A 57,671-nucleotide genomic window follows, 5' to 3' on the forward strand; every position below is an offset into this window, starting at 1 on the left:
AAGGCGGCGCCTGGGGGATCGCCCTTTTAGCAGCATACCTTCGCCGCCACAAGCCAGAACAATCCTTGGCCGCATTTTTAGCAGATCAAGTGTTTAAAAATGACCACGGCGTGACGTTAGCCCCAACGGACGCCGACATTCAGGGGTTCACCGTCTTTACCCAACGTTACCAAGCAGGGTTGCCGATCGAGCAAGCGGCAATCGATGCGTTGATTTAAAAAGAAAGAAGGGAATTTTGTGTTAGAAGGATTAAAAGAAGAAGTCTTTCAGGCCAATTTGGCATTGCCGAAGCAAGGATTGATCAAATACACCTGGGGCAATGTGTCAGCAGTGGATCGCCAACAGCAGTTGTTTGTCATCAAACCTAGCGGTGTTGACTATGAAACCATGCAAGCCAGTGATATGGTGGTTTGTGATTTTGAGGGCAACGTAGTGGAAGGAGCAAAAAATCCTTCCTCCGACACGCCGACGCATGCCGTTTTATACAAAGCATTTCCAGAAATTGGTGGAATCGTCCATACCCATTCTACTTGGGCGACGAGCTGGGCTCAGGCAGGACTCGATTTGCCAGCGATGGGCACAACCCATGCCGATACGTTTTATGGAGCAGTCCCCTGTGTGCGCTTTTTGACGCAAGCCGAGATCGATGAAGGCTATGAAGCACAAACAGGACAGGTGATCGTCGAAACCTTTAAGGAACGCGGCATCACGCCAGAAGAAATTCCTGGTGTCTTGCTTCACGGTCATGGACCGTTTACCTGGGGCAAAACGGCGGATGCGGCGGTGATGAACGCAGTGGTCTTAGAAGAAGTTGCTAAGATGAATTTTATCACGCGCCAGCTGAACAGTTACGCACCCGAATTGCCGCAGCGGGTCTTAGACAAGCATTATTTACGCAAACATGGAGAAAATGCCTATTACGGGCAAAAATAACGAAAAAGGAGCAAGTAGAATGTTAGAAATCGGGAAAAAAGAATTTTGGTTCGTCGTAGGATCACAGCACTTATACGGAGAAGAAGCATTACAAGAAGTACGGGACCATGCAGAAGAAATGGTCAAAAGCTTAAATGACAGCTCAAAGCTGCCTTATCCAGTCGTTTTACAAGAGCTCGCTGTTACTGCCGATACGATTACGAAAATCATGAAAGAAGTCAACTATCGGGATGAAGTCGCTGGGGTGATCACCTGGATGCATACCTTCTCACCAGCAAAAATGTGGATTCGCGGCACGAAATTATTACAAAAACCATTGCTGCACCTTGCCACTCAATACAATGAACAAATTCCATGGGAAACCATCGATATGGACTTCATGAACTTGAACCAAGCGGCTCATGGTGACCGAGAATATGGATTTATCAATGCCCGTTTGAAAAAGCAAAACAAAATCGTTGTCGGCTATTGGAAAAATGAAGCCATCCAAAAAGAAATCGCTGCTTGGATGGACGTGGCAGTCGGCTACAATGAAAGCTTCCAAATCAAAGTCGCTCGTTTTGGCGACAACATGCGTAACGTTGGGGTGACCGAAGGCGATAAAGTCGAAGCACAGATCCAATTTGGCTGGACCGTTGATTATTTTGGGATCGGCGATTTGGTTCAAGTCGTCGATGCGGTGACTGACGAAGAAGTCGATGCACTCTTTAAAGAATACAGCCAGCTGTATGATTTCGATTATGGCGATTACGACAAAGAAGAATGGGCACGTCATGTCAAAGCCCAAGCCAAACAAGAAATCGGTCTGCGCCGCTTCCTTGAAGCAGGCGGCTATACGGCATTTACCACGAACTTTGAAGACCTATATGGTATGCAGCAGTTGCCTGGTTTAGCTGTACAACGTTTGATGGCAGAAGGCTATGGATTTGCTGGTGAAGGGGACTGGAAAACCGCCGCTATTGACCGCTTGATGAAAATCATGGCCCACAATAAAGCGACTGGCTTTATGGAAGACTATACCTATGAGCTGACACCAGGAAAAGAAGCCATCTTGCAATCCCACATGATGGAAGTCGATCCAGTATTAGCAGCCAACAAACCAAAAATCGTGGTTTCGCCATTGTCGATGGGGGATCGTGAAGACCCAGCCCGACTCGTCTTTGACGGCCAAGGCGGCGAAGGTGTCGTGGTTTCGATGGCAGACTTTGGCACCCACTACAAATTATTGATCAATGAAGTCGATGCCTTTGAGCCAACTGAAGAAGCACCAAAACTACCGGTTGCACGAGTAATGTGGACACCAAAACCAAACTTCCACGATGGGGTCAAACAGTGGATCGAAACAGGCGGTGGCCATCACACCGTTGTCTCACTTGTCCTAAATTCTGATCAGATCGAAACATGGGCGAAGCTTGTGGGATTAGAATACGTAACGATCAAATAAATACCCAATCACAAAAGAAACCGTTGGCGATGGTCGGCGGTTTCTTTGCGTTTTTCTTAAGCTTTCTTGCCTTCTAGCTGCAAAGTGCGGATAAGCAGACCCCTGAAAGCACCAGCAATCAGCAAAATTGACTTTTAAATATAGGGGGCATAGACTTTTATGTAAGAGTGGAACAATGGACTAAAAGGAGGAGCACAATGAAGACAACCTACGATACACCAGAGTATTACCAGAAAATGAACGCTTGGTGGCGAGCAGCCAACTACCTTTCCGTTGGTCAGATTTATTTGAAAGATAATCCCTTATTGCGCCGCCCCATCGAAGAAAAAGATTTGAAAGTGAATCCGATTGGTCACTGGGGAACGATCGCAGGGCAAAATTTTATTTACACCCATCTCAATCGCGTCATCAATAAGTACGACTTAAACATGTTTTATATCGAAGGACCAGGCCATGGCGGACAAGTCATGGTTGCGAATGCTTATTTAGACGGCAGCTACAGCGAGATCTATCCAAAAGCCACCCAAGACGAAGCAGGGATGAAACATCTATTCAAAACCTTCTCTTTCCCAGGTGGGATCGCTTCTCATGCAGCACCTGAAACGCCAGGTTCGATCCATGAAGGCGGCGAGCTAGGCTATTCCATCGCCCACGCTACTGGAGCTATTTTAGACAATCCCGATGTCATTGCAGCAGTAGTGGTCGGTGATGGCGAAGCCGAAACTGGACCATTAGCGGGCAGCTGGTTTTCAAATACCTTTATCAATCCAGTCAATGATGGCGCAATTTTGCCTATCTTGCATTTAAATGGCGCCAAAATTGCCAATCCAACGATCTTGGCTCGTAAAAGTGACCAAGATCTCACGAAATATTTTGAAGGCATGGGTTGGACCCCTTATTTCGTAGAAGGGGACGATCCAGAAGCCGTTCATCCGCAATTGGCACAGAAAATGGATCAAGCCATCGAACAGATCCACGCGATCCAAGCAGAAGCCCGCAAAGGTTCTGCGGAAGAAGCCGCTATGCCTCATTGGCCTGTTTTGATCGTTCGCACACCGAAAGGGTGGACTGGACCGAAAGTCTGGGATGGCGAGCCGATTGAAGGGGGCTTCCGTGCTCACCAAGTGCCGATCCCTGTCAATGCGAAACATATGGAACACGTGGATGCTTTGACGGATTGGCTGCAGTCATATCGTCCAGAAGAGCTTTTTGACGAAAACGGCCGCATCAAAGCTGAGATTCAAGAATTGGCACCAAAAGGAGAGCAGCGGATGGCGGTCAACCCAATCACCAATGGGGGGATCGATCCGCAACCGCTACGCTTGCCAGATTGGCAAGCACATGCCATTGCGATTGAGACACCAGGGGAAACGACTGCCCAAGACATGATGGTCTTTGGGAAATTTGCCCGTGACATCATCAAAGAAAATCCCGACAACTTCCGCATCTTTGGCCCAGATGAAGCCAAATCCAATCGTTTGAACCATGTGTTTGAAGTCACGGACCGCCAATGGTTGGAGCCAAAACATCCTGATTATGATGAATGGCTGTCTTCAGTGGGCCGTGTGATTGATTCACAATTATCAGAACATCAAGCAGAAGGCTTCTTGGAAGGCTATGTGCTGACGGGTCGTCATGGCTTCTTTGCCAGCTACGAGTCATTCTTAAGAGTCGTTGATTCTATGATCACGCAACACTTCAAATGGTTACGAAAAGCCCATGATCTTGACTGGCGCAACCCGTACCCCTCATTGAATTTGATTGCTTCATCAACGGTCTTCCAACAAGACCATAATGGGTACACCCACCAAGATCCAGGGATCATGACCCATATTGCAGAGAAAAAAGCCGACTTTGTGCGGGTCTACTTGCCAGCCGACGCCAATAGCTTGATGGCTGTCATGGCAGAAACACTCGCTTCTGAAGAAAAGATCAATCTAGTGGTCTCTTCAAAACACCCACGTCCGCAGTTTTATTCGGCGGATGAAGCGAAAGTGCTTGTCAAAGATGGCTTGAAAGTCATCGACTGGGCATCGACAGATGAAGGACAAGAACCCGATATTGTGATCGCAGCTGCTGGGACGGAACCGAATTTGGAAGCTTTAGCCGCTGTTTCCTTGCTGATTGAAGCCTTCCCAGAGTTGAAAGTCCGCTTCATCAATGTGGTCGATCTATTGAAATTGCGTCGTCCAGAAGTCGATCCTCGTGGGTTAAGCGATGAAGCATTCGAAGCCTACTTTACGAAAGACAAACCGATCGTGTTTGCTTTCCACGGGTATGAAGGACTGATTCGCGATATCTTCTTTGGCCGTCGCAACCAACAGCTTCATATTCATGGGTACCGAGAAAATGGCGACATCACGACACCGTTTGATATGCGGATCCTTTCTGAATTGGATCGCTTCCACTTAGCCAAAGACGCCGCCGAATGGGTCTATGGAGAAAAAGCAGCGGACTTTGCCAAAAAAATGGCAAACACCGTTGCGTATCACCATGACTTTATTCGAGCAAACGGCTATGATATCGCTGAAGTCGAAGAGTGGGAATGGAAACCATTGCGTTGATTTATTCTCCACAACGCCAACGTAAGACAGGTTAAGAACAAAAAAAGCACAAAAGAAACAAAACGATCCGCAACAGGGTCGGGACACCTTACTAAGGAAGCCCGACCGACTGTCTGCGGATCGTTTTTTTAAAAGACGTCGAAACCGTAATTTTTGATATGCTGTTTCAACAAGGCGAGATAGTCCAAAGCCATCTCACTCAGTTCCATTTTCTTGTGTTTTAGGTAACCTAGTGTCATCGCATCATCGACTTCCAAAGGGATCGCAACGATTTTTTCATCATTCAGCTCACTGCTGATGATCCCAGAGCTGATGGTATAGCCGTTGAGACCCACCATCAAATTGAAGATCGTGGCACGATCGCTGATGCGGATGTGTTTTTTGCGCTGTAAAGTGCTTAAGATCTCTTCAGAAAAGTAGAAGGAATTGGTTTCCCCTTGTTCGTACGACAAATAGGTATATGGTTCCAAATCAGCTAATGTGATGCTTTTTTTCTGAGTCAGGGGATTTTCTCGGCCGATGAAGACGTGGGGTTTGGCTTCAAATAAAGGAATGAATTGCAGGTCTTTTTCGTGGATCAAACGGGTCAAGACCGTTGTGTTGAAATCATTCAGATAAATGACCCCTAATTCGCTCTTAAACGTCTGGATATCATCCAGTACATTTTGTGTCTGGGTCTCCCGCAAGGTGAATTGAAATTCATCTTCCCCTAACTGTTTGACCAGCTCCACGAAGGCGTGGACGACGAAGGCATAGTGTTGTGCGGAAACACTGAAAACATGCTTGCGATGGCTGTCTTTGCGAAAGCGTTCGTCCAAGAGATTGACTTGGTCTAAAACATTTCGAGCATAGTTGAGAAAGGAACGGCCATCATCGGTCAAGGTCACCCCTAATTTACTGCGGTAAAACAGCTGCAGATCATACTCTTTTTCCAACTCTTTCATGGCTTGAGAGAGGGAGGGCTGACTGATGAAAAGCTGTTTGGCGGCTTCATTGAAAGAGCCAGTTTCTACGATTTTTTCCAAATATTCAAGCTGCTGGATACGCATGGGATACAACCTCCTTTTTATGTTATAGGTATTGCCTATGGAATATATAAGTTTATAAGTATTATCTATAGTATAAGATGTTTGCTAGAATAAATCTAACAATTTTGAAAACTTTGTATAGGAGGAATGGATATGGCAACAGACAAATTTCAGCTTGTGGGGTCATTGTTACGACCACAAGATTTATTGGACTACAAAAATCAAATCGAGCATCGGGAGGACATCCGCTACCCGTTTTATGATGCGTTTCCTGGCTACCAAGAAACGGAAGCAAAAGCGATCGCTGACATCATTGCAGCGCAAAAAGAACACGGCATCACAGTCATCACAGACGGCGAACACGGCCGCTCAATGTGGCACCTGGATTTTCTCTGGGGATTAAAAGGCGTTGAGCGCTATATCTCCGATCATGGGTATGCCTTTGAAGATTTGGACGGTGGACATTTTGAGACACGTAAAGACATCGGCATCCGAATCACAGAACCATTATCTGGCAAAAACCATCATTACTTGACGTTGTTTAAAGAAACCAAACGCCAAGCTGGCGACCTGCCAGTCAAAATCACCGTCTGGGGGGCTGCCCACGCCTTTACCGAGCTGACTGTCTTTAACGACCTCGTTGGTGAAGGTCAGGTGTATCCAACGAAAGAAGCCTTGCGGGAAGGGCTGCTTAACGCCTACAAGGAATTCTTGCAGGAATACCGAGAAGCAGGTGGTGAAATCGTTCAGTTCGATGATTGTTTATGGGAATTATTTGCCGAAGACAATGACAAGAGCTTCTTCACCCAAGGCAATGACGGCTTAGAAGCGTTAGCCGATGAATTCGTGGCGATCAACAACGAAGTCGCTGACTACGCCCACGAATTAGGATTAAAAGTCTGGACCCACAATTGTCGCGGCAATTACCAAAGCTGCGCGGCAGCCAGCGGTACCTACAAAGCGATCGCCGAAAAATTCTTGCGTGATCAGCATTATGACCGCTTTTTCCTAGAGTGGGACGATGACCGTGCTGGTGATATCTCGGCTTTAGAAGCGCTGAAAGATCGTCCAGAAGTGGAAGTTGTCTTAGGCTTATTATCCAGCAAAACCGCCACATTAGACGATGAAGAGCGAGTGATCGCTTTATTAGACAAAGCCAGCCAAATCATTCCTAAGGAGCGGCTTTATCTTTCTCATCAATGCGGCTTTGCCTCTTGTGACTGCGGCAATGAGCTTTCGACTGAACAGCAATGGGCAAAAATCAAGCAAGGACAAGCCTTAGCTGAAGCGTACTTCGGTTAAGCAGCTGCGTCTTCTTTTCCCTGAATCTTCCCCTCGAAACCGGTGCATGCGACAAAGTTTCGAAAATTTCAGAAAAAATGTTTGACATTTTCTTTAAGAGCGAGTAAAGTAAGACACAACTTAATGAAACAGACATCGAAAAGAAGAGTAGCAAGGCTTGCTGTTTGAAGAGAGTCTCTGGTTGGTGCAAAGAGATAACGCATGGTTGTGAAACACATCTTGGAGTCGTTTTTCCGAAAGAAAAGTAGGAGAGACCGGGTTTGCCCGTTACAGCAGCAGTCATTGATTGATGACTTTCTGAGTTCAGTTGCTGTGAAGCACTGATAAACAAAGGTGGAACCGCGTTGATAACGTCCTTTAGCTGTAATGGCTAGGGGACGTTTTTTTCTCTTTTTTTGCATCTCACCGAAAACCGAAAGTGGAAGGATCACAAGGACTGCACGAGGCCTTTTCCTGTGAAGGAAAGGCAAATTGAGGTGGAACCACGTATCAAGCGTCCTCTGGCAAATGCCAGTGTGCGCTTTTTTTGTTTTTCTTTTTTAGAAAAATGAAACTTGCCAGTTGCCCCTCACCAGCCAACGCCCAGCGTCACATAAGCGTCGGAGCCAACCGTCGCGAAGCTGTATCGCTGCTAATCGAAATTGAAACCTATCAAGGAGGAAGTCACCATGTTTGAGTATTTAGTCAATGTTATGCCCCAACTGATTTCAGGAACTGGAATCACCGTTAAATTGTTCGCACTGACCTTAATCGGGTCCATTCCCTTAGGCATCTTGTTGGCCTTTGTTTTAGCCAGTCGCCTGCGTATTTTGAAATTGATCGTGCAAGTCTACGTATGGTTGATGCGAGGAACGCCTTTATTGCTACAGCTGATCTTCGTATTCTACGGTCTGCCGATCTTAGGGATCGTCTTTGACCGCTTTGAAGCAGCCATGATCGCCTTTATTATCAATTACGCTGCTTATTTTGCCGAGATTTTCCGTGGAGGGATCCAATCGATTCCAGCAGGACAATACGAAGCCGCGAAAGTCTTGCGTTTGTCCCCGATCCAAACGATCCAAAAAATCATCATCCCACAAGTCGTCAAGATCACCCTGCCATCTGTCGGCAATGAAGTCATCAATCTTGTCAAAGACACATCCCTCGTCTACATCTTAGGATTGTCAGACGTGATGCGAATCGGAAAAATCGCCATGGAGCGAGACAGTACCTTGCTTCCGTTAGTTGGGGTCGGCTTGATCTACTTGGTGATGACAGGCGTCTTTACGTTATTGTTAAAACAAATCGAGACCAAACTGGACTATTACCGTTAGGAGGAACCACGTATGTTAGAACTAAAACAAGTATCAAAATCATTTGGCGCCAAAAAAGTCATCGATCAGCTAGACTTGACGATCGAAGACGGCAGTATCTTAGCGGTGGTCGGTCCTTCCGGTGGTGGGAAAACCACCTTGCTTCGGACACTGGCTGGGTTAGAAACGATCGATTCTGGAAGCTTTTTACTGGATGGCAAAGCCTTTGATCCCACCGACACAAAAGAACAAGAACAAGTCGTCGGTGTCGTCTTCCAAGACTTCCAATTGTTTCCCCACTTGTCGGTTTTTGAAAACATCACTTTGGCACCAAAAATGGTGCTAAAACAAGACAAAGCCGCGTATACAGCAAAAGCCGAACAGTTGGCAGAAAAACTAGGGTTAAGTGACCTATTAGCCCAATACCCCTTCCAATTGTCTGGGGGGCAGCGGCAACGGGTGGCTATCGCACGAGCGATGGCGATGAATCCCAAAGTGTTGGCCTATGACGAGCCTACCAGCGCCTTAGATCCAGGCTTGAGACAGCAAGTCGAACAGCTGATCTTGGATCTGAAAAAAGAAGGAGTGACCCAGATCGTGGTGACCCATGATTTGGTTTTTGCCGAAAATATCGGCGATCAATTATTAAAAGTAGCAGGAGAATAAGGGGGAGAACAAAATGAAAAAATTACTATTAACGGGAATCGCAGCAGCAAGTGTATTTTTATTAGGGGCGTGTGGCAGCAGCAATGACACCACAACCAGTGCCGCTGACAAAGAAGAAGTGATCGTCGGCCTAGACGATACCTTCGTACCGATGGGCTTTAAAGACGACCAAGGCAACATCGTTGGGTTTGATGTGGATTTAGCCACAGCGATTTTGAATCTAACAGGAACCAAAGTCAAATTTCAACCAATCGATTGGTCCATGAAAGAAACCGAATTAAGCAATGGGACCATCGATATGATCTGGAACGGGTATACCAAAACCGCAGCTCGTGAAGAAAAAGTATTGTTTACAGATACTTATATGGAAAACAAACAAGTCTTGGTCACAGCAAAAGCAAGCGGCATTACTAGCTTTGATGATATGGAGGGCAAAGTCTTAGGTGCCCAAGAAGGTTCTTCTGGTTATGAGACCTTCAACAACCAACCGAAAGTTCTGAAGGATCTCGTAGACGGCAATGACGCAACCTTGTATGCCAGCTTTAATGAAGCCTTTATCGATCTAGAAAACGGTCGGATCGACGGTCTTTTGATCGACCGCGTCTACGCAGAATATTATTTGACTCAAACAGGCAAAACCGATGACTTCAACGAAATCGAAAGCCCCTTTGAAGCAGAAGATTTTGCTGTAGGTGTGCGTAAAGACGATCAAGCCATGGCAGATAAAATCAATGATGGCTTGAAAGAATTGCAAGACAATGGCACCTTTGCTGAAATCTCTGAGAAGTGGTTTGGCGAAGACGTCACACCAAACTAAAACAAGTCAACAAGATACACTGGCTGCTTAGCAGCTGGTGTTTTTTTCATCATTTAAGAAATTTTCGCTTAAATTCCAACAGCTAACCAAAATTTCTCACAGGAAAACTTTTGTTCGCCTTCTTTTTTCGTTATAATAGGGAAAGATGAAAAGAGGGATAGAAATGGCGCAAAAAAAACGCGCAAAGAAACGCAAAACAAAAAAACAACAAAAACAGCAAGAGAAATTAATGCTGGTCGGCGTCGGCCTGCTCTTTGTCTTGTTTTCGATATTTGGCTTTTTCCATTTAGGTTTTTTAGGAACCTTGATTGCCAACGGGTTTCGGATCGTTGGCGGAAACACGTACCAATTTTTGAGTGTTGCCCTAGCCGCTTATGGTGTCTGGTTAGCGATCAAAACGACCGATGCTCGCTTTAAGAGTATTCGGCGAGTGATCGGCTGTGTATTGGTGTATTTTGGTTTACTGATCATCCTCCATGCGCAAATCTTTAGTAATGTGGTGGGAGAACAAGCCAATATCTTTCAAACGACGTGGATGACGCTGTTAGGCGATATCCGGCGCAGCCAAGTGACCCAAAATGTCGGGGGCGGAATGATTGGCGCCATGCTTTATGGGGCGACCTATTTTCTTGTTTCCCAGATCGGCAGCTACATCATCGCTGTTTTACTCATGCTGATCGGGGCGTTCTTGTTCAGCCAAATGAGCAGCCACGAGTTAGTGGAGCACCTGCAAGTAGCTGGTGACAAGCTGCAGCGGTTGTTAGAAGGCTCTCCAGAAAAGCAAGCCGAACGAGAAGCCCGCAAAGCGGAACGAGCAGCAGAGAAACAAGCGGCGAAAGAAGCCAAAAAAGAAGCCGAACGAGCAGCAGTCATGGCGGAGATCAAAGAAAAGAATCAAGTGCGACCAATGACAGAAGACGAAAAATCAGCAAAAGAACAGCAGATGCAAGCGCCAGATGATTTTGAACCAGAGCAGTTGAGCTTTGTACCCATCGACCACTTCCAGGAATTGCCGCAAGCGGCGGGACCAGAAGCCGCTCAAGCACCACATCCAGCAGGAAACAAACCAGGACCAAGCAAAAAGGTCAATGAAGACGGGGAGATCCTTGATGATGATGGTGAAGTATTGGAATTTGAGATTTCGGAAGAAGCTGAAAATCGTGATTATGAATTGCCTTCAGCGCAATTACTCGATTCGATCCCTTCAACGGATCAAAGCAGCGAGTACAAAAAGATCGAACAAAATATCGGTGTCTTAGAAACTACCTTCCAAAGCTTCGGTGTTGACGCAAAAGTCGTCAAAGCCAGCTTAGGACCAGCAGTAACCAAATTCGAAGTTCAACCAGCAGTAGGGGTCAAAGTCAGCAAAATCGTCGGGTTGACCGACGATATCGCCTTGGCTTTAGCTGCCAAAGATGTGCGGATGGAAGCGCCGATCCCAGGGAAATCATTGATTGGGATCGAAGTTCCAAACAGTGCAGTCAGCATGGTTTCATTCCGAGAAGTGATCGAAGCCCAACCGGATCATCCAGATAAACTATTAGAAGTACCTTTAGGACGCGATATTTCTGGCCGTGTCCAAACGGCAGACTTAACGAAAATGCCCCATCTCTTGATTGCCGGATCGACCGGGAGCGGGAAGTCCGTAGCCATCAACGGCATCATCACCAGTATTTTGATGCGGGCAAAACCCCATGAAGTCAAACTGATGATGATCGACCCGAAAATGGTTGAATTAAATGTTTATAATGGGATTCCCCATCTCTTGACACCTGTCGTGACAAATCCCCGCAAAGCGGCGCAAGCGTTGCAAAAAGTGGTCAAGGAAATGGAAGAGCGCTACGAAAAATTTGCGGCAACTGGGGTCCGAAACATTACTGGCTACAACGATTTAGTGATCAATAAGAATTTAGAAGACGGCGAAAATCGTCCGATCTTGCCATTCATTGTAGTGATCGTCGATGAGTTAGCCGACTTGATGATGGTTGCCAGCAACGAAGTCGAAGATGCCATCATTCGTTTGGCGCAAATGGCACGGGCAGCAGGTATCCATATGATACTAGCAACGCAACGACCAAGTGTGGATGTCATTACAGGGATCATCAAAGCCAATGTTCCATCACGGATGGCCTTTGCGGTTTCCAGCGGTGTCGATTCGCGGACCATCATTGATGGGAACGGAGCCGAAAAACTGCTGGGACGCGGCGACATGCTGTATCTGCCGATGGGTGAGAACAAACCGATTCGGGTCCAAGGGGCCTTTATCTCCGACCAAGAAGTCGAACGAGTGGTTGAATTCGTGACCGATCAGCAAGAAGCCAATTATGAAGAAAAAATGATGGTCACTGAGGAAGAAACGAGTACCGGCAGCAGCGGACAACCGCAAGATGAGCTATTCGAAGATGCCAAAGCCCTTGTGGTGGAAATGCAGACCGCCAGCGTTTCTCTCTTGCAGCGACGTTTTCGCATCGGCTATAACCGAGCGGCTCGGTTAGTGGATGAATTAGAAGATCAAGGTGTCGTTGGCCCTTCTGAAGGCAGCAAGCCGCGGAAAGTCTTGATCGAGCCGCAACCAGAAGACATTCCTACCTTTGATGAATAAGGAGAAAAAGACCAATCCAATGAGAGAAAGGCGAGATAGCAATGAAACGCAAACACATTCTTTACCGTGATGTTGCCGATAAGCTCAAAGAAGACATCATGTCGGGTCGCTACCCGATTGGTTCATTTTTACCGACGGAAACAGAATTGGAAGCCACCTTCAATGTCAGCAAGATCACTGTCCGCAAAGCCATCGAATTGTTAGCGGCAGATGAGTATGTGGAAAAACGCAGCGGACGTGGGACGACGGTTTTAAGCAATCGCCCTTATAACAAGCTGTCAAAAGGCACGACGTTTAGCCAATTGCTTGAAAAGACTGGCAAGGAATACACGAAGAAAAACCTCAGCTATGAATTAGTCGAACTTGCGCCTGAGCACCCCGCGTATTCTTTGATGGGCAAAGAAGTCATGCGTTTACGTCGCATGTATTATTTTGACCACCAACCCTTTATTTACTATGAGTACCATTTGCCAAAGCAGCTAAAGGGTACCTCCATCGAGGTCTTTGAAGAAAAATCATTGTATCGCCTATTGGATGAACATCGAATGATCATCGATCGCTTTCAAGATGCGTTCGTGGCAACGACCTTGACCGAAGAGCAACAGAAGTTTATGATCACGCCAGAGGTCGCTGCCTTGAAACGAACCCGTTATTCGTATGATCTACAAGGAGAAGTGGTAGAATATACAGAAGGGATCTATAACACCGCCTTGCATCCGTATATGATCGAGTTTGAAGCCTAGTCATTGATTAGGCTTTTTTAGCAAAAAGTGGTACCAAAATCAGAAGTGGAGCGTGAAAACTATGAGAAAAATCGCCTTTTTAGGAGCCGGTAACATGGCAAAAGCCATCATCAACGGCTTGATTGCAGCAAACCTGTATGAACCAGCAGAGATCTTGGTTTATAACCATCGCTACGAGCCGACTTTGGCACAATTAGAAAAAGAAACCGGGATCACTGGGACAACTAAGCTAGCAGATGTCACCGAAAAAGCGGAGATCCTCGTCTTAGCAGTTAAACCTTTTGTCTTTCCCCGCTTGCTTGCTGATTTAAAAGACGGCTTGACCAAGGAGCATTTGCTAGTATCCATTGCCGCGGGTGTGACAATCGCGCAAATGGAAGAAATCATTGGTGCGCACAAAATCGTGCGGGTCATGCCAAATACCCCCGCACTTGTTGGCGAAGGCATGTCTTCTATCAGTCCCAACGGTCAAGTGACGGAAGCCGAAGCCAACGAAGTCAAACAGCTTTTTGAAAGCCTAGGCAAAGCCGAGCAAGTACCAGAAAGCATGATCGATGCAGTCATTGGTGTCAGCGGTTCTTCACCAGCCTACACGTATTTGTTCATTGAAGCTTTGGCAGATGGAGCAGTGGCAGAAGGAATGCCGCGGCCGATGGCGTATGAATTTGCTGCTCAAGCGGTATTAGGCGCAGCGAAGATGGTACTAGAGACGAAGGAACACCCAGGCGTCTTAAAGGATCGTGTCAGCTCGCCAGGGGGCACAACGATCCAAGCAGTTAAAACCTTAGAAGAAAATGGCTTTCGTGCGGCTGTCATCAAAGCAGTGCAAGCAGCTGCTGACAAAAGTCGGAAGATGTCTTGATCCCCAGTGAGTGAGGAAAAAATCTTAGCAAAACGAAGGAGCGTTTATGAAAGAACTTTTGATTTTTGATTTTGATGGATTGTTAGTCGATACTGAAAGAGTCTATTTTGATGGGTGGTTGGCGCTATTTAAAAAGTATGAGCTTCCGATTACAGCCGCTGATATTTTTGGTTGGCGTGGTCAAAGCTGGCAACAGACTGCCACTAAATTAGCCGACCTCGTAGGCGGTCAGCAGCGGGTGCAGGAATTACGAGCAGAACGGGAAGTCTATATTGCCCAGCAAATAACTGATGGCACCTTCAAAACTAAACCCTATGCGAAAGAAACCATCGCCTTGGCTCGTGAGAAAGGCTTCCAAACGGCACTAGCCACCTCGACGATGAAAAAAAGAGCCTCTGAATTGTTGGCGCATTTCGATTTGTTGCAGGCCTTTGACTATCAGACCTTTGGCGATGACGTTTCCGCCCATAAACCTGATCCAGCACCTTACTTGCTGACTTTAGAAAAAGCGCAAGTCGCAGCGGAAAAAGCTTTAGTCATGGAAGATTCTCTTGTGGGAGCAACAGCCGCGACACGTGCGGGCATCGATGTCGTGCTGATTCCCGATCAAAGCTTTGATCAAGTCTATTCCCCAGAGGAAAAAGCAGATCTTCAATTATATGGCGAAGCTACCTCATTGAAGTATGTGTATGAGTTATTGGCAAAGGATCAACTGAAATAATACCTAAAAAAGCTTCCTTTTTCATTGCAGAAAAAGGAAGCTTTTTTTGTATAGGAAAGGCCTGTAAAAAAACAGAACAAAGGATATGAGTGGTGTGTTTTTCGCCATCATGGTAAAGTTAAAGAAAGTTTAACAATAAGCGAAAAAAAACAAAAAGTAAAGGGGTTTCATTTTGACAAAAACGTCCATTTGTCAAAAGGACTTTTCTTGGTCGATCCTAGCCGTTGGCGGCAGGGGAAAAACATGGTAAATTATCCTTCGACGAAGAACTAGTGGGGGAAGAAAAAAATGAATAAACTAAAGAATGTTTTCTATTTATATAAACTGGACTGGAAACGAATTTTCAGCAATCCAATCTCTGCATTTTTGATCATTGCCTTAATGATTTTACCCTCGCTTTATGCGTGGTTCAATATCAAAGCCCTCTGGGACCCATACGGCAACACCAGTGAATTGCCGATCGCCGTTTACAGTGCGGATAAAGGGGCAGAATTTCAAGACAAGCACATCGATATCGGTGATGAAGTCATCGACACCCTCCATAAAAACAAGCAGTTGGGCTGGCGCTTCTTGGATTCAAAAGAGGACTTAGTAGAAGGGGTCAAGTCAGGAAAATATTACGCGGGTATTTACCTACCAGCGGATTTTTCAGATGATCTGATCAGCTTTACCAGTGGAAAAATCGAAAAACCGACCATCGAGTATTATAGCAACCAAAAAATCAATGCCATCGCACCAAAAATCACCGATAAAGGAGCCAGCAGCCTTCAAGAAGAGATCTCACAAAACTTTATTGAAACCGCCAGCTCCACGTTGATAAAAGTCTTCAATGAAATCGGCTATGACATTGATTCCAACTTAGTCAGCATCAACAAAGTCAAATCGATGATCTTAGACACCGATGACAATTTGGCTACGATCGATGGCTATACGAAAGAGATCGTCACCTTGCACGATAAGTTTCCAGAAATCAAAGAAAAGATCGCAAAAGCCGAAGAATTCACCGATTATATCCCACAAGTGGATGCCATGGGGGAAAAACTGATTGGCTTAAACGATAAGCTGCCTGCATTGAAGAAAGAAGCCAGCATCATTTTGACCTTGCAAGAAAAGATCCCAGAGATCCAAAATGCCGGCAAACAATTGAAGATGATCGACGATGATTTCGATGACATTGCCAGCACCATGACGGACGGCATCGACACCGCCAAGCAAGGACTGCAAGTCATTGAACAAGTGCAAGCCGCTTTACCACAGATCGAACAACTAGGCGACCAAGCCGCCAGCTTCGCCACCGCGACCAAAGATGGGGCGCAACAATTGCAAGATGCCCTGCCAAGTATTTCTAGCAGTGTGAAGGTGACGATTGAGTCTATTCGTCAAGTGGCAACAACCACAGCAAAGTGGTCGCAAGCACTGAATGATTCAATCGATCAAGATCAGTTGGACCAAGATCGAGAATCAATTTTACAAACGATTGATGGGTTGCAGCAAAGTATTCAGCAACAACAAAGTATGCTAGATGCCTTAATTGCATTTTTAGGAAATATTGAAGGCTCAGCTGAAAATGCCCAAATTCAAGGCGTAATCGGTCAGTTAACTGACATAAAAGGGCACTTGACGAATGTATCTGGATTGTTAACTAAGGTTAGAAGCGCTGTGCAAAGCGGTGATGTTAAGGCAGCTAAGCAATATCTTAGTGAAGTCACCGCAGCTGCTCAAAATGTTGCTGATCTTCTGGATCCTAAGAGTTTTAATGTTGATGCCATTACTAAAACCATCAACGACATCCTAACCAAACTAATCGAAACCATCACCACCGCCGAAGATGTCTTGAAAAAAGCCCAAGAGATCGATTTTGACTCGTTGCTGTCTTCCACCAAATCAGTGGTCAGCAATGCCGTGACGATTTTGGAAAAATATCAAAAAGAATTGCCTGTCATCAAGCAAGAATTGCACGATGCCAATACGATGCTGAATGGTCACATGGATGAAATCGTCAATGCCATCAACAAAGGAGCCGACCTATACAACAACGAATTGCCAGTTGTCGAAGAAAAATTAGGGTTGGCCGTAAACTTCTTGCAAAACGACTGGCCAACCATCAAATCAGAAATCAGCTCTACGATGGCAATGGTGGATGAAAAACTGCCAGAAGTTGAAAAAGCCTTGGATGCGGCCGTTGATTTGATCAATAACGATTGGCCAAGTATCAAAGCAGGCATCCACAAAGCCGCTGATGCGATCCGAGCAGGCGAAAATGAAGTCGATCTCGGGGAAGTCATCAAATTATTGAAACTTGATGCCACCGATGAAGCCGACTTCTTCAAACAACCAGTGGAATTAAAAAGCAATGAAATCTATCCAATCGCCAACAATGGTTCAGCTAGCACACCGTTTTATACCGCATTGTGTTTGTGGGTAGGGGCATTATTGTTGTCAAGTGTCGCTACAACGGAGTATCATTTAGAGAAGAAAGACAAAAAACGCTTTACCCAACGTGAAACCTTTGTGGCACGAATGCTGACGTTCTTGACGATGGCAGTCGCCCAAAGTTTGATCGTGACCCTAGGAAATATGTTTTTATTAGGCGTTGATGTCCACAATCCAGTGTACAGTGTCTTCTTCGCATTACTCGTCGGACTCGCCTTTATGATGATCGTTTACGTACTGGCAGGACTGTTCGGCAACCTCGGGAAAGGGATCGCCATCATCATTTTGGTTCTCTCCATCTCAGGTGGGGGAGGAAACTACCCGATCCAAGTTTCTGGGAAGTTCTTCCAATTCATTAATCCGCTGCTGCCATTTACCCATGCAGTCAATCTGTTAAGAGAATCAGCTGGCGGGATCTATTGGCCAAATGCCGTACCACAATTGGTTATTTTAACGATTTTGTTCCTGGTCTTTGGGATCGTCGGTACCTACGCGTATCCTTATCTAGTCAACTCTACGAAGAAATTAAGCGACATTTCAAAAGAAAGTCATTTCTTCCACTAACATCGAAAAGCAGAAAGAGCATTTGTTCTTTCTGCTTTTGTGCCATCACGTGAAATTTCTAATAATCAAAAGAGGGAAAAAGGGTCGTTTTTTCATCTGATTTTCATTGACTTTTCGCGGTTACAAGAGTAGCATACAGTCTTGATAATTCAATATTTGTGTGGATATCGTTACAAGTTTAACGAAGGATTTTTTCATGAAAAGGAGTGTAGAAAAAGTGGAGTATTTGAAACGTTTGTTGGTCGGACGTCCATTGAAATCCGCAGAGAATGATGAACAAAAACTGAGCCGGACGGCGGCCCTTGCGTTGCTATCTTCTGATGCTTTGTCTTCGATTGCTTATGGGACAGAGCAGATCGTTGTCGTATTAGTGGCACTTTCCGCTGCTGCTATCTGGTATTCATTACCGATCGCTGCTTTTGTTATTATTCTTTTGATTTCATTGACCTTGTCTTACCGTCAGATCATTCATGCATACCCTCACGGTGGTGGGGCGTATGTAGTAAGTAGTGAAAATTTAGGGAAAAATGCGGGCCTGATTGCCGGCGGCTCACTGTTGATCGATTATATGCTGACAGTAGCAGTATCCGTCTCAGCAGGGGCAGAAGCCATCACTTCTGCTGTGCCAGCGTTGTTCGGCCATCAAGTGGCGATTTCTGTCGTGATCGTGCTCTTGATCATGATGATGAATCTGCGAGGGCTGCGAGAATCAGCTAGCTTCTTAATGATTCCTGTCTACACCTTTATCGCAGTGATCACAGTCTTGATCGTGGTCGGCTTGTACAACATCGTAACTGGTGCGCAACCGTTGAATGCAACCGCACTGCCAGGAGCTGTCGTACCTGGGGTATCCGTAGCCTTGATCTTACGGGCTTTCTCATCAGGTTCCTCTTCTTTGACGGGGGTCGAAGCGATCAGTAACGCGGTGCCATTTTTCAAAAAACCACGGGCGAAAAATGCAGCTGCGACCTTGACGATCATGGCTGCGATCTTAGGGTTCTTCTTCGTCGGTATCACTTTTATCAACTATTGGTACGGTATCGTACCAGAAGCAGAAGTGACCGTCCTATCTCAAATCGGCTCTGCTGTTTTTGGTCATGGGTTTATGTACTACGTTTTGCAATTTGCCACAGCGCTGATTTTAGCAGTTGCCGCAAATACAGGATTTTCCGCCTTCCCCGTGTTGGCGTATAACTTAGCCAAAGACAAATATATGCCACACATGTATCAAGACCGTGGGGATCGTCTCGGCTACTCAAACGGGATCATCACCTTAGCTGCTGGTTCCATCGTCCTATTGTTTATCTTCCAAGGATCGACCGAGCGTTTGATTCCGTTGTATTCCATCGGGGTATTCATTCCTTTTGCACTATCCCAAAGCGGAATGGTCGTCAAATGGAAAAAAGAAGGCAAAGGCTGGTTCTTTAAATCGATCGCCAACATCATTGGGGCTTTGATTTCTTTTGCGATCATTGCCATCTTGTTCGTGTATCGCTTAGGCGATATTTGGCCATTCTTCATTATCATGCCGATCCTCTTGTATATCTTTTACAAGATCCATGATCATTATAAAAAAGTCGCAGAACAGCTGCGATTGGAAAAACAAGAAGCACTGCATGTTTATGAAGGAAATACCGTGATCGTTCTCGTCGGAAATGTTACCCGAGTAAATATCGGCGCATTGAACTATGCCCAATCGATTGGTGATTATGTCGTGGCGATGCACGTCTCGTTGGATGAAGATGTGAAGAAAGAAAAAGAGATCGAACAAGAATTTAAGCAAAAATTCCCAGACGTGCGTTTCTCCGTCGTTCATTCTTCGTATCGTTCGATTGAAAATCCCATCTTGCGTTATGTGGATCTAGTCAGCCGCAATGCAGCCAAACACAATTACACAACGACCGTCATCATTCCACAGTTTGTCCCAAGACGTCGCTGGCAAAATATTTTGCACAACCAAACAAGCCTGCGCTTGCGTTTCAGACTCTCTTGGCGTGAGAACATCATTGTAAGTACGTACAGTTACCATTTGAAGAAATAACAAAAACGCTAGTTTAGCGACCTGATTCCCAAAAGAAATGTTTGGGGCAGCCGCTAAGACTAGCGTTTTTTTTTTAGCTATAAAACATTTTCAGTTTGATATCCTGATCGTAATTCCCAAACCCCTTGCCAAAGAGGGTACAACCGCCGACATGCTCGGCATCTTCTTTGACTTCCACTTTTAAGTGCCACGTATCTTCGTAGGCAGGTATATCCTTGATCGTAATGTCGGAAAGAGGAACACCTTCCATGTAGGTTCCGTGATCCATGATGCGGATCGTCTTCAATAACCCGTACTGATTGAGATTGTCTGGATACCAATCCGGTGTATACTTGCCGCGAATATCTGCAAAATCCCCTGGGCTAGTCCATGTACCAAGCTCCACACCATTTAAGCTGAAGGTGATGTCTGACGGCCAGTTGTTATTGGAAAAAGGAAATTCAGACGAAACTTCCATTGAAATCTCCATCATTTCAAGTTTTTCTTCTCTTGCTAAGAAGTTTGGCGATTGGTATTCAACAAATCCTTTCGTAAACCACAAGATGCGGGCATCCATTCGTCGGGGATCCATGAAAAACTTCGGTTCATCCACCATTCCCACAAAATCAGCTGAAGTAGCAAGCCCGCACGTTGGTTCTACCGAATAATTTGTATAATGACCGATCGGTATCGCCGTTTCTTTCGTATCAAAGGCATTAAAGATTTTCTCAGGAAAGTTGATATCGATATGATCCACTCTCAAACTGGAAATCTTTTTTTGTCCCACACGCTCTGTTTTGATGATTTTGGCTTCTTCTAATTTTTTGATGTGCATCGTAATGATAGCGCTGCTTAAGCCCAACTCCTGTGCCAACTCTTTGACATTCATCTTGTTTTTAGCCAGCAATTGAATGATTTTGATTCGCACGTTACTGGCAAGTGCCTCATAGACAGGCAATGCTTCTTGATTGATTTCTAATTGCATCGTGTCACCTCCGCTTAAACTGTTTGATTTACTTGAATGTTAACATATTTGCTAATTTGTGTAAATAGCGTTGTTTATTTCGCTAGTTATTAATATATTTATTAATTAATATAGATATTATCCTAAATAAATTAATCAAAATATTGTTGACAGCGATTACAAATCAAGTTATGATTTATTTGTAAATTGAAAGTGTTTGCAAACGCTAGAAATGAATAATGCAATTATAAATGCTGGGATAGCAAATAAGAGAAGGAGGATAGGCGTGTTCGGCTTCAAAGACCAAAATTCAATTTCTATGAAAGAGGGAAAAACATGAAGAAGAAACTTATTATTATTGGTGCTTTAGTTGCAGTCGTTGCAGTTGCCCTTATTGGTTTTAATCGTTATCAGGCAGCGGAAAAAGAAAAATACACGATTAATTTTTGGTCACCCCTTACTGGTGATGATGGCGCTTATATGGATCAGATCGTAAATGAATTCAATGAACAATCAGGTTCCGATTATACAATCAATCATGTGATCACGTCTGATATGTACACTAAATTAAGTACGGTTGTAAGTTCTAAAAGTGGGATTCCAGATTTGACTTTGATGCATTCTTATAAAGTAGAGGAATTTGTCAATTCCGATATTATTGATCCGGTTGATCGTCTGGTTTCTTATCAACCTGAGTTAGAAGAAAGCAATTATTTAGATACGGCGTGGAATGCAGGGAAAATCGGCGATACTCAATATACGATCCCATTAGATATCCATGCCAGTGCCATGTATTACAATCAAGATCTTTTAGAAAAATACAATGTCACTTCTTGGTTAGACGATAACATCGTGACGTTTGATGAAATGATGTCATTAGCAGGGCAGATGGAAGAAGGCGATTATGTCGTAAATAATGCGTTACTTTCTTGGGTTATCTTAGCGCAAATCCGTAACTTAGGCGGCGCGATTTCAGACGATGCTGGGAACCCGACGGTGAATACGCCAGAAATGAAAGAAGCGTTAGAAAGAATTAAAGCGTTAACAGATGCAGGCCTGATGACACCTTATGGAGAAGATGGGTATTTGATGTTCCAAGGCGGAAACGTACTCTTATCAACAGATGGTACTTGGACTTCTACCGCTCATGATGCGGTTGAGGGCTTGAATTGGGGTGTAACAAATATTTATTCGACTTCAGATGACATCGCAACCAACCGAGCAGCTTCTCATATGTTTGGCATGTTGAAGAGTGAAAGCAGAACAGAAGAAAAAGAAGAAGTAATCGCACAATTTTTAGAATTTGTTCGTACAAACTCGATCGAATGGGCAAAAGCCGGTCAAATCGTTGCAAGTAAAGATATTTTAGAAAGTGATGATTACCAACAATACCCACAATCATTCTTTACTTCTACACCAGAGGAAGAAGAAACACTTTACATCTTTGACTACGTTTATTTCTCTTATGTCTTAGAAGCATTAGATGTTTATAGTACAGATATCGCTTACGGTGAATTAGATATGGATGAAGGATTAGAAACGATGCAACAATATGTCGAAGATAAGATTGCAGAAGTAGCTAGATAAGTGAAGGGGGGATAATTCTATCCCCTTTTCCAATTTTTAGAAGGGAATGAAAGGAATGAAAAAAAAGAGCATTAACTGGGCATCGATCGCATTCATTGGACCACACATGGTACTCTTTATTATTTTTGTATGTATTCCAACGATCTATGGTATTTATGCTTCATTTACGCAATGGAATTTGATCTCTGATCCAGTCTGGGTCGGTTTTAACAACTATAAAACATTATTGTTTGATAGTTCCTCGACGTTCTATACCCAATTTTGGAATGGTTTGAAAAATACCTTTATTTTCGTTTTGATCATGGTGCCGTTACAAATCATCATTCCACTGATGATTGCAGCTGCATTGCAACATAAAAAAGTGAAGCTGAAAGGACTTTTTCAAGCAATTCTATATATTCCAGGTCTTATCTCTGTTTCAGCAGGTTCTTTGATTTGGTCATTGATTTTCCACTCTCGATTAGGTGCCGTCAATAATATTTTTGGGTTCGATTTCTCTTGGGCTTCGCGACAACCCTATGCTTGGATCTTAATTTTTGTTGTCAGCATTTGGGGAGCAATCGGTGGTAACATGATCATTTATCGCTCAGCTTTAGCGGGTGTCAATGAAGACCTTTATGAAGCGGCAGAGATCGACGGAGCGGGAGCATTCCAAAAATTCTTGAATGTGACCTTGCCATCTATTCGCTTTCCACTGTTATATACGATCGTGATGACAACTGCTGGAGCATTTAATGTCTTTGCACAGCCTTTGATGATGACAGGTGGAGGTCCAAACCAAAGCACGACTGTATTGATGATGTATATCCGCTCACTGGCTTTTAGTCAAGGAGAATCAATTGCAGGAATGGCTTCGGCAATGGCAGTCATCTTAGGATTGATCATTATGTGTGTGTCCGTATTTCAATATTTTCTTTTAGATAGAAGCAATACTTAAGGGGGCAAAAAAATGAATACACAAAAGAAACATATACCTAGTATGGTCATCGCATATTTGTTTCTGATCGTTTTATGTATCATCTGGGTTATTCCATTGATTTTTAGCTTCGCCACTTCTTTTCGTTCTCAAACCGAAATCGTCTCCACTGGGTTTCGTTTATTACCCGTAAACTGGATATTAGATAACTATGTAGCGATTTTGACTAATACGTCTACTGCACCAATTATGCAGTGGTTATGGAATTCAATGTTTATCGCAGTCACGCACACTGTTTTAGTTGTGATCGTTGTTTCAGTGACCGCTTATGGCTATGGCAGAATGCGGTTTAAATACCGTGATCGTATCTTTTATCTTTTGATGGGGATCTCGATGTTTCCCGGTGTAGTGAATTTGATTCCGTCTTACAAAATCATTGAAACCTTCGGCTGGGTCAACTCTTCTCTTGCCATGATCATTCCAGGCTTAGCAGGGATGGGAAATATCTTTCTTGTGCGACAGTTTATGAAAGGTATCCCGCTTGAATTTGACGAGTCAGCACGAATGGATGGTGCAGATGAATTTACAATTTTTGCAGAGATCATCGTTCCTTTGATCAAACCTGTGTTGATCGTTGCAGGCCTCTTTTCTTTCACAGGTTCATGGAATGATTTCTTATGGCCAGTGATCGTGTATACGGATGTTAGTAAAATGCCGATCACAGCCTGTTTGCTATTACTACAAGACATTTATGGCAACTACCGAATGATTGGTCAATTGATGGGCTCGGCATTGATTGCGATCATTCCCACCGTCATGCTGTTTCTATTTGCTCAAAAATACTTCATTGAATCTATGAACTTAAATGCAGGAATAAAAGGATAGTGAAGATCATGAATCGAAAATTGGAAAGAAATTTACTACGTGCCAGTGCGGTCTGGGATGTCTGTATTGGTCTTGTAACGATGTTTGGGTATTATCCTTGGTTTGAAGAACAAGGGATCGCAGCATTTCAAAATCAAAATCAGTATGAATACTTGCAGTCAAGTCTGGTAGGAATGATATCGAAGGTAGTTATGATCGTTGCGTTAGCGACGATTTTGATGGGCGTTATCAGTTGGATCAACGCGAAGAATATGCGAGACAAACAAATAAACAAAGGAACGATACGTTGGATGATCGCCTGTGTCATCATCCATTTGATCATCTATGATGTGATCGGTGTCGTCCTCTATTTACTAGCTACGACGATGTATATGTCTAAAAACAAAGCAATAAAAATACTAAAAACGGAAAATGGAATTATTTAAGAAGGTGTAGAAAGTTTGAAAAAAATACGGATTAATTCGTTTACTAAGTTACAGAAAAAAGACCGCACAAAAATAAGAGGTTCAACGGTTATTTATCGGTCTATACCAAATTAAACAACTTGAAACCCGTGGCTTTTTGCAAATTGAACTGCTTCTTGAATTGACAGTTTTTTATTTGGAGCGACATATTCTTGATAGTGATAAAGAGCGGGGTTGTATACCTCATCTTTTTTGAGAATATGATAGATTGCCACAAGTAACCGACGAGCAATCGCAATTATTGCTTTCTTGTGCCCTCTACGCTTTTTAAGTTGTAGATATTTGTTTCGATGTTCGGGATTTTTTTCAGATTTCACCACGGCATTCGCTACTTCAACAAGCAAAGGTTTGAGATAGCGACCACCTTTAGATATCCGAGTCGAATACTTTTTACCAGCACTTTCGTTATTGGCAGGAACGACTCCCGCCCAAGAACAAAGATGACCAGCAGTAGGGAATTGGTTCATATCGATACCGATTTCTGAAATGACACGTAGCGCTGTTAACGGGTTTTTAAATCCAGGAACGGATTGAATCAACTCTTGTTGGTGAGAGTATTCTTTACCTAATTCAGTAATCATCTCTTCGAGATCATTTTTGCATAGGGTAATCGCGTCATAGTGAGCTTTGATCACACGCAGTTTTTCTGCTTGTTCCTCAGATAGCTCGCCATCCATCGAGAGTTCTAACTCATCAACAGAGGCTTTCATACGACGATGGATAAGCGAAGCAATATCCGGTTTCTCCTCTGGATTATCCAGTACACTTTGAATGATCTTTTGAGCTGATTTTCCAAATACGTCGGAAACCACACTCGCAATTTGGAGATTTGACCAAGTGAGACTGTTCTGATATCTATTTTTTTCACTGGTTTGAAGGTATGTTAATTTCATTCGATAGCGAAACAAGTCCCGCAGCTGACGAATTTTCGCAGGAGGAATAAAGCTTCCTGCAATTAAGTCATGTTTGTATAAGTCCGCAATCCATTGGGCGTCTTTCTTGTCTGTTTTTTTCCCTCGAATTGCCTTGACGTACTTTGGGTGAGCTAAACAGATGTCCATTTCGTCCTCAAGGACGTTATAGATAGGAATCCAATATTTCCCAGTTGACTCTAAACAAACATGAAAACAAGAGTGGAACTCAAGCCATTTTTTCAGCTCTTTCAACCCGTTCGTAAACGTTGAAAAGCGACGGCGCTTGTATTGAGTAATCCCTTCGCTGTCAGTGATTGCGATCACAGCGATAACGAACTGTTTGTGGACATCGATGCCACAACAATTTGGGTACACGATTTTTAACATCGTGAGAAACTCCCTTCATAGATTTTAGAAGAAGAACTGTATAGGGACTGCGAGGCTCTACACAAACGAGTCGCTTATCCAAAAATAAGTTTACGTGCTCTTTGTCACAGTTAGTTGTGCTTGAAAAGCCAAGCTACACATATATTTATACAAGGTCGAAAAGTGTGTCTTCGCACTTACTCACCTCCCCGTGATTTGTAGTGTATACAGGCTTCTTCAAGAAAAGTTTACTACAAGAGAAATAGGTTCCGCTAGGAACACAACACTTTTTCATTCGGTGTTGTGCCTTGAGCGGAATCGCGAAAGGAATGATTATATTTATGGCAGAAAATTATTTGGAACCGATTGTATTAGAACGTGCAGACCCATGGATATACAAGCATACCGATGGATATTATTACTTCACTGGATCAAAACCAGGGTATCAGGAAATCGAATTAAGGCGTGCGAAAACCTTGAAAGGACTGGCTGACGGTGAAGTAAAAGTCATCTGGACGGCTCATGCCGAAGGCCCCATGAGTGAACTGATTTGGGCACCAGAGATTCATTTTATTCAAGGGAAATGGTACATCTATTTTGCTGCTGCAGATCATGGAGAAGTCAGAAATGATCAGCATCATCATCGGATGTTTGCGATCGAAAATGCGAATGAAGATCCCTTTGCAGGCGAGTGGGTAGAAAAAGGACAGATCAAGACGCAATTTGAGAGTTTCAGTTTAGATGCTACGGTATTCGAACACAGGAACCGATTGTATTATGTCTGGGCACAAGCAGATCCAAACATTCCAGGCAATTCCAATCTTTATTTATCAGAGATGGAAAATCCTTGGACATTGAAAGGAAAGCAGATTCTGCTGAGCATTCCTTATTATGAATGGGAAAAAATTGGCTTCAAAGTGAACGAGGCACCAGCTGCTTTGATTAGAAATGGAAAAGTGATCATTACTTATTCAGCCAGTGCGACGGATGAAAACTACGCGATGGGACTGTTGTGGGCAGATGAGGATAGTGATTTATTGAATGGGTATTCTTGGCATAAGTTGAAGGAACCAGTCTTTTCCAGTTCTGAACAAAATTCCCTATACGGACCAGGACATAACTCCTTTACAGTCGATGAGGAGGGGAAACAAGAGATCTTAGTGTATCATGCAAGACCAGAAAAAAATGATTACAGTAATCCTTTAGAAAATCCCAATCGACATGCGTATGTCCAACCGTTTACTTGGAAAAAAAATGGATTACCTGATTTTGGCGAACCCGGTGTAGTCAAAGGATAGATAAAAGAGAGGGAAAAAATGAATACAAAAAGAAAAATGCTCTGTTTAACCATGTCCGTTTTTTTTACTAGTTTATTTCTTGCTGGCTGTCAAACAGGAGATGCTGCTGAGCAACTTTCACAAAAGGAGTGGGAAACAACGACAAAAAATCGAGTGTCGATTCATGACCCATCGATTACTTCTATTCATGTTGGTGACCAAGAGCTATTTTACGTATTTGGTTCGCATCTCGCCCAAGCGAAAACAGAAGATTTACAAACTTGGGAAGTGCCTTTCACTCACGAATATGAATCAATGGAAGACAATATGATCTATGGTAACACAAAAGAAAATCTAGCTGAGACTTTTGAATGGGCAGGCTATGATGATGCCGATTCACAAGGTGGTTACAGCCTTTGGGCACCAGATGTCATTTGGAATGCTGATTATGAATGGTCAAATGGAGACAAAGGAGCCTACATGCTCTACTACTCAGCTAGTTCTACTTGGCGGCGTTCAGCGATTGGATTGGCCGTAGCTAAAACGATCGAAGGACCCTATAGCTATGCGGATACCGTGATCTATTCTGGCTTTACAGAAAAAGATTCGACAGATGGTAGTGAACGCAATACCAACTATCAAAATACCCATTTGGCCAAATTGATCAAAGAGGGGAAAATCAGTGGGTTCAGTGAAAACTGGGCGATCGAAGATGGTCTGACGTATAACACCGATTATGCGCCAAACGCCATTGATCCAGCGTTGTTTTATGATGAAGAAGGGAAACTATGGATGACCTATGGTTCTTGGTCTGGCGGTATCTTTTTATTGGAAGTTGATCCAGCCACTGGAAAACCAATGTATCCTGGGGAAGATAGCACGACGGAAGATGGGCGTATCATTGATCGCTATTTCGGGATCAAGCTTTTTGGCGGCTATCATCAATCAGGAGAAGGTCCCTATATTGTATATGATGAGGAAACCGATTATTATTACCTATTCGTCACTTACGGTGGTTTAGCAGCAAAAGGTGGTTACAATATGCGACTGTTTCGCGCTGAAAAACCAGAAGGACCTTACCTTGATGCCCAAGGAAATAGCCCAATCTTAGAACAAGGGGACCAAAATTCAAACTACGGCATCAAATTGATTGGAAACTACCAATTCTCGTTTCAACAAATGGGGTATCGAGCAGCGGGACACAATTCGGCGATCATCGATGAAAATGGTCAGTGGTCCTTGGTGTACCATACGCGCTTTAACAATGGAACCGAAGCCCATGAAGTGCGGGTCAACAGAATGTATATGAATGAGGAAGGCTGGCCAGTTCCAGCACCCTACGAGTATCGAGGCAATGAACAAGTAGCGGATGCTTTGACAGAAGATGACATTATCGGGCGCTATGAAATCATTAACCATGGTACCGACAATGGAACGACCATGCTAAAAACGCAGACGATCGAGCTTCAAAAAGATGGAAGCGTTACTGGTGACCTGACCGGAACTTGGACGTACGATGCGGGATACTTGGCATTGACTTTTGAAGAAGCGACCTTCAAAGGAATTTTATTAACTCAGGAAATAACAGAATTTGAGCAGCAAAAATTAACGTTCTCAACGATTGGCGATAATAATGAGTCCATTTGGGGAATCAAAGAATAGGAGTATAACAATGACGATTAACATTCAAAACACAAAATCAGGAACAACGATCAGCAAATATATCTACGGTCATTTTGCAGAGCATCTAGGCCGTTGTATCTATGAAGGATTATACGTTGGAGAAGATTCGCAGATCCCAAATAAAAATGGGATGCGGATCGATGTGGTTGAAGCACTGAAAAACATTCAAATCCCTGTGCTGCGTTGGCCAGGCGGCTGCTTCGCCGATGAATACCATTGGAAAGACGGGATTGGTCCTAAAGAAAACCGCAAAACGATGGTCAACACTCACTGGGGCGGCGTGACTGAAAACAATCATTTCGGGACCCATGAATTTTTTGAATTGATCAAGCAGCTGGAATGTGACGCGTATGTCAACGGCAATGTCGGCAGCGGAACGGTGCAAGAAATGTCGGAATGGGTGGAATACATCACGATGGATGGCATTTCTCCGATGGCTGATCTTCGCAGAGAAAATGGCCATGAAGATGCGTGGGAAATGAAATTCTTTGGCGTAGGAAACGAAAACTGGGGCTGCGGCGGCAATATGCGGCCAGAGTATTATGCGGATCTGTATCGCCGCTATCAAACCTATGTCCGCCAATACGGTGACAAAAAAATCTACAAAGTTGCTGGCGGAGCGAATGTCGCAGACTATCATTGGACAGAAACGCTGATGAAAAACGCCCATTGGTTGATGGACGGCCTAAGCTTGCACTACTACGTTCATCCGCAGGGCTGGGAAGAAAAAGGGAGCGCCTTGGAATTTGATGAGGCAGAGTGGCAAGTGACCTGTGAAAAAGCAGCCTACATGGATGAATTATTGACCCGCCACAGCGCGATCATGGACCAGTATGACCCAGAACAGCGTGTGGGAATCATTGTTGATGAATGGGGCACTTGGTTCTCAGCAGAACCTGGGACGAATCCAGGCTTCTTATACCAACAAAATACGATTCGTGATGCCATGGTCGCAGCGATCACCTTGAATATTTTCCATAAACATGCCAAGCGAGTGCATATGGCAAATATCGCACAAACCGTCAACGTCCTGCAAGCGATGATTTTGACAGATGGCGAACAAATGGTGAAAACCCCAAGCTATCATGTCTTTGATTTGTACAAAGTCCATCAAGATGCTGAAACCGTTGATAGCCATGGAACTAGCAGTGATACCATTACGTATACGATTTCGAAAAAAGAGGATACGATCCATCTATCGGTTTGTAATTTTGCTACCCAAGGCACGGAAGAATTATCCTTCTCCCTGGAAACAGCGATCAATGAAGTGAAAGAAGCTCGTTATATCGTGGGGGACAAAATGAACGCACACAATGATTTTGATCATCCTGAAGATGTGGTGATCCAAGACTTCACCGCTTACGATGTTAAAGAGAACAAAGTCAGCTTGCGGGTGCCAGCAATGAGTGTTCTAACGATCTCATTGACAGTCTGATCCCATGACTTGTAAAGGATGCGAAGTGAAAGATGCTGCAGCAGCACAGGAAGACATTGAATCCTTGATTGCAGAACAACTTTCTTTAGAAAGCGACTTGGCTTCGCCGGAGATCGTCAGTAGGAGAATCGTTGTTTGTGAGACTTGTCCATTGCGATTGAATCATACCTGTACCAAATGCGGCTGCTTTTATCGGTTTCGCGCAAATTTAGCTAAGAAAAACTGTCCTGCAGGAATGTGGGAACAAACAGGACAGCTCGTCAAGTAGCTGTCCTGTTTGTTTCAATTGGTCAAAAGGATTAACAGATAAACTATTTTTTTGATTACGCTTACATAATCGTTGTAGATACGCTATGATTAAACGAAAAACAATGTTAACAAAGTGGAAAGTGAGCGAGTGATTCAATGAAAATAAATCAACCTGCAGCGCTTGCTTATTATGAAGCTGCGAACCATGGCACGGAAGATTTCCCATTAGCATATTATCCTAATTTAGTGAGTGTTTGGCGAGAATTCTTTTTTGTGCCACATTGGCATAAAGAAATCGAAATTTTATGTGTCCATCAAGGACAGCTAGAATTAGTCGTTAATGGAGTCTCACGCAAGATTAAGGCAAATACGATCGTCCTGATTCCTCCCAACACTTTACACACTGCCTATCGAATCGCACAACAAAGCTGCCGTTTTTCGTGTATCGTTTTTTCTGAACAATTAATCACGAGTCGACAATCAGATAGAATTCAAAGCCAACAAATCGATCCTTTTTTGATACAAGAAGGTGTTACTTCTTATGTGGATTTTCCAGATAAAAGTCAACAAAGTCTCACCTTGTTTCAACTATTTGATCAATGCTTTATGGGGAAATCGTCCTATCGTGAATTACGTCTGAAAGGGATTGTTATCCAACTCTTGTCACATCTATTAGAAGTTGGGACCGACCAGCCAGCAAAAAAATCAAGCGAGCGCCTCCAAGAAAAACGGGAAAAAATAGTTTTATCTTATATTCATAGTAATTATCATGAAATGATCCAATTACAAGATTTGGCCGATTCTGTTTCCTTAAGTAAAGAGCAATTTACACGATTTTTTAAACAATCATTTCGAACTTCCCCAATGGCTTATCTAAATCATTATCGCTTGATCCGATCGGCAGAATTGTTGCGAGAGACTGATTTGACCATGGTGGCGATCGCTCAAGCTGTCGGTTTTTGTAATAGTAATCATTTTTCTGTGTGCTTCAAAAAGATGTTTGGTGAGACCCCTACACAATATCGGAAAAATGACATGATTACGATAGAACACGCCATAAAATCGAAGGATAGCCCTCTGTAATCCAGCTATACTGAAAAAAAGGAGGGTTCAAAAATGTCGTTTTTTTCAATAGGTGAGAATTACCTCGAATTTCAAAATGGAAATGAAGTCGTGCGCATTATTGCTTGGGGCACGAACAGTTTGCGGGTGGTGAGTGCACCGTCTGGTGAACTAGATTTATCCTGCTGTGCATTATTAACACAAGATTCTAAGGCCGAGGTTGCGATTGAGGGGGATGTAGGATCTATCGGTAATGGAAAAATCCACGCAGTAGTCACCAAAGAGTCAGGCTGGAACAACTGTGGCAAGATCACTTTTTACAATCAAAAAGGTGAAGTGATTTTGAAAGAAGCAGCATCTGGCGGTGCGCTCTTGAAAAAGGCGCGGTTTTTCAAGTCGATTATTGGAGGAGATTTTCAACTAAAAGCTACTTTCGAAGCCAATCATGAGGAGAAAATCTATGGTATGGGACAATATCAACAGGATATTTTTGATCTAAAAGGGTGTAATTTAGAATTAGCGCATCGAAATTCACAAGCTTCGATCCCCTTTTATTTATCAAACAAAGGATACGGCTTTTTTTGGCACAATCCAGCAATCGGTTCGGTCTCTTTTGGTAAAAATACGACCGAATGGCGTGCCGAAAGTACGAAGCAATTGGATTACTGGATCACTGCTGGAGAGACACCAGCTCAAATCGAAGAACAATTTAGCCAAGTGACAGGACGGGCACCTATGATGCCCGAATATGGTCTAGGATTTTGGCAATGTAAACTTCGCTATGCGACACAAGCGGAAGTAGTGGCGATCGCTAGGGAACACAAAGAGCGGAACATTCCCGTTGATGTACTAGTGATCGATTATTATCATTGGCCGCGCTGTGGTGATTTTCGCTTTGATGAAAATTTCTTTCCAGACCCCAAGGCGATGGCAGAAGAAGTACGAGATAAATATGGAATCGAGCTAATGGTATCGATCTGGCCCCAAATCGACACGCGTAGTGAGAATTTTCAAGAGATGAAAGAAAAAGGCTTATTAGTCAAAACGGATCGCGGCATTGATGTACAGATGTTGTTTCATGGGAATAACATTTTTTATGATCCAACAAATCCTAAAGCTCGAAACTATGTCTGGGAGAAAGTATCAAAAAATTATGTCAATAACGGCATTCGCTTGTTTTGGTTGGATGAGGCTGAACCAGAATTTGGTACGTATGACTATGATTCCTATCGTTATTATGTAGGGAGTGTGTTGCAAAAAGGCAATATTTATCCCCGTGAGTATGTTCGTGGTTTTGATGAGGGAGAAGCCTCCTCACAAAAAGAACATTCAATCAAATTGGTTCGTTGTGCTTGGGCGGGCAGCCAACGATATGGGGCATTGGTTTGGTCCGGCGATATTCATTCGACTTATCAAGACTTTCGCAACCAAATCGTTGCTGGCATGCAAATGGGGTTAGCAGGCATCCCGTGGTGGACAAGTGACATCGGCGGATTTCATGGTGGTTCTGTGACAAGTCTAGATTTTCAAGATTTATTGATCCGCTGGTTTCAATACGGGACTTTTTGTCCAGTCATGCGATTGCATGGTTCACGTACTCCCCATAAAAAAATCTTCAAGGCAGATGGTGAAGAAACAGAGCAAACCGGAGCAGCTAACGAAATATGGGCGTTTGGGGAAAAGAACTATGAGATTATGAAAAAATTTATTGGAATTCGTGAATTGATGCGGGACTACTCGCGTGAATTGATGCGCGCAGCTCATGAAAAAGGAACGCCAGTCATTCGCCCAACTTTTTATGAATTTCCAGAGGATCACCAGGCATGGGAACTGACAACACAGTATCTCTATGGTTCTGATATTCTAGTAGCGCCCATCGTTGTAGCGCATGCTACTGAGCGTGAGGTATATTTGCCAACAGGAGCAAAATGGACCGATGCTCGAGATGGAACTATCTATGAAGGTGGACAATGGATTGTCGCACAGGCACAAATTGATTCCTTACCAATCTTTTTACGAGAGGGAAAACAGAGTTACTTGATTCATGAAGTATAGGCTGGAAATGGTTACGGTGAGTTGTTTGTAAGACTAGTAGGTTCCTTGTTGAGAGGGGAAGAACCATATGAATAGAAAAGCAACACAATGTGCTAGGCACATTGTGTTGCTTTCATTGAGAGGACTATTGTAATGGGCTTTTGAATAACAAGACACCATGAGTAGGAACCTCAGCATCGGCAATTGTTTGTTCTTTTTGTTGCCATAACTCAGTGCCGTTTTTAATTGGTAGTAAAGCAGCGATCGATTTTGGGATGGTTTGCGTTTGATCAGAAACATTGAAAATGGCATAGTAGACGGCTGTGTCGCTCAACGCCTCCCAAATGATCCACTCTTGATCACGATAGAACTCTTTTTTCGTATGGATTCTTCGATACATTTCTAAGACTTCAATATTCGTCAATAAACGTAACGTAAAGGGATCGATGTCTGGTAAAGTACCACCGAACATCAATGGAGATTGGAAGATCGTCCATAAACTCATCAATAAGTATTGCTCGTCTTCCGTAAAACGTGTCCAACTATCACCACCGCCACCATCAACTGCCCGAATGCCGATATGACCCAACGGCAGCATATCACAGTCAGGCCAGTTACCTGGACGGACGAAAGGTGCCCACTCTGCTGCTCGGTCAAACATGGAGTAAAGGGCGTCCCAATGATCCCAAAAGTCATCCGTCAAGCGCCACATATTGGCATGATTTTGAAAGAAACTACCATTTTTGAGGGCAGCTGGTCCGGGAGACAAAGAAAGGACGATCTCTCGACCCGATCGATCGATCGCACGGCGAATCGCTTTGATTTCTGCTTTATGGGCATCACCGTAAATTTTCGAATCGCCGATATCATCCACCTTTATAAAGTCAACACCCCAAGAAGCATATAATTCGAGCAAAGAATCATAATAAAGCTGTCCTTCAGGCAATGAAACATCGACCCCATACATATCGGAATTCCAAGGGCAGATTGAATTCATAGCAATGTCCCGTGCCCGTTTATCCGTTCCTTTGATCGGCGTATTTTGGTGAACTGCTTGTCGTGGAATGCCGCGCATGATATGGATACCAAACTTCAGCCCTTTTTGATGCAGATAGTCACCAAGTTTTTTGAAACCAGCGCCATCTTTTGCTGAAGGGAAACGGTTCTCAGCAGGAATCAAGCGAGAATAGTCGTCCATACACAACGGATAAAAATCATTGTACCTTGTAGACTTTGCTTCTGGTTCGCTCCATTGAATATCCACGACGACGTACTCCCAACCATAAGCTTTCAAATGCTCTGCCATAAAATCTGCATGGGCGATCACTTCTGCTTCGGTTACAGAAGCGCCATAGCAGTCCCAAGAATTCCATCCCATTGGGGGTGTTTGTGCAAAATGTAAAAAAGACATTGATTTCCTCCTAGTACGTTTTTCTTATAGTATAGTAAGCAATAAAAAAGAGAGGGAAAGTTTTGTCTACTAGAAATAAAAAAGAAAGAAATCGTCAACGAATGAAAAAGGAGTTGATCAATGGTGTTTCCACAAGAATCAAACTATGCGAAGATTACAGCATACTATAGTGTTGCCCTTGAGCGTTTTTCCATGGATCCACATCAACACCCAGCGTGTGAGATCATGTTTGTGACCAAAGGGAAGTGTAAGATAAAGGTGCAAGATCAAGTAATTGTTCTGGAAAGAAATGATTTCGTTTTCATAAACGCGTTTGTGGAACACGCCTTACTCGTTGAAGGAGATTCCTGCACCTTACTGAATATTGAATTTCTTCTGAGTGAGACACCGTCCGGCCTTTGTGTTCGTGATGTTTTTGCATACATCAAAGGAAATGTACAATTGAATGAGCCTTACGCGAAAAGTCGCGATGTCCGCCAATTTGGACAAGCGATCAAGTCATTGCTGCAGCTGCTAATGATCGATGATACTCAAGAGCAACCGTCTGCTGAACGGCAATTTACGATCGAGCTCTTGTTTAAGCGGATGTTGATGGAATTAGCCTTTTCATTACGTACGAAAGAAACCAAACGGGGCAATTGCTATGTGAACGCTGCGGTCAACTATATTCAACAGCATTTTGATGAAGATATTCAAGTCTCCCAAATCGCAGCGGCTGTGGGGATTACGAAAGCCTACTTGCATAAACTCTTTCATGAGCAACTGGGAGTGACGGTCAACCATTTTCTCACCAGTGAGCGTCTGAAGCAGGCAGCATTTTTACTAAGCAATAGTCAGCTGCCAATCGTCGAAATTGCCGCTCAAGCAGGATTCAACAGTAGGCAGCACTTTACCAATACTTTTAAACAGAAAAAAGGCATGAGTCCTAAAGTTTATCGTCAAATCTACACCCATCAAATCAAAGAAGAAGCCGGACAACATATATTAGGGGAACATACAGCTTTTTTAAGAATGAAGTAAAGACAGATAGTTAGAAAGTGTGAAGCGATTGAAGATAAAAATGAAACTTATGGTAACGATCATTATTGCGAATGTCGTTACTTCGTCACTGATCATTCTCTTTTTTTCTAATACCGCGAATAAGATCATTGATAAAAATATGGAGATCCAAGCGAAAGAGATCGAGGTCTCTATTTTACGTAATATCCATACGATCAGTACGGATCTTAATCATATCAATTATAAATTGATTATGGATGGCTACGACACGTTGAAAGAGGCCAGTGAACAACCACGGATTACGAGAGACACCTTTGAGAGCATCAAACTGACCATGGAATTGAAGGAGATCGTGGAACCATTGTATCAATTTCAACCTTATTTGCTGGGAATGGCGATTTATTCCAAAGAAAATCGATTGATGTCGTTTGGGTTAGTTGATCCAGTTGTTGAAGAAACGTTGATTGGTTACACCAATGAGGCCGCTTATGCAAGAGAAATTGATGATTCGACTGTTTATATCAAAAATGAAATCAAAGTCGGGCAAGTAGTCCTAGGGCACTTGGTGGGATTCCTTCATACAAGCGAGTTTCTTAATGATCAATTAGAAAACCTCCCAGCTGGGACGCAGATCGCCTTGTTAGATCAAAAGCAAACGGTGCTTGCTGAAGTTGGCACCATTGATGAAGACCAAGCCAATTTGTATGAGAAATCATTCTATAGTGAAGAAGTCGAAGCGTGGTTTCATCTCCATCTCCCCAAAAAACCATTTTTGGGACCGTTGACACAGAATTTGCGACTGATGATTTTCCTGTGTATCGTGATCGTCAGCATGAGTATTTTTGTGGCTACGCTGATTATATTAAAACTGTCGAAACGAATCGATCAATTAAACCAAGCAATGGAGCGGGTCAAGAATAAGGACTTATCGACCACTGTTGAGATTCAAGGAAATGACGAATTAAAACAAATGAGTATAGTCTTTAATTCGATGGTTGCCAATATCAATACTTTAATGGAAGAAAATAAAGCCAGAGAAAAAGAGAAAAAAGAAATTGAAATCGACTTTCTACAAGCTCAAATCAACCCCCATTTTCTGTCCAATACGCTAAACTCGATTACCTGGATGGCTGAATTACAACAGGCTAACAATATTGCCTATCTTTCGAAATCACTTGTATCATTGTTGCATGCCACGATGTATAAGGGACAAGACTTGATTCCTTTGTTTGAAGAAGTAGCCCATGTCAAAAGCTATGTGTCCATCCAAAAAGTTGCCTATATTGATAGCTTTGATGTTCATTGGGCGCTTGATCCAGCGATTTTATCTTGCCGTATCCTTCGATTTATTTTGCAGCCCATTGTTGAAAATAGCATTTTGCACAATTTTGTTGGAACAAATAGCGAAAAAGGGCAAATAAAAATAAGTGGAGAAAAAAAGGGAGATAAGCTTTGTTTAATGGTTGAAGATAATGGCAATGGACTAACAGAAGAAGCGATAAAACAGATAAACGAGCGAGAAAAAAGCAATGGAAAACACTATTCGAAAATTGGTATCCATAATATCGATAAACGAATCAAGCTCTACTATGGTCCAGACTATGGGATCACATATGAAACAGAGTTAGGGGTTTATACCCGGGTCATTATTGAGCTTCCTATGATTGGAGAAAAAGACGATGAAGAAAATAGCCCTCTTAGATGATGAGTTGATTTCACGCAACAAAATAAGTACTATTTTACAAAATTTCCCTCAATTTGAAATTGTACTCAGTACGGCAAATCCTTACGAGTTGTTAAATTATTTGGAGATTTATTCTGTAGATCTCATTTTTTTAGACATGAATATGCCAATTATGAATGGCTTAGCCTTTTTAGAACAATTGGAACTGATCGATCGCACGACTAAAGTGATCGTGATGAGTGGCTACGCCGACTTTAATTATGCGAGTGGTAGCATGAAATATGGAGTCGTTGACTATCTTTTGAAACATGAATTGAGCGAGGAAGTGATTTCGGAAGCGCTGAAAAAAATCAATTTTTTTACAGACGAGCCAATGGCTGCGCCTGCTTACGAGACACCCTCTCTACGAGACTTTTTTCATGGAAATACAAGCTTCTTGATGCAACAGTATCCGCATTTTGTAACTGAAAAAATGGTAGGACTTGTTATGATACCTATCTCTATCAGCAAAAATGTTTGGGACAAAGAAAAGTATAAACGAAAAGTGAGCGCTGTTTTAGAGCAATTGATTTTAGACACAAAGAATGAAACCATAGAAATGCTCTCTTTTGTGACTGATGATGGGAAGCTTTTTATGCTCTACTCGTTTGCAAAAATCAAATCCTATAAAGCGATCAATGATTACTTGGAAACGATCAAAACCAAGTGCTACCATGCTGCCAAGCGCTTACTAGATGTTGAACTTTTTCTCCTGCGCTCCCCAGTAAGCAATCAACTGTCGGAGGTATTAGAACTATTTAAGAGCGATGAACGAATCTCAGATTTACTCTTTTTTTCACGTCCGAATGAGTTGCTGCATTTTTCAAGCCAAGAATGCAGCAAAAACGTCTTTCAACAGCATGAGATCGCTTTGTATCTGAAAAAAATCTATTTTTATACCAAATACATCGAACCAGAGAACATCGAATATTATAGTAAAAAACTGTTTGAGTATATAAGAGAAAAACGGGTCGCACGTTCGCTGGCCTTAGAGCTAATTGCACAAATTGATTTTCAAATCAGTTTAGCGATGAGTAATAGCTTTAGACAGCCGATGGAAACGATGATTCAAATCAATTATTATCAACAGTTCGATACGTTACTAAGAATCGAAGCAGATTTTTTTGAAGCCATTTCATTAAGTGTAAAAAATTTCCAAAAAGAAGTCTTTAAGCCTGTTGACGAGCCGGTAAAAAAATGTATTCTTTATCTTCATCAACACTTCAAAGAACCGATCAGCTTGCAGACCTGCGCCGAAGCGATTGATTTAAATTATTCCTATTTAAGTAGGGTGTTTAAGCAGCAATGGGGACAGTCTTTTTCAAAATACTTGTCTGAGTTGCGGATCGATTATGCAAAATTATTGTTGAGTACCTCGTCTTGTAGTGTCAATGAAGTCGCAAGGCAAAGCGGATTTGCGAACTATAATTATTTTTTTCGTGTTTTTAAAGAACGTGTAGGAATCTCTCCATATCAGTTTAACCGCAACATTATGGACTATGAATGAAGCGGATCATGTAAAAATGGTTGGCGAGTAAAAAAAAGAGAGTAGAAGTAAAAATTGTTAATAAAAGCGTTTTCATTTTCGACGTTATACTTAGTGTAACAAGAGTGAAAGGGATGAGAAAATGAAAAAATTAGGTTTGGTGTTTTGTTCTGCAGCATTGATCGGATTGCTCTCTGGATGCGGGGGAGGATCTTCAAGTGAGGGAGATGGAGAGTCGTCAAGCAACCAGTTAAATGTGTTAGTGGTAAAACATGGCTTGACGCAAAAGAACAAAGATATTGAGTGGTTGAACAAACTAGAAGAAGAACTTGAGCTGACCATAAAGTGGGAGGAAGTTTCCGCTGATTGGGATCAGAAAAAAGCCCCAATGTTGGCTTCTGGAGATATTCCCGATTTGATTCTGGGACCAAATGTTGTGACGGATGCGGAATTTGCGAAGTTTCCTGGCTTGTTCACCGATTTATCTGATCACTTAGATGCCCTGCCAAATGTTCAAAAGATGTTTGAAGAAAAACCAGAAACAAAAGCACTTGCTACTCAACTGAATGGAGAGATCTATGGCTTACCAAAATACCAGCGTTTTTGGCCTAAATCTGCTTCTCGTCAATATATCAATCAAACGTGGCTGGACAATCTTGGGTTAGACGTACCTGAAACATGGGATGAACTATTCGAAGTGTTGGTCGCATTCAAAGAAAACGATGCGAATGGAGATGGGGATGCCAGCGATGAAATTCCAATGGATTGGAGTCCAGTTGGAACCGGCGGTTTTGGCTATTTCCAACCAATGCAGCTTTTAGCAAGTACGGGTATCGTTGTTTCTGAAGGAGGAAATACCGGCTACTTTGCTGAAAATGGACAGGTAGGCAACTTCTTTGTTGATGAGCGTTACAAAGAAACAGTGGAATTTTTGAACAAGTGCTGGGAAGCTGGCTTGATTAATCCTAAGGCTTTTTCTCAAGATTATAGTGCCTATCAGTCCACTGGTAGAGGAGAAGGCGAGACGGCAAAAGTCGGTTTTACTTGGGGCTGGGAAGCTTCAGACCGATTTGGTAATCAGTTAGCAGATCAATATACATCAATGGCACCATTGATTCAAAAAGCTGGAGTGGAACCGACATGGAGCTATGAAACCTCGCTTAATTATGGGGTAAACTTTGCCGTTGTTTCCTCTCAAACCAAAAATATGGACGGAGCCTTAAAATTCGTCAATGCGCTATACGATCCAGAAATCGGAATCCAAGCATTGTTTGGGTCATTGGGCACTAACATCGAAAAAGACGGGGACACTTACCGCGTCTTGCCACCTGCAGATGAAAATGTCGATCCAGGGACATGGAAGTGGACAACAACTTGGGCGGACAATAGTCCAATGTATATTTCAGACGCTCTTGATGTCGAACTTGGCGCAGATATGAAAGCAAATGAGGTCCAAGATGAAGTGTTGCATCCTTACGTGGATAAAATCGTTCCTGAAGAACAAGTAGTACCATTCAATCTCTTGAAATTTAGTAATGAGGATGCTACAACACTAGCAAACAACAATACAACGATCCTCAATGAAGCAATGACAAAATTTGCTAAATGGGTGACAAAAGGCGGCATTGAAGATGAGTGGGAGCAATATGTCACAACCTTGCAAAATAGCGGCTTAGATCAAAATATCGAGATCGTTCAAAAAGGATTTGATCAATATTACGGGAATTAAGTGAGTGGTGAGGCTGGTCAGAGTTGAGTAAAGCAATCGCAAGTTCATGCTTGAATAACAAAGACCAGCCATTTACCTAAATCTATCAAAGGAGTGAAGATCATGGACACAGTTCTCGTGAAAAAAAATAATCGGCTACTCTCTCATTTCAGTCGACAATGGCAGCTATGGTTGATGGTTTTACCGGCATTAGCGATCATTTTGGTTTTTAATTACATACCAATGTATGGTATCCAACTAGCATTTCGGGAATTCGATTTTACGAAGGGACTCACTGGTGGCGAATTTGTCGGTTTCAAGTATTTCCAACAATTTTTCGAAAGCCCGATGTTCCAAACCGTGATAGTCAATACGTTGCGGATCAGTGTGACAACGCTGATTTTTGGGTTCATTGCCCCCATTTTATTGGCATTGATCATCAATCAAATCAGAAACCCTAAAAGAAAAAAAGTCATGCAAACTGCGGTTTATTTACCTCACTTCATTTCTACGGTCGTGATGGTAGGGATATTGCAAGTCTTTCTTTCACCAGAAACAGGTGTTTTAGTCAACCTCTTGAACTTGGATTCTTCTGTCAACTTAATGGGGAGCGACAGTACGTTCGTGCCCGTCTATGTCATTTCTGAGGTTTGGCAGCACTGTGGCTGGAACAGCATTATTTACTTAGCGGCACTTTCGAGTATCGATACGCAACTCTATGAATCAGCAGATATCGATGGCGCCAATCGTTTTCAAAAAATCCTCCATGTTGATATACCAGCATTAGTGCCAACGATGGTTATTTTGTTGATTATGAATATGGGTGGGGTTTTAAATGCTGGCTTTGAGAAGATTTTCCTGATGCAAAATAGTTTGAATTTGAGCGTCTCAGAAGTCATTTCTACGTATGTGTATAAAATTGGGATTTTAAACAGTCAATTTAGTTATTCAACAGCGATCGGGCTATTCAATAACATCATTAATTTTCTCTTTTTAGTTTTAGCAAATGGTCTTTCGAAAAAATACACGAACCGTAGTTTATGGTAAAGGGGTGGCTATATGAATCTATCACTAACAAACAAACCTAAATCAGATCTTCTTTTTAACCTAGCGATCATCATACTTTGCTTGAGTATCTTTTTGATTGTCGTCTATCCGCTCTTTTTTGTCGTCATCGCTTCAATTAGTGATTCCAACATGGTTTCTAAAGGATTAGTCACACTCTTTCCTAGGAATATCAGCTTTTTTGGTTTTGAAAAAATTTTACAAGATGCTAGGATCTGGACGGGCTATCGCAATACCTTGATTTATACGTTAGGAGGAACGGCGGTCAATTTAATTTTTACTTTGCCCGCAGCTTTTGCCTTATCAAGAAAGGAATTTAAACCTCGAAAACTTTTGATGTTTCTCTTTACCTTTACGATGTTTTTCAATGGTGGCTTGATCCCTACGTATTTACTTTATCGAGATGTGGGGTTGATCGATAGTATGTGGGTCTTTATTATTCCCTCAGCAGTCAATGTCTATAACTTGATCATTGCAAGAAGCTTTTTTGAGACAAGCATTCCGGATAGTCTCTATGAAGCAGCCGCTCTAGATGGTTGCTCCTATGCAAAATTTTTTGTTACTGTGGCGCTACCGCTATCCAAAGCAGTCATTTCTGTGGTGGGTCTTTACTATTTGGTCCAACATTGGAACGATTTCTTTACAGGACTCGTATTTATTCGCGACTACGAAAAACAACCTTTACAGATCGTTCTGCGAGATATTTTACTATCAAATCAAGCATCTGCAGGTGGTGCGGGCGCTTTGGGTGATGGCTACGGACAACAATATGCAGATCAGATCAAATATGGCGCCATCATTGTTTCGACCTTACCGATTTTGGTGATCTATCCTTTCCTACAGAAATACTTTGATAAAGGAGTCATGATTGGTGCAATGAAAGGGTGAGTACATGAATAAGCTAGTCGATATACATGTGAGCATTGGGAAAAAAGGCTTACTGTTATTTCTGTTGCATTGCTATTGGCTGCTGTTTACCTTATTCGGCTTAGTTCTTTTCGGACTATTGCCAGCAACCAATGCGGTTTACGAACTTTGCAATGATGAAAAATATCAAGAAGCAAATGCGATAAAATTGTTTCAGTCCTTTGCAAAAAGCTTTCGAAAAAACTTTTGGAGAATGAATCGATTAGGACTCTTTATCCTTCCTTTAGCAGCCCTTTTTTCGATTGACTTGATGCTAATGAGACACTATGTCTTTACCGAAGCCGATACAACCGTTTATTTGTTGATCCAACTTCTGATAGTGATTAGTCTCCTTTTTTTAGCCAATCTCTTTTGGTTTTTTCAACACGAACGAGCTTGGAAACCCATGCTTAAAAAAAGTTTGATTCTAATGCTTGGCAAACCTGGATTGACCGGTCAAATTTTCGTCCTTATGGTCGGGATCAGCTGTTGCTACTACCTACTACCGGGTTTATTCTTCGTATTTGGTGTTACACCGCTGGTTTATTTTCAACTTAATTTGTTTAAACAAAAAGATGCGTATGTCTTTTTACCTGAAAAAAAGCATACGACTGTCTAAGCTCGTACATTTACCATAAAATCTCAAAATAAAAGAACAGGAGAACGAAATGAAAGAATTCGCATTAAACAAGATCCAGCTCACGGACGAGTTTTGGCAAGGATACCAAGAGCTTGTTCGCAAAGAAACGATTCCTTACCAATACCAAGTCCTAAATGATGAAATCGATGTAGATGTTCAAGCAGAACGGGAAGATCCCAATTTGCCAGCTGGGAAAAGCCATGCATTGGCGAATTTTCGCATCGCTGCAGGGCAAATGGAAGGGGAACATTTTGGCTGGTTTTTCCAAGATAGTGATGTCTACAAATGGATCGAGTCGGCTGGGTATAGCTTGTTGAATACTAGCGATCCGCAATTGGAAAAGACAGTAGATGAAGTGATTGACTTAGTTGCTGCGGCGCAAGAAGCGGACGGCTACTTAAATACCTTCTTTCAATTGACCCGACCGAAGTTAAAATACCGTCAGCTGTATTTCAGTCATGAACTTTATTGTGCCGGGCATCTAGTCGAAGCGGCTATCGCTTATGATCAAGCAACAGGCAAGGATAAATTACTGACCGTGGCAGAGAAAAATATCGCCAATATTTGCACGTATTTTGGGCGGGAGCCTGGAAAAATTCAAGGTGCTGATGGCCATCAAGAGATCGAATTGGCTCTGGTGCGTTTGTATGAATACACTGGTAAACAAACCTATTTGACATTAGCTGATTTCTTTCTTGAAGTACGTGGGGAAGATCCTGCCTTTTACGAAAAAGAAATCTTGAAAAACCAAGCGGATGGCTTATCAGATGAAACGCCAAGGGTAGACCTCACCTATTTACAAGCCTACGATCAACCTAAAAAGCAGCATGAAGCCAAAGGTCATGCGGTACGAATGCTGTATATGGCAAGCGGTATGGCAAAAGTTGCCCAGCATACCCAAGATCAAGCATTAAGCGACGCTTGCGAAGCGATTTGGGAAGACATCGCCTGTAAGAAAATGTATGTGACCGGTGGCGTCGGCTCAACCGTTCACGGGGAAGCCTTTGTCGGTCCCTATGATTTGCCAAATGATACGATGTATTGTGAAACTTGTGCAGCCATTGCATTGGTCCAATTTTCTTTTGAGCTGTTCAAACTAACCAATGAACCAAAATATTTAGCGACGATGGAACGAGCGTTGTATAATAGCGTCCTTTCTGGTGCGGCAATTGACGGCAAACACTTTTTCTACGTGAATCCTTTGGAGGTCAATCCCCAACGAGATCAGGAAAATCCTGGCAAAGGCCACGTCAAAGCTCAACGACCTGATTGGCTCGGTTGTGCGTGTTGTCCGCCCAATTTTGCACGGATGGTCGCTTCGCTGCAGCGCTTGGTTTACACTTGCGATCAAGAGAAGCTTTACGTGAATTTATTTGTAGCAAGCCGTTTAGAAGAACCTGATCAATTTACGTTTGAACAAACGGGCGGGTTTCCTTTTACAGAGGACCTCACGATTCGCTATCAAGGCATTCCAAAGACGCTCATCATCCACAAACCTAACGGACTAAGTAAGTTTCAAATCGATAGTGAACACGAATGGCAGGAGACGAGCGAGGCAATCATCTTTGAGGCAGTCGAAAACGTGACGGCCAATATCCGTTTTGAACAACCATTGCAAATCTTGCGTGCGAATCCTCAAGTTATTCAAGCTATCAATCAAGTCGCATTGCAACGTGGCCCCTTCGTGTATTGCATAGAAGAAGCCGACAATGGTCAAGCACTCTGGCGTTGCCGCATCGACCCACAGGCGCTGGAGGCGACCTTTTCGAAAGAGGATACGTTGTTGCCAACTACTTTACGTTTGGCGATCAAAGGCTACCAAAGCGAAGAATGGTCGGGAACAACCCTTTACGAAGAACGAGCGGAAACGGTCATACCTCGTACGTGGCAACTGATCCCATACCATTTATGGGGCAATCGGGGCATAGGCGAAATGCGCGTTTGGCTGCCGCTCGTTGGAAAGGAGTAAGAAGTAAGCAGGGCCAAAGAGCTTCCCTAAACGGAGGCTCTTTTTTTTCTAAACTCAACCTTCTTGGATTTGTTGCATGATTTCTTTAATTTGTTCCTATATTCCGGTCTTTGAAAGCGTTATCGTTTTAGTGTAGGAATGTTGGCGGGTTTATGTAAAACAAGGAGGAAGAAGTGTGACAAGGAAAATCAGTAAAGTTGGCGTATCTTTGTTGGTATTGGCAGCGGCAACGGCAATCGGCGGCTGCACCCAAAGTGAGGCGAAGACAACTGGAAAAGTCGTTTACCAAGAAACAGCCAAAAGTACGTTGGAAAAAGCGATGGACAATCAACCGGAGTCGTCTTATTGGTTCCCAGAAGATTTGTTGGCATGGTCTTTTGAAAAAGATCCAGATGCGAAATATAATACCAGCGTTGTTCCATTAGCGCAGCGGGCAGCTAAAGAGACGTTGCCGAAGATGAATGACACGCAAACGGCAGAAACCAAAGTCGTAGCGCTTTCGATCATGAATAGCAGTACGAGCGGCAATGCACCACGAGGGATCAATACCTTTGATGCCAATGTCTTTTCTTATTGGCAATACATCGATCAATTGGTTTATTGGGGCGGCTCTTCTGGCGAAGGGATCATCGTACCACCAAGTCCTGATGTGACAGATGCTGCTCATAGGAATGGCGTGCCGGTTTTAGGAACGATCTTCTTTCCACAAACTGCCCATGGTGGGAAGTTGGAATGGCTAGATACGTTTTTAGCTAAGGATGAGGACGGCAACTTTCCGATCGTAGAAAAAATGATCGAAGTTGCCAATACGTATGGCTTTGATGGCTGGTTCATCAATCAAGAAACCGATACGGCGGTCACTAGTTTTGATGATGCAGCGGAAGGTGTCGAACAATCGGGGACTGATGGTAAAGGATTAAATGAAAGCCACGCCAAAGCGATGCAAGAATTGATTGCCCAATTCAAAGAACAAGCCGACGAGCATTTAGAGATCATGTGGTATGATTCCATGACGAGTGATGGGAAAATGGATTGGCAAAACGCTTTGACGGATAAGAACAAAGCCTATTTGGTGGATGCAGAGATGAACCCATTGGCAGATAGTATGTTCTTGAATTTCTGGTGGACCACTGACAAACTGGCGGACAAAGAGCTGTTGAAGGCCTCCAAGGAAAAAGCCCGTGAAATCGGTGTCGATCCTTACAATCTTTTTGCTGGGATCGATGTGCAAGAAAATGGCTATTCAACGCCTGTACGCTGGGATCTGGTTACGGATGAAAAAGGCGTTCCTTATACCTCATTGGGCCTGTATGTGCCTAGCTGGACCTATTCTTCTGCTAGTACGCCGGATGATTTCCAAAGCAAAGAGAATGCTTTTTGGGTCAATAACACGGGCGATCCTCGGGAAAGCCAGCTGCCAGAAGCGACAGAGTGGCCTGGGATCTCCACCTATGCCCTGGAACAGACCGCTATCACAGAGCTGCCTTTTGTGACGAATTTTAGTCTGGGGAATGGCTACAACTATTTTATCGAGGGAGAAAAAGTGTCCAGCCGCAATTGGAACAACCGAAGCTTGCAAGCTGTTTTGCCGACCTATCGTTGGGTCTTTGACCATGGAAAAGACAATGATTTGGCTGTATCAATCAATTATGCGGATGCCTATAATGGCGGAAATGCACTGAAACTACGTGGACAGATGACAAAAGGTAGTACCAGTCACATGGCATTGTATCAGACAGCATTTCCTGTGACGAAAAAGACGAAGCTGACGACGACTGTCAAAGCAACGGTACCGACAGCTCTTGATTTGGTCGTGACTTTAGCTGATGGTTCAACACAAACGATCAAAGGAGACAAAGAGGTCGCAACAGACTGGACGACGATCACTTACTCATTGAAAGACATCAAAGGGGAAGTGACAGCGATCGGTTATGACATAACCACGAAAGAAACCAGTGATGTCTATGAGTTGAATCTAGGGCAATTAACGATCGGAGATCAGAAAGCAGAGAAATTCGCTGCCGAAGCATTGACGGTTGAGGATGTGCTCTTTGATGAAGAAGAGGGCAACTATGCGGGGGTCCGTTTAACGTGGGAAGCTGCCAAGGACAAGACAGCTGCGGTTTATGAGGTCTACCAATTGAACGATGACGGCTCACGCTCCTTCTTAGCAGCTACGCCAGCAACCAACCACTATTTGAATGCCGTTGAACGACCAAAAGGGACGAAAACCAAGTTTGCGGTGGTGGCAGTGGATCGCTATGGCAATCGCGGCAAGCTATCCGATACGGTGGAGATCACTTGGCCAAACAATCAGCTGCCAAAAGCAGCCTTTACAGCCTCTAAAACCTTAGCGGCACCGGGGGAAACGATCACCTTCACGAATACCTCATCTGCGAATGCCGAAGCATTTGAATGGACGTTTGAAGGCGGCGATATCACAAGCAGTACAGAAGAAAATCCCCAAGTGACCTATTCGGAACCAGGTACCTACAAAGTTACGCTTGTTGCCAAAAACGAAGCAGGAGAGACCCCTCTGGAAATGGCGGGATTGATCACGATTTCTGCTGATGCGCCGAAAGAGTTGCTGCTGCTTTCAAAAGATGCCGAAGCAACTGCTTCATCGTTTGTCAATGATGCCGAAGCACCAGCTTTTGCCCTCGATGGTGATTTGAGTACGAAGTGGTGTGCGACAGGCAATGCGCCTCATGAGTTGATGATCGATCTCGGTCGACCACAAACGGTCAGTGAAGTACGCCTCGCCCATGCGAAAGCTGGTGGAGAAGGTCCAGACATGAATACGCGGGCGTATACGGTGCTCGTCAGTGAAGATGGCAAAGACTATGAGCCAGTTTCACGAACGTTGAAAAATGAAGCGGGCACTAGCACCAATACGTTTGCCGTCAAGAAGGTGCAATATGTAAAAATCAGTATCGATAAACCAACACAAGGAGCAGACTCAGCAGCCCGAATCTATGAAGTCGAAGTATACGGAATGGATAAATAGCAAAAAAGAGCAGGGCGTTAACCCTAAAAAGGGAAGCGGCTGAAGCGATGCTTTTCTGAAAAATGACCGAACCAAAAAAGCCGTTGCGACCAATAAATGGTCACAACGGCTTTTGCTTTTTCCCAATAAGATTAGCGTGAAGTACGGCTGGCGGGATCTAAGCGGCGTTCAATAAAGCTCAATCCAAGATCCGTAATGATCGCCATCAAGGCAGTTGGTAAAGCACCGGCTAAGATGATCGATGCACCATCTGTCGCATTGGTTCCGCGGATGATGATGTCCCCCAGTCCACCAGCACCAACGAAAGCCCCAATGGCGGTGATACCGATCGCCACGACTAAGGCGTTTCGAATCCCTGCCATGATCACCGAAACAGACAAGGGCAATTCGATCATATACAATCGCTGCCAGCTAGTCATCCCCATCCCTTTGCCGACATCTAACGTATTGCGGTCGACTTGGCGCATGCCGGTATAGGTATTTTTGATGATCGGTAACAAAGAATAAAGGAAAATCGTTAAAATCACGACATTCACACCTAAGCCCATGCCGATCATTAAAATCGAGATCATCGCTAAAGATGGAATCGTCTGGATGATATTGGCGAAACGAATCACCCAATCTGCCAAACGCATTTTTTTAGAAATCAAGATCCCGATTGGAATCCCGACGATCGAGGCAAAAAGTACCCCGTAGATTGAAATCAAGAAGTGACGAATGAACTGGGCAAAAACATAGCCGCCGTTTTCTTGAAAATAGAAAAGAAATTGTTGGAATAAATTCATGTCTGCCATTTCGTCACTCTCCTTCGAAGTAATTATTTTCTTCTAAGAAACGTTCGGCAACTACCGTTGGTTCTAGAAGGTCATTATCCACTTGGTAATTCAATTCTTGCATTTTTTCGGTATCGATTTTGCCTGCTAATTTGTTCAGGGCATCGCCGATTTCAGGTGTTTCTTTCAACAATTTGTCATCGACGATCGGTGCGGCATCATAAGGCGGGAAGAAGTTTAGATCATCTTCCAGCATCACGAGATCGTAACTGCCGATCCGGCCGTCGGTTGAGTACCCTAAAACGATATCCATTTTTCCGTTATCAACAGCATCATAGACGAGACCGATCTGCATCGGTAGGATGTTTTGGAAAGAGAACCCATAGGCTTTCTGGAAGCCATCGTACCCATCGCCGACCCGTGTAATCCACGCGGTATCGACCCCTGCAACCAATTGATCTGCGACATCTTTCAAGTCACTGACTTTTTCCAATCCGTATTCTTCGGCAGTATCTTTTCTGACAAGAAAGACATACGTGTTATCAAAGCCGTAAGAAGGGAACCAAGTCTGTTGGTACCGTTGCTCAAATTCTGATTTGACTTTGTCAAAGGCGGCTTGCGGATCAGATTCTGGCTCCAACCCTAACGTCGTGGTCAAGTCAGTTCCTGTGTAGCGGGCAGCTGAGATCGACGCATCGCCATTCATCATCGCTTGGTGATTGATGGTCGTTGTTGCTAAGTTGTTAATGACGGTTGTGTTTTTATCCGTATAGTGTTCGACCATACCGGCAACCACCGCGCCAAGAATTTGGGCTTCGGAAGTGATCCCACCTGTGATCGCCACGGTATTCTCATCAGAAGTCGAAGCTAAACCGGGAAAGGAACAGCCGGACAGTAAAGCGACACCTAAGGAAAACAACAGCGCTAATTTTGAAGTTTTTTTCATTACGCATCCCCCCTTAAGGCAGCTGGTGTCAGTTTGTTTTCTAACAAACCCAGTAACCAGTCAGCTAATAAAGCAAAGATCGTCACTGGAATCGTCCCAGCAAAAATCAAAGGCGGTTGGTAGTTGTTTAGTCCGCTAAAGATCAAATCACCAAGTCCACCGGCACCAATGTAAGAAGCCAAGGTAGCCCAGGCTAAAACATACACGGCCGATAAGCGGATCCCTGCCATGATCGTTGGGATCGCTAGAGGTAATTCCACACTGATGATCGACTGCAAGTTGGTCATCCCCATCCCTTTGGCAACATCGCGGTAATTCCAATCGACTTTTTTCATTCCAATGTAGGTATTTCGCAAAATCGGCAACAAGGAATAAATGAAAAGAGCGACGATAGCAGGGACTTTTCCGACACCTAAAATCGGGATCATCAATGCCAATAGTGCCAAAGAAGGCACGGTTTGCAACGCACTGGTGATGCCGATCACGACCGTTGCTGCTTTGGGGAAACGGGTCAAGATCACACCGATCGGTACGGCAACAAGAATCCCTAAGAGCAAAGCAGCAAAGGAGATATACAAGTGTTCGAGACTTTTGGTGACCAATTGGCCGCCATATTCATTAAAGAAGCTTTGCATGCGCTAGACCTCCTCAGTTTCTTCAGGTTTCGCCGACTCAATGGCTTCCATGATCGATGGCTCATCGCCCCAAATCACGTCATAAACGATATCAACTAAGGAAGCACGGGTCAAAATCCCGACTAAATGTTTGTCGGCATCTACTACTGGGACATATTTTAAGCCGCGTTTTAAGATGCGTTGCAAGGTATCCCGCAACAAGGCGGTTTCACGAACGAAAAAGACATCTTTGTTCAAGATATCGCCGACACTAGTAACTTTGCCACGGTTGCGGTCGATGGATTCGACATCGATGTAGCCTTTTAGCACGTTGCTATTGTCGGTAACCAGCAAGGTATCGACCCGTTTTTCCCGCATCAAATGAATCGCTTCTTGTAAGGATTTTTCTGGTGTGATAGCGATCGGGGTATTCAACATCACGTCTTTGACTGGCGTTGTGTCAGGTTTTGCTTGCAACAAGCGGTCCTCACCGATCAACTCTTCCACAAACGGTGTTGCTGGGTGTTGCAGAATATTTTCTGGTGTATCAAATTGAATGACTTTTCCTTCACTCATGATCACGATGCGGCTAGCAAGTTTCAATGCTTCATCCATATCATGGGTAACGAAGACGACGGTTTTTCCAAGCCGTTCTTGCAAGTCTTTGACCAAATCTTGTAGGGAATCACGAGTGATTGGGTCTAGTGCGCCAAAAGGCTCATCCATTAAGATGACATCTTGGTCAGCTGCCAAGGCACGGACAACACCGATTCGTTGCTGTTGCCCCCCAGATAATTCGTTGGGGTAACGGTCGAGCATTTCTCGCGGCAATTCCACCAAGTCGATCATGCGCTCGGCAGTTTTGTTGCGTTCTTCTTGGCTGACTTTTAACAATTTTTGAACCAGTGTAATGTTTTCCCGAATCGTCATGTGAGGCATCAAACCGATGCTTTGGATCACATAGCCGATTTGACGGCGTAATTCCACTGGGTTGATCTCTGTAACGCTTTTTCCATTGATCAAGATTTTTCCTTTAGAAGGATCCGTCATACGGTTGATCATCCGCATACAAGTCGTCTTTCCGCTACCACTTGTCCCGATGAAGCAAATGAATTCGCCTTTTTCAAAGGAAAGATTCACATCTTCAACAGCGACTTTACCACCTTTGTAAATTTTGGATACCTGCTGAAACTCAATCATGATGTCACCTCTATTTTTATTTAAGCAATCTGAATAATGGCTTAGAATCTGTACTAAGTATGCCGAAAAGTCCCTTGTTATTCAAATAATCTGCCCATTTTTTTCATAATTGTATAGACAAAACCGAAAATAGCGCCAGAAGCAAGTCCAAATTAAGGAGCGATGCATAGGGAATAGAAACGGCGAAGATCCCCCGTTATTTTCCATTGGGAAAAAGGGGGTTTTTTTGCAGAACGCCTTGGCAGCAGTCTCTTTATTTTTTTCTAAGAAAGGGCAGAATAAAAAGCTGTTTTTTCAATTTTTATAAAAACATGCTAGAATAGAGAAGAATTTAGGGAAAGAGAGGAACAACATGCTTACAACTGAAGATTTTGATTTTGAATTACCGGAAGAACTGATCGCCCAAACGCCATTAAGCGATCGCTCAAGTTCCCGTTTATTAGTGGTTGACCGTGAGACTGGCAAATTTGAGGACAAGCACTTCTATAACATCATTGATGAATTGGCACCAGGGGATGCTTTGGTGATGAATGATACGCGGGTATTACCAGCTCGTATCTATGGCGAAAAACAAGAAACAGGTGCCCATTTGGAAATCCTTTTACTGAATAATATTGAAGGGGATACGTGGGAAACCTTGATCAAGCCAGCCAAAAGAGCCAAAGTCGGCACGAAGATCACCTTTGGCGACGGACGATTAGAGGCAGTGGTGGAAGAAGAGCTCGATCACGGCGGCCGGATCATTCGTTTTCAATACAAAGGGATCTTTTTAGAGATTCTGGAATCACTTGGCGAAATGCCGTTACCGCCTTACATCAAAGAACGGCTAGAAGACCCAGACCGCTATCAAACGGTTTATGCCAAAGAAAACGGCTCAGCTGCTGCACCGACTGCTGGCTTGCATTTTACCCCAGAATTGCTGGAGCAGATCGCCGCAAAAGGCGTCAAGCTGGTTTATCTGACTTTGCACGTTGGTTTAGGAACGTTTCGTCCAGTGAGTGTCGATAATATCGCTGATCATGAGATGCACAGCGAATTTTACCGTTTGACAGAAGAAGCTGCCGCTCAATTGAACGAGGTTCGGGCAAATGGCGGCAAGATCGTTGCAGTCGGAACGACTTCGATCCGTACGTTAGAAACCATTGGGACTAAGTTTGATGGGCAAATCAAAGCCGATAGTGGGTGGACGAGTATTTTTATCACGCCAGGCTATCAGTTTAAAATCGTGGAAGCTTTTTCTACCAACTTCCATTTACCAAAATCAACCTTAGTGATGTTAGTCAGTGCCTTTGCAGGACGCGACCTAACACTTTCTGCCTACCAGCATGCCATTGATGAGCGGTATCGCTTCTTTAGCTTTGGCGATGCGATGTTCTTAAAATAAACAAAAAAAACTGAGCGACGTAAGCGGCTCTTTAAGTTGACACAATTTCTCAACTTTTAGAACTGCTTTTTTGTCGCCCAGCTTACTACTAGAGGAAGGTATAAGTGGTGGTCGCTTTTTGTGGTCCATGCAAAGCAATGTTTCTCGAAAATTTGTTTTCATTTACAAACTTACACATGTTTCGTGTATTCCGATACAAAATGAGACGTATCATTTTTCGATATGGAAATGTTCGATCCTTGTTACGTTTTTCTTCTTGTTACTTTACACGTTTGGTACTAGGTGAAACTTGTACGTTCAACAACTTTTAGTAGATTGAGTTTGCGATATTTACGAAAACCACCAACAGAGTTGCTACCTTCCTTACACGTATACTATAACACGAAAAGGAAGCGTTTGCAAAAGAAAAAGGTCGTTTTCCTCAAAAAAAAGACCGGCGAACCGATCTTTTAAGCAAGTGCTCGTTTAGGCAGATTGTCATAAAACGCTGCTTTGGTTGCACTGATGTATGGCGTCAACCATAAGTAGCCGATTCCTGCAGTCATGATGGCCAAAATGTGCCAGCCGATGAAGCTCAGATCAAGGATGAACAGTTGCCCTTTGTAGCCTCTCATTAAATGACGGCTACCTGTGATGCAGCTGAGAAAATCTGGTCGCATGCCAGTTTCTTCATAAGTATCATAAAAGACAAAATATGCTTGAGAATAAGAATAAGCTTTGATGATCCCAGGAATGATAAACAGGAATGTCCACAACGTCGTGAAGATAGTCGACAAAATATAAATGACGATGATCCCTAACACGAAAGCACCACTGAAGCCACGAAAGACATCAGAAAAGGGTTGGATCGACTGTTTTTTACCGCGTAAAAGATCAAGGAAAGTCCAAGAGATCCCAGCACCGAATAAGGCAGAAAATAGACCGCTGATCAAACCGCCGCCGCCACTGCCACCACTGCCGCCAGCGGAATTGACTGCATCGGTAGAACCAAGATCATTGAACATACCGCTTTGATACAATGGAATAACAGTAAGGACGATAATGACGAATGCGATAGCGATCGAGATCAAAGTCGGTACAATACACATCAAAACACTGTCTTTCCAGCGGCCTCGCAGGATTGCTTTTGCTTCTGCTTTTAGCTCTCTATTTGATTTCATTTCAAAAAACCTCCCTTCAATATAAATAACATGATAGCAAACTTTCGCTAAATCTTCAAAAAAAAGTAATAGATGTTTCGCATAACTAGGAGAAAATACTCTTAGTTTCTTTAAACTTCCTTGCAAAATGTAAGGGCAACCCTTATCATAGATAGCGTTGCACAGTTAATCGAGTATAGAGAGAAAGTAGGGAAATGAATGACGGAACCAGCCATTCGTTATCGTCTGATAAAGAAAGAAAAGCATACCGGTGCCCGTTTAGGCGAACTGATCACGCCTCACGGAACCTTTCCAACGCCAATGTTCATGCCAGTCGGCACATTAGCAACGGTCAAAACCCTTGCCCCTGAAGAATTGAAAGAAATGGGTGCAGGCGTCATTTTAAGCAATACCTATCACTTGTGGTTACGTCCAGGAGAAGACATTGTTGCAGAAGCAGGCGGCTTACATAAATTTATGAATTGGGATCAACCAATCTTAACAGATTCAGGTGGTTTCCAAGTCTTTTCATTAGCCGAAATGCGCAACATCGTCGAAGAAGGTGTCCATTTCAAAAACCATTTGAATGGGTCGAAAATGTTTTTATCTCCTGAAAAAGCGATTGATATCCAAAACAAATTAGGGTCAGATATCATGATGAGTTTTGATGAGTGTCCGCCATTTGATGAAAGCTATGACTACGTCAAAAAATCGGTGGAACGGACGTCTCGCTGGGCGGAGCGTGGCTTGAAAGCCCATGCCAATCCAGATCGGCAAGGCTTGTTTGGGATCATTCAAGGTGCAGGCTTTGAAGACTTGCGCAAGCAAAGTGCCCAAGACTTGATCAGTATGGACTTCCCAGGGTATTCCATCGGCGGCCTGTCAGTTGGCGAACCAAAAGCGGAAATGAATCGCGTGTTGGAATTTACGACTCCTTGGATTCCAGAAAACAAACCACGTTACCTGATGGGCGTTGGGGCAGCTGACTCCTTGATCGATGGCGTGATTCGCGGTGTCGATATGTTCGACTGCGTTTTACCAACACGGATCGCAAGAAACGGTACCTGTATGACTTCAAAAGGTCGTTTAGTCGTGAAAAATGCGCAATATGCCCGTGACTTTCGACCAATTGACGAGAAGTGTGATTGCTATACATGTAAAAACTATTCTCGTGCGTACATCCGCCACTTGATCAAATGTGATGAAACCTTTGGTATGCGTTTGACGTCTTACCACAATGTCTACTTCTTATTGAATCTGATGAAAAATGTCCGTCAAGCCATCATGGATGACAACTTGTTGGAGTTCCGTGAGCATTTTATTGAAGAGTATGGGTTCAACAAGGAAAATGCGAGGAATTTCTAACATTCTCTACTAAAATGGTGGGAATAATAGAGGAATTCTGATAAAGTATCTTATAGGAAAGAAAATAAATCGAGGTGAAAAAAATGGCACAATCTTTACCAATGCTCTTTATGCTGGTTGCTTTAGTGGCAATGTGGTTCTTTATGAGTCGTTCACAAAAGAAACAACAGCAAGAGCGTAAAAATCTTTTAGAAAATATGAAAGCTGGCGATGAAGTCGTAACCATCGGCGGACTCCACGGCGTTCTTTCTGAAGTCAACACAGAAAAAAGTACCGTGATCATCGACTGTGAAGGAATTTTCTTAGAGTTTGATCGTTCAGCGATCCGCACAGTGAAACCTGGAACTGTTGCATCCGTTGAGACACAAATCGAACCAGCTGATGTCGAAGACGCAACGAGCATCCAAGACGAAACCAAAGAATAAGCACAAACGCACCGTCGCTTTCTCAGAAGCGACGGTGCATTTTTTTAGTAGTCGGACAGTTTCTAAAATAAAACAAGCACCGCAGCAAAACAGAGATCGCTCGTTTTGCTGCGGTGCTTTGATTGCCTTCGTTACTCGATGGGAATCAGTTTCTTTGACGCTTGTTTGCCTTGGTCTTTTGGCAACGTCAATTTCAAAATTCCTTCAGCGTAAGAGGCTTTGATTTCATCCTCTTTGACGTTTTCTAACAGGTATTGCCGCCGAACGCTTGTCAAGCTGCGCTCGCTGCGAACCAGACGTCCTTTTTCATCTTCGGTCGCATGATCCGTCTGGTGTTGTCCCGTAATCGTTAAAACCCCATTTTCATAGGTTACTTGAATATTTTCTTTAGGGATGCCAGGCAGTTCTGCTTCAACGAGAAATTCCTTGTCATTCTCGTGAATATCGGTTTTGATCAGGTTCGATGGAAACCCATCAAAAAAACTGCGGCCAAAATCTTCAAAGAAATCAAAAGGTGTCATACTGTATGAATCTGAGCGGCGTGGCACAATCTCATGTGTCATAAGAATCATCCTTTCTTTATTCTTTTGTTTTTACACTTTTTATTTTATTCATTTTTTAGCGAATTTCAAGTGATTTACTCGCTTTAAAAAAATCTTAAAAAACCTTTGATACCAACGTTTTACTCCTTGATTTTGGCGTGTTTTTACCTTGCTTCGTTCCTGTTTTTCCCCTCATTTCGCCTGCTTTTTCTGCGTGACAGTATATACTTAATGATATATACTAAAAGCGAAGTGGAGGAGGGAAAACATGGCACGTTATAGAAAACGAATGCTTGTTGCTTTAATCTATGCATTGCTGTCGTCGATTGTCCTAAATCTCTTTTGGCTGCCGGGAAATATTTATGCGAGTGGGATTACTGGTTTGTCGCAATTGCTGTCGCAGCTTTTAGATGAGCAGTTGAATCTGCAGCTTTCGATCCCGCTTTTGGTGCTTTTTTTTAATGCGCCATTGTTAGCGGTTGCTTGGGTCAAAATCGATCGAGAATTTACCATCATGACGGTTTGTACCGTCGTCCTGTCTT

The 57,671-nt window shown here is 43.4% G+C and carries 47 protein-coding genes and 1 other annotated feature (2 of these 48 running past the window's edge); of the genes, 37 read left to right on the forward strand and 10 right to left on the reverse strand.

Features of this window, described 5'->3' with window-relative positions; genetic code table 11:
• The 4 genes from IGI96_RS09785 to IGI96_RS09800 all read left to right on the forward strand — a co-directional run.
• Window positions 1-218: the 3' end of a xylulokinase gene (locus tag IGI96_RS09785; protein ID WP_086339062.1), read on the forward strand. The gene continues 1,378 nt to the left of window position 1, outside the view; the window shows 218 of its 1,596 coding nt (coding positions 1,379-1,596); the start codon falls outside the window, past its left edge; its stop codon occupies window positions 216-218.
• Between the two features lie 19 nt (window positions 219-237).
• On the forward strand, window positions 238-933 hold the full coding sequence (locus tag IGI96_RS09790) for an L-ribulose-5-phosphate 4-epimerase (RefSeq protein ID WP_438785078.1): 696 nt from the start codon (window positions 238-240) through the stop codon (window positions 931-933).
• 19 nt (window positions 934-952) lie between these two features.
• On the forward strand, window positions 953-2,377 hold the full coding sequence (gene araA, locus IGI96_RS09795; RefSeq protein ID WP_086339063.1) for an L-arabinose isomerase: 1,425 nt from the start codon (window positions 953-955) through the stop codon (window positions 2,375-2,377).
• 197 nt (window positions 2,378-2,574) lie between these two features.
• A complete protein-coding gene (locus tag IGI96_RS09800; protein WP_086339064.1) occupies window positions 2,575-4,941 on the forward strand; it encodes a phosphoketolase family protein in 2,367 nt (788 codons plus the stop codon).
• A gap of 128 nt (window positions 4,942-5,069) precedes the next feature.
• Here IGI96_RS09800 and IGI96_RS09805 read toward each other — a convergent pair whose 3' ends face one another.
• Window positions 5,070-5,990 (reverse strand): LysR family transcriptional regulator, encoded by a 921-nt coding sequence (locus IGI96_RS09805; protein ID WP_005227268.1) that lies wholly within the window; start codon window positions 5,988-5,990, stop codon window positions 5,070-5,072.
• Window positions 5,991-6,116: 126 nt separating this feature from the next.
• Between IGI96_RS09805 and IGI96_RS09810 the strand changes: the two genes are divergently transcribed.
• The 10 genes from IGI96_RS09810 to IGI96_RS09855 all read left to right on the forward strand — a co-directional run bounded on the left by IGI96_RS09810 (window position 6,117) and on the right by IGI96_RS09855 (window position 20,012).
• On the forward strand, window positions 6,117-7,271 hold the full coding sequence (locus IGI96_RS09810; RefSeq protein ID WP_438785079.1) for a cobalamin-independent methionine synthase II family protein: 1,155 nt from the start codon (window positions 6,117-6,119) through the stop codon (window positions 7,269-7,271).
• A gap of 126 nt (window positions 7,272-7,397) precedes the next feature.
• Window positions 7,398-7,632: a binding site (T-box leader), on the forward strand.
• Window positions 7,633-7,939: 307 nt separating this feature from the next.
• Complete coding sequence (locus IGI96_RS09815) at window positions 7,940-8,584, forward strand: amino acid ABC transporter permease (protein WP_086339065.1); 645 nt, start codon at window positions 7,940-7,942, stop codon at window positions 8,582-8,584.
• A 12-nt stretch (window positions 8,585-8,596) separates the two neighbouring features.
• Window positions 8,597-9,229 carry an amino acid ABC transporter ATP-binding protein gene (locus tag IGI96_RS09820; RefSeq protein ID WP_005227272.1) on the forward strand — a complete coding sequence of 211 codons (633 nt, stop codon included), beginning with the start codon at window positions 8,597-8,599 and terminating at the stop codon, window positions 9,227-9,229.
• A 13-nt stretch (window positions 9,230-9,242) separates the two neighbouring features.
• Window positions 9,243-10,046: a transporter substrate-binding domain-containing protein gene (locus IGI96_RS09825; RefSeq protein WP_438785081.1), complete on the forward strand. Its 804-nt coding sequence runs from the start codon at window positions 9,243-9,245 to the stop codon at window positions 10,044-10,046.
• Between the two features lie 163 nt (window positions 10,047-10,209).
• Window positions 10,210-12,648, forward strand: coding sequence for an FtsK/SpoIIIE family DNA translocase (locus tag IGI96_RS09830; RefSeq protein ID WP_086339067.1), 2,439 nt, complete (start codon window positions 10,210-10,212; stop codon window positions 12,646-12,648).
• Between the two features lie 41 nt (window positions 12,649-12,689).
• Window positions 12,690-13,391: a GntR family transcriptional regulator gene (locus IGI96_RS09835; protein ID WP_005232219.1), complete on the forward strand. Its 702-nt coding sequence runs from the start codon at window positions 12,690-12,692 to the stop codon at window positions 13,389-13,391.
• 61 nt (window positions 13,392-13,452) lie between these two features.
• Entirely contained in the window at window positions 13,453-14,253 is an 801-nt protein-coding gene (gene proC / locus IGI96_RS09840; protein ID WP_086294492.1) for a pyrroline-5-carboxylate reductase, read from the forward strand.
• Between the two features lie 46 nt (window positions 14,254-14,299).
• On the forward strand, window positions 14,300-14,974 hold the full coding sequence (locus tag IGI96_RS09845; RefSeq protein ID WP_005227279.1) for an HAD family hydrolase: 675 nt from the start codon (window positions 14,300-14,302) through the stop codon (window positions 14,972-14,974).
• Window positions 14,975-15,262: 288 nt separating this feature from the next.
• Window positions 15,263-17,971 (forward strand): YhgE/Pip domain-containing protein, encoded by a 2,709-nt coding sequence (locus tag IGI96_RS09850; RefSeq protein WP_086339069.1) that lies wholly within the window; start codon window positions 15,263-15,265, stop codon window positions 17,969-17,971.
• Between the two features lie 217 nt (window positions 17,972-18,188).
• Window positions 18,189-20,012 carry an APC family permease gene (locus IGI96_RS09855; RefSeq protein ID WP_005227281.1) on the forward strand — a complete coding sequence of 608 codons (1,824 nt, stop codon included), beginning with the start codon at window positions 18,189-18,191 and terminating at the stop codon, window positions 20,010-20,012.
• Window positions 20,013-20,085: 73 nt separating this feature from the next.
• Here the strand turns inward: IGI96_RS09855 and IGI96_RS09860 are convergent, their stop codons facing one another.
• Complete coding sequence (locus IGI96_RS09860) at window positions 20,086-20,976, reverse strand: ArsR/SmtB family transcription factor (RefSeq protein WP_005227282.1); 891 nt, start codon at window positions 20,974-20,976, stop codon at window positions 20,086-20,088.
• Window positions 20,977-21,291: 315 nt separating this feature from the next.
• Here IGI96_RS09860 and IGI96_RS09865 point away from each other — a divergent pair, with 315 nt between their 5' ends.
• From IGI96_RS09865 to IGI96_RS09880, 4 genes are read left to right on the forward strand one after another with little or no spacing between them, the layout of a single operon-like run.
• The gene (locus IGI96_RS09865; protein WP_005227283.1) at window positions 21,292-22,542 is read left to right on the forward strand and encodes an extracellular solute-binding protein; all 1,251 of its coding nucleotides are present in this window, start codon (window positions 21,292-21,294) and stop codon (window positions 22,540-22,542) included.
• Between the two features lie 46 nt (window positions 22,543-22,588).
• On the forward strand, window positions 22,589-23,479 hold the full coding sequence (locus IGI96_RS09870) for a carbohydrate ABC transporter permease (protein ID WP_005227284.1): 891 nt from the start codon (window positions 22,589-22,591) through the stop codon (window positions 23,477-23,479).
• Between the two features lie 12 nt (window positions 23,480-23,491).
• Window positions 23,492-24,343 carry a carbohydrate ABC transporter permease gene (locus tag IGI96_RS09875; protein ID WP_438785083.1) on the forward strand — a complete coding sequence of 284 codons (852 nt, stop codon included), beginning with the start codon at window positions 23,492-23,494 and terminating at the stop codon, window positions 24,341-24,343.
• 8 nt (window positions 24,344-24,351) lie between these two features.
• On the forward strand, window positions 24,352-24,768 hold the full coding sequence (locus IGI96_RS09880) for a hypothetical protein (protein WP_010748727.1): 417 nt from the start codon (window positions 24,352-24,354) through the stop codon (window positions 24,766-24,768).
• A gap of 110 nt (window positions 24,769-24,878) precedes the next feature.
• On the opposite strand, the gene IGI96_RS09885 is transcribed toward IGI96_RS09880, so the two are convergent.
• Complete coding sequence (locus IGI96_RS09885) at window positions 24,879-26,108, reverse strand: IS110 family transposase (protein ID WP_438785009.1); 1,230 nt, start codon at window positions 26,106-26,108, stop codon at window positions 24,879-24,881.
• A gap of 320 nt (window positions 26,109-26,428) precedes the next feature.
• On the opposite strand from IGI96_RS09885, the gene IGI96_RS09890 reads away from it, so the two are divergent.
• The 6 genes from IGI96_RS09890 to IGI96_RS09915 all read left to right on the forward strand — a co-directional run bounded on the left by IGI96_RS09890 (window position 26,429) and on the right by IGI96_RS09915 (window position 33,848).
• Window positions 26,429-27,385 carry a glycoside hydrolase family 43 protein gene (locus IGI96_RS09890; RefSeq protein WP_060792633.1) on the forward strand — a complete coding sequence of 319 codons (957 nt, stop codon included), beginning with the start codon at window positions 26,429-26,431 and terminating at the stop codon, window positions 27,383-27,385.
• 18 nt (window positions 27,386-27,403) lie between these two features.
• The gene (locus IGI96_RS09895; protein ID WP_010748729.1) at window positions 27,404-29,026 is read left to right on the forward strand and encodes a glycoside hydrolase family 43 protein; all 1,623 of its coding nucleotides are present in this window, start codon (window positions 27,404-27,406) and stop codon (window positions 29,024-29,026) included.
• 10 nt (window positions 29,027-29,036) lie between these two features.
• Window positions 29,037-30,482: an alpha-N-arabinofuranosidase gene (locus tag IGI96_RS09900; RefSeq protein WP_086339070.1), complete on the forward strand. Its 1,446-nt coding sequence runs from the start codon at window positions 29,037-29,039 to the stop codon at window positions 30,480-30,482.
• Window positions 30,483-30,486: 4 nt separating this feature from the next.
• Window positions 30,487-30,750 carry a DUF6171 family protein gene (locus tag IGI96_RS09905; RefSeq protein ID WP_086339071.1) on the forward strand — a complete coding sequence of 88 codons (264 nt, stop codon included), beginning with the start codon at window positions 30,487-30,489 and terminating at the stop codon, window positions 30,748-30,750.
• A 137-nt stretch (window positions 30,751-30,887) separates the two neighbouring features.
• Window positions 30,888-31,814 carry an AraC family transcriptional regulator gene (locus IGI96_RS09910; RefSeq protein ID WP_016609618.1) on the forward strand — a complete coding sequence of 309 codons (927 nt, stop codon included), beginning with the start codon at window positions 30,888-30,890 and terminating at the stop codon, window positions 31,812-31,814.
• Window positions 31,815-31,847: 33 nt separating this feature from the next.
• Entirely contained in the window at window positions 31,848-33,848 is a 2,001-nt protein-coding gene (locus IGI96_RS09915; RefSeq protein ID WP_016609619.1) for a glycoside hydrolase family 31 protein, read from the forward strand.
• A gap of 124 nt (window positions 33,849-33,972) precedes the next feature.
• Here the strand turns inward: IGI96_RS09915 and IGI96_RS09920 are convergent, their stop codons facing one another.
• Window positions 33,973-35,238, reverse strand: a complete 1,266-nt coding sequence (locus IGI96_RS09920; protein WP_086339072.1) for a glycoside hydrolase family 27 protein — start codon at window positions 35,236-35,238, stop codon at window positions 33,973-33,975.
• 120 nt (window positions 35,239-35,358) lie between these two features.
• On the opposite strand from IGI96_RS09920, the gene IGI96_RS09925 reads away from it, so the two are divergent.
• The 9 genes from IGI96_RS09925 (at window position 35,359) to IGI96_RS09965 (ending at window position 48,741) form a co-directional block, all read left to right on the forward strand.
• Entirely contained in the window at window positions 35,359-36,258 is a 900-nt protein-coding gene (locus IGI96_RS09925; RefSeq protein WP_086339073.1) for a helix-turn-helix domain-containing protein, read from the forward strand.
• 40 nt (window positions 36,259-36,298) lie between these two features.
• The gene (locus IGI96_RS09930) at window positions 36,299-37,942 is read left to right on the forward strand and encodes a sensor histidine kinase (RefSeq protein WP_086339074.1); all 1,644 of its coding nucleotides are present in this window, start codon (window positions 36,299-36,301) and stop codon (window positions 37,940-37,942) included.
• Window positions 37,917-39,467, forward strand: a complete 1,551-nt coding sequence (locus IGI96_RS09935; RefSeq protein ID WP_016609624.1) for a response regulator transcription factor — start codon at window positions 37,917-37,919, stop codon at window positions 39,465-39,467. Before IGI96_RS09930 ends, IGI96_RS09935 begins: the two co-directional genes overlap by 26 nt.
• A 121-nt stretch (window positions 39,468-39,588) precedes the next feature.
• Window positions 39,589-41,175 (forward strand): extracellular solute-binding protein, encoded by a 1,587-nt coding sequence (locus IGI96_RS09940; protein ID WP_016609625.1) that lies wholly within the window; start codon window positions 39,589-39,591, stop codon window positions 41,173-41,175.
• Between the two features lie 102 nt (window positions 41,176-41,277).
• Window positions 41,278-42,201, forward strand: a complete 924-nt coding sequence (locus IGI96_RS09945) for an ABC transporter permease (protein ID WP_016609626.1) — start codon at window positions 41,278-41,280, stop codon at window positions 42,199-42,201.
• Window positions 42,202-42,213: 12 nt separating this feature from the next.
• Entirely contained in the window at window positions 42,214-43,107 is an 894-nt protein-coding gene (locus IGI96_RS09950) for a carbohydrate ABC transporter permease (RefSeq protein WP_016609627.1), read from the forward strand.
• A 4-nt stretch (window positions 43,108-43,111) separates the two neighbouring features.
• Window positions 43,112-43,744 (forward strand): DUF624 domain-containing protein, encoded by a 633-nt coding sequence (locus tag IGI96_RS09955; RefSeq protein WP_086339075.1) that lies wholly within the window; start codon window positions 43,112-43,114, stop codon window positions 43,742-43,744.
• Window positions 43,745-43,793: 49 nt separating this feature from the next.
• The gene (locus IGI96_RS09960; protein WP_086339076.1) at window positions 43,794-45,734 is read left to right on the forward strand and encodes a glycoside hydrolase family 127 protein; all 1,941 of its coding nucleotides are present in this window, start codon (window positions 43,794-43,796) and stop codon (window positions 45,732-45,734) included.
• A gap of 175 nt (window positions 45,735-45,909) precedes the next feature.
• On the forward strand, window positions 45,910-48,741 hold the full coding sequence (locus IGI96_RS09965; RefSeq protein WP_086339077.1) for an endo-beta-N-acetylglucosaminidase: 2,832 nt from the start codon (window positions 45,910-45,912) through the stop codon (window positions 48,739-48,741).
• Window positions 48,742-48,872: 131 nt separating this feature from the next.
• On the opposite strand, the gene IGI96_RS09970 is transcribed toward IGI96_RS09965, so the two are convergent.
• From IGI96_RS09970 to IGI96_RS09985, 4 genes are read right to left on the reverse strand one after another with little or no spacing between them, the layout of a single operon-like run.
• Entirely contained in the window at window positions 48,873-49,535 is a 663-nt protein-coding gene (locus IGI96_RS09970) for an ABC transporter permease (RefSeq protein ID WP_005227316.1), read from the reverse strand.
• A 4-nt stretch (window positions 49,536-49,539) separates the two neighbouring features.
• Window positions 49,540-50,460, reverse strand: a complete 921-nt coding sequence (locus IGI96_RS09975) for an osmoprotectant ABC transporter substrate-binding protein (RefSeq protein WP_010748740.1) — start codon at window positions 50,458-50,460, stop codon at window positions 49,540-49,542.
• On the reverse strand, window positions 50,460-51,095 hold the full coding sequence (locus IGI96_RS09980) for an ABC transporter permease (RefSeq protein WP_016609633.1): 636 nt from the start codon (window positions 51,093-51,095) through the stop codon (window positions 50,460-50,462). The genes IGI96_RS09975 and IGI96_RS09980 overlap by 1 nt, the downstream gene beginning before the upstream one ends.
• A gap of 3 nt (window positions 51,096-51,098) precedes the next feature.
• Window positions 51,099-52,274: a betaine/proline/choline family ABC transporter ATP-binding protein gene (locus tag IGI96_RS09985; protein WP_005227327.1), complete on the reverse strand. Its 1,176-nt coding sequence runs from the start codon at window positions 52,272-52,274 to the stop codon at window positions 51,099-51,101.
• A 352-nt stretch (window positions 52,275-52,626) separates the two neighbouring features.
• Here IGI96_RS09985 and queA point away from each other — a divergent pair, with 352 nt between their 5' ends.
• The gene (queA, locus tag IGI96_RS09990) at window positions 52,627-53,658 is read left to right on the forward strand and encodes a tRNA preQ1(34) S-adenosylmethionine ribosyltransferase-isomerase QueA (protein ID WP_010748742.1); all 1,032 of its coding nucleotides are present in this window, start codon (window positions 52,627-52,629) and stop codon (window positions 53,656-53,658) included.
• A gap of 449 nt (window positions 53,659-54,107) precedes the next feature.
• Here the strand turns inward: queA and IGI96_RS09995 are convergent, their stop codons facing one another.
• Complete coding sequence (locus IGI96_RS09995; protein WP_034857863.1) at window positions 54,108-54,818, reverse strand: DUF975 family protein; 711 nt, start codon at window positions 54,816-54,818, stop codon at window positions 54,108-54,110.
• A gap of 198 nt (window positions 54,819-55,016) precedes the next feature.
• On the opposite strand from IGI96_RS09995, the gene tgt reads away from it, so the two are divergent.
• Both tgt and yajC read left to right on the forward strand, forming a co-directional pair.
• Entirely contained in the window at window positions 55,017-56,162 is a 1,146-nt protein-coding gene (gene tgt / locus IGI96_RS10000) for a tRNA guanosine(34) transglycosylase Tgt (protein ID WP_005227333.1), read from the forward strand.
• Window positions 56,163-56,245: 83 nt separating this feature from the next.
• The gene (gene yajC, locus IGI96_RS10005; protein WP_005232170.1) at window positions 56,246-56,587 is read left to right on the forward strand and encodes a preprotein translocase subunit YajC; all 342 of its coding nucleotides are present in this window, start codon (window positions 56,246-56,248) and stop codon (window positions 56,585-56,587) included.
• A gap of 131 nt (window positions 56,588-56,718) precedes the next feature.
• Here yajC and IGI96_RS10010 read toward each other — a convergent pair whose 3' ends face one another.
• Window positions 56,719-57,150, reverse strand: a complete 432-nt coding sequence (locus IGI96_RS10010) for an Hsp20/alpha crystallin family protein (RefSeq protein WP_005227339.1) — start codon at window positions 57,148-57,150, stop codon at window positions 56,719-56,721.
• A 247-nt stretch (window positions 57,151-57,397) separates the two neighbouring features.
• Between IGI96_RS10010 and IGI96_RS10015 the strand changes: the two genes are divergently transcribed.
• On the forward strand, window positions 57,398-57,671 hold the beginning of the coding sequence (locus IGI96_RS10015; protein ID WP_086339079.1) for a YitT family protein. The gene runs 569 nt beyond the window's last position; only the first 274 of its 843 coding nucleotides appear in the window; it begins with the start codon at window positions 57,398-57,400; its stop codon lies beyond the right edge, outside the window.

Origin of the sequence: Enterococcus sp. DIV0421 (assembly GCF_051713745.1) — a bacterium.
Taxonomy (GTDB): Bacteria; Bacillota; Bacilli; order Lactobacillales; family Enterococcaceae; genus Enterococcus_D; species Enterococcus_D casseliflavus.

Coding starts and splice junctions, on each gene's coding strand:
- araA (WP_086339063.1), top strand. CDS start 953: ATGTTAGAAATCGGGAAAAAAGAATTTTGGTTCGTCGTAGGATCACAG.
- IGI96_RS09800 (WP_086339064.1), top strand. CDS start 2,575: ATGAAGACAACCTACGATACACCAGAGTATTACCAGAAAATGAACGCT.
- IGI96_RS09805 (WP_005227268.1), bottom strand. CDS start 5,990: ATGCGTATCCAGCAGCTTGAATATTTGGAAAAAATCGTAGAAACTGGC.
- IGI96_RS09810 (WP_438785079.1), top strand. CDS start 6,117: ATGGATATGGCAACAGACAAATTTCAGCTTGTGGGGTCATTGTTACGA.
- IGI96_RS09815 (WP_086339065.1), top strand. CDS start 7,940: ATGTTTGAGTATTTAGTCAATGTTATGCCCCAACTGATTTCAGGAACT.
- IGI96_RS09820 (WP_005227272.1), top strand. CDS start 8,597: ATGTTAGAACTAAAACAAGTATCAAAATCATTTGGCGCCAAAAAAGTC.
- IGI96_RS09825 (WP_438785081.1), top strand. CDS start 9,243: ATGAAAAAATTACTATTAACGGGAATCGCAGCAGCAAGTGTATTTTTA.
- IGI96_RS09830 (WP_086339067.1), top strand. CDS start 10,210: ATGGCGCAAAAAAAACGCGCAAAGAAACGCAAAACAAAAAAACAACAA.
- IGI96_RS09835 (WP_005232219.1), top strand. CDS start 12,690: ATGAAACGCAAACACATTCTTTACCGTGATGTTGCCGATAAGCTCAAA.
- proC (WP_086294492.1), top strand. CDS start 13,453: ATGAGAAAAATCGCCTTTTTAGGAGCCGGTAACATGGCAAAAGCCATC.
- IGI96_RS09845 (WP_005227279.1), top strand. CDS start 14,300: ATGAAAGAACTTTTGATTTTTGATTTTGATGGATTGTTAGTCGATACT.
- IGI96_RS09850 (WP_086339069.1), top strand. CDS start 15,263: ATGAATAAACTAAAGAATGTTTTCTATTTATATAAACTGGACTGGAAA.
- IGI96_RS09860 (WP_005227282.1), bottom strand. CDS start 20,976: ATGCAATTAGAAATCAATCAAGAAGCATTGCCTGTCTATGAGGCACTT.
- IGI96_RS09865 (WP_005227283.1), top strand. CDS start 21,292: ATGAAGAAGAAACTTATTATTATTGGTGCTTTAGTTGCAGTCGTTGCA.
- IGI96_RS09870 (WP_005227284.1), top strand. CDS start 22,589: ATGAAAGGAATGAAAAAAAAGAGCATTAACTGGGCATCGATCGCATTC.
- IGI96_RS09875 (WP_438785083.1), top strand. CDS start 23,492: ATGAATACACAAAAGAAACATATACCTAGTATGGTCATCGCATATTTG.
- IGI96_RS09880 (WP_010748727.1), top strand. CDS start 24,352: ATGAATCGAAAATTGGAAAGAAATTTACTACGTGCCAGTGCGGTCTGG.
- IGI96_RS09885 (WP_438785009.1), bottom strand. CDS start 26,108: ATGTTAAAAATCGTGTACCCAAATTGTTGTGGCATCGATGTCCACAAA.
- IGI96_RS09890 (WP_060792633.1), top strand. CDS start 26,429: ATGGCAGAAAATTATTTGGAACCGATTGTATTAGAACGTGCAGACCCA.
- IGI96_RS09895 (WP_010748729.1), top strand. CDS start 27,404: ATGAATACAAAAAGAAAAATGCTCTGTTTAACCATGTCCGTTTTTTTT.
- IGI96_RS09900 (WP_086339070.1), top strand. CDS start 29,037: ATGACGATTAACATTCAAAACACAAAATCAGGAACAACGATCAGCAAA.
- IGI96_RS09905 (WP_086339071.1), top strand. CDS start 30,487: ATGACTTGTAAAGGATGCGAAGTGAAAGATGCTGCAGCAGCACAGGAA.
- IGI96_RS09910 (WP_016609618.1), top strand. CDS start 30,888: ATGAAAATAAATCAACCTGCAGCGCTTGCTTATTATGAAGCTGCGAAC.
- IGI96_RS09915 (WP_016609619.1), top strand. CDS start 31,848: ATGTCGTTTTTTTCAATAGGTGAGAATTACCTCGAATTTCAAAATGGA.
- IGI96_RS09920 (WP_086339072.1), bottom strand. CDS start 35,238: ATGTCTTTTTTACATTTTGCACAAACACCCCCAATGGGATGGAATTCT.
- IGI96_RS09925 (WP_086339073.1), top strand. CDS start 35,359: ATGGTGTTTCCACAAGAATCAAACTATGCGAAGATTACAGCATACTAT.
- IGI96_RS09930 (WP_086339074.1), top strand. CDS start 36,299: ATGAAACTTATGGTAACGATCATTATTGCGAATGTCGTTACTTCGTCA.
- IGI96_RS09935 (WP_016609624.1), top strand. CDS start 37,917: ATGAAGAAAATAGCCCTCTTAGATGATGAGTTGATTTCACGCAACAAA.
- IGI96_RS09940 (WP_016609625.1), top strand. CDS start 39,589: ATGAAAAAATTAGGTTTGGTGTTTTGTTCTGCAGCATTGATCGGATTG.
- IGI96_RS09945 (WP_016609626.1), top strand. CDS start 41,278: ATGGACACAGTTCTCGTGAAAAAAAATAATCGGCTACTCTCTCATTTC.
- IGI96_RS09950 (WP_016609627.1), top strand. CDS start 42,214: ATGAATCTATCACTAACAAACAAACCTAAATCAGATCTTCTTTTTAAC.
- IGI96_RS09955 (WP_086339075.1), top strand. CDS start 43,112: ATGAATAAGCTAGTCGATATACATGTGAGCATTGGGAAAAAAGGCTTA.
- IGI96_RS09960 (WP_086339076.1), top strand. CDS start 43,794: ATGAAAGAATTCGCATTAAACAAGATCCAGCTCACGGACGAGTTTTGG.
- IGI96_RS09970 (WP_005227316.1), bottom strand. CDS start 49,535: ATGGCAGACATGAATTTATTCCAACAATTTCTTTTCTATTTTCAAGAA.
- IGI96_RS09975 (WP_010748740.1), bottom strand. CDS start 50,460: ATGAAAAAAACTTCAAAATTAGCGCTGTTGTTTTCCTTAGGTGTCGCT.
- IGI96_RS09980 (WP_016609633.1), bottom strand. CDS start 51,095: ATGCAAAGCTTCTTTAATGAATATGGCGGCCAATTGGTCACCAAAAGT.
- IGI96_RS09985 (WP_005227327.1), bottom strand. CDS start 52,274: ATGATTGAGTTTCAGCAGGTATCCAAAATTTACAAAGGTGGTAAAGTC.
- queA (WP_010748742.1), top strand. CDS start 52,627: ATGCTTACAACTGAAGATTTTGATTTTGAATTACCGGAAGAACTGATC.
- IGI96_RS09995 (WP_034857863.1), bottom strand. CDS start 54,818: ATGAAATCAAATAGAGAGCTAAAAGCAGAAGCAAAAGCAATCCTGCGA.
- tgt (WP_005227333.1), top strand. CDS start 55,017: ATGACGGAACCAGCCATTCGTTATCGTCTGATAAAGAAAGAAAAGCAT.
- yajC (WP_005232170.1), top strand. CDS start 56,246: ATGGCACAATCTTTACCAATGCTCTTTATGCTGGTTGCTTTAGTGGCA.
- IGI96_RS10010 (WP_005227339.1), bottom strand. CDS start 57,150: ATGACACATGAGATTGTGCCACGCCGCTCAGATTCATACAGTATGACA.